Here is a 40,555-nt window from a genome sequence, read left to right as displayed (position 1 = left end):
TGGTCGCAGACTTCTTCTTGGCCGCAGACTTCTTCTTGGCCGCAGACTTCTTCTTGGCCGCTCGCGAACTTGCTACGCCTTCAACAATTTGCTCCCGCGTTTGCGAGGGCATCGGAGGCATGTTTTCAGGCAAGCTCATGTTGGCATGCAGCCTAGCTCGTTCGTCCACACTTTGGAAGTCCGCACGCCCGTTGGGCAGCAGGCGAACACGCGACAAGCTACGAACGTAGTCTCGCATGTGATCCATGACACGAATTTGTTTTTCTATCGAAAAATGGAACGCGCGCTCAAACTCTGCTCGCGTTCTCGGCGTTCGCATAGAGTTAAACATTCATCACCTAAAATAATTGGTTATTGTCAGAGTCAACCACTGCAGCGACCTCGCCGTTAACAAGAACGATCCACCCAAGTTTAAGGTCGTTGCGAGAATCGAGTACGGCACTTTTGATAGTCAAGCTGCACCCTTCGCCATCAGACTGGCCAAACTCTTGCACGTCAGAAGAGCGAGTCCCGACCCAGGCTCTGCGTTCGCAGTCGTCACTTGTCGCGGCGTACTTGTCCAAAAAGCTCTGTAGCGGGAACGCGGGCGTTAGCGATCCGAAAAAAACCATTTCTGGATTGACTCTTGCGCAGGTCTCATGATCATTTCCCGCCGAACAAGGCAGCTGGCGTGATGAAAACTCTGCTATAAGACTGGGGGCGAACAGGCGACGCTTCATGTCATTTTCCAGTAACGTCACTGCGACTACCTCAATGAGATTCATTGGCGACCGTTCTGAAATACGCCCGAATTCCAGATAATGCAGAAGTGCTTTGTTGTCATAAACCATTGCACCCGCAATGTCGCCGGAAATAATCGCCTGACGCATTTTCTTGAAGGAGTCTTCTCTGCCGCGACCGCGGTGCTTCGTTGGAAGACAAGGGTTCACAACCCTTAGGACATTTCTAACTTGTTCAGCTTCCTCATGTTTGACGTAGCCGCATAGAGCGTCGTTCAGAGCGTCTAGGACTCTTGATGTCCAACGATTGAACCCTCTCGATGGAGGCTCGTAGAAGGTGCGGCAAACCGCACTCTCGATATTAAAAACCTCATCAATCGAGAATGGGGCGCATCGGTCCGAGACCAATCGCGTGAATTCGTCAAGCAATGACTGTGACACTATGCCAAGCGAATCTAAACTCTTCCATCGTTCTTCGATGCAAGCTGCCCAGTATGGAGGCTCATCTGAAGTGGTGGATGCAAAAACAAAGTCATTCTGGCGGTAGATGCTGGACAGTTTGGAAAAAAGCTCGCTCGCTTGACCAGAACTCGTGCTGCTTGCTACTTGGCCAAGAATATGGCGCAGAAAGTTTGCGCGATAGAAATGCTTGGAAACTGAATCGAATTCGATATTCTGATTCTCAATCGCATGCCAGATGCTTTGCGGAGCTAGCTCCGATTCGAACTCCAGAACGCCGCAAGCGATGTCGGCGCCAAAGCCTGATTCAGTACCAAAGGCATTCTTCACCAAGAACGGCAGTGCGTCATCCCATGCCGTTGCAAGCCACAGCAACAGTTCACCAGCTTTCTCCCTTCGAATCCAGTTTGGGTGCATGGCTGCCCAAATGAGAAGGTCAAATAGGGCTTCGTTGTCATCGTCGCTTGTTTTTGACAGAAATTCGAATCGCTCGCTCAGTTCAGACACATCGCCAACCATTCGGCTGAGATGCTCCAGCACGGCTTCGGCATAGCCAGCGTGTTCGTCTTCGAAGAATCTCGACGAAGCTGAAATCAGATAGTCGGCAACAACCCAGGAAGAAGCGTTCTTTTCACCAAGGACTAGCGGCTTATATGAATCAATGAGTTCTTGTTCGGATACACATATCTCTTGAATAGCAGCGTGTGCCGCGGTCGTCGTGCTATCGGCTCGCTCCCAAATTGACCAGTCGGAATTCTGGATGTGAGCCAAGTGTTCACGAAAAAGAGTGCGCGCTACTTGACTATTTCCTAAGCTTCTCTCTTGTTCAGCAGCTTCAATTCGCTCTGCTGCATCATTGAATGCCTCTTGCTTCCCAAAGACACCTGGGAAAAAAAGTTCTCTATCAGGACTGCTTGAGCTTGCTTCATTGCTGGAGTTGCCACTCTGAACAATCGGTGGCCCCGTGTTTTGCGGCTCAAAAATTTCACTAAATGCGGCTTCAAAAAACTGGCGTTGCGAATCAACGACGTGCGTCAGAAACGATCTCTTGAATTCCCACTGGCAATCAACGGGCACTTCGTTATGAGCAATCAATTGAATTCGATCGCGGACGCCTTGCAACTGCTTTGACGAAAGCTCGCCGTCATTTACGATTGCTGCATATCGCTCTGCGAAAGAAGAGATATGTCGAGTGTCGCCAATCTGGAACACCTCCAACAGCGCCCATTGGAGCTGCCACGGGGCACGCTTAAATGCGACGATTCGCAGGAGGGCTTCCTGCTCGTCAATTGCGCCACCGGGATGCCGATTCCCCAAGTCGCCGGCAGTGTCGATCCTGCCGCCACGTATTTCATCAACCAGCGTTTGGGTGTCGCCACAGGATTGCATTTTGAAGTACTCAACTGCCTGTCGTAGACGACCCCGCTCAACAAGCAATCCAATGAGATTTGACTTCTCGTAGCGAATGAATCTCTGGAACGTCATTTCGCCGCATGCTCTCTCGAGGACGGCAGCGAACTTCGGGAAAAAATCAGCTGCATAGTCCGTCGAACGAATCGACTTCACGGCAGTGCTCAACAGCGCAAATTGGTCTTCTTTGTACCATGTGGGCCCCATCGAGAATCTGAGTACGTCCCTGCCGACATTTCGTGCTTCCTCATTGGCGCCAATCGCGACTAGAAGTCGGATAATGCTCAGCAACTCAGGCACGAGTTCGTGTCTGTTCTCGACGCCGCAAATGCAGTGCTCTCGGTACTTTGAAAGCAGCTCAAAGAGCTGGGAACGCTCTTCGGACTCTAACTCGTGCCGAGAAAACGAATCAATGATCTGATAAAGGCATGATCTGAATCCTTCCGAGTACACACCTAGCTGTCTCTCGCATCCCGCTATTAGCCACTGCAGAAACTCACTAGCACGATTTCTATGGCATTCGAAGACCAAATCAGCAGCTCGTCGTAGCAGCACCGGCAAAAAGCATTCAGGAATCGCGTACGCTCGTCTCCATCCAATTCTGGATGCAAGGGGATAGTCAAGTGCGTTGAGAAATTGCTTATTGAACATCTCCCACAAGTCGTCTAACGCGCCTGTATCGCCCGTTGAGAATGCTCGCCTCGATTTTCCGTCGACAGTTGCCAGCGCTGTTGCAACGTTTCGTAAGTGCTGCTCCCAGTCATCCTCAGCGACAACCACACCAACACTTGACTGAGCTTCCTCATCGGAATAGGCGTTTATCCGTCGCAACATATACTCACGATGGAAATCTCCAATATCAGCATCAACTCCGTTGGCGTCTCTGACTACAAACGAAGATGGGGCCACAACGTAGTTTTGCGAGAGTAGCCGAAGAATCGTGGTAGTGTTTGCGTTTACTTCGATCAATGCATCGATGACGAACTCTATATCGTGTCGATCCAATGATCCGTCGGAAGGGATGGTCGATTCAATATTTGCAAGCAAATCATCATAGTTGCGACTTGTTTTGGATATACCGTAGGCGTCGATATCCTGAACATGGGAGACGAGTTGATCCAGTCGCATGTCAAGCAATCGTGGAGATAGCGCCTCTGCCGATTCATTTCCAGTCGAAGAAAAGCTCAGAAGAACTGAATTAGATGTATAGACATCGCAAAAAGTCAAGAAGTACTCGTTTGGCACGCCCATCAACCTGCGCTCCGCGTAGTCCAACAAGGCCGGATCAGCATCACCTAGGCTTTCAGCAATCAACTCAAGATTCTTTCTTTGGATGAATGCAACGAACGGTAATTGGTTTCGTTCCGTTACTCTGAGCAACAAAACGCAAATTAAGTGCAGGCGGCTAAGCTCAATAAAGTCACCAATTTTGATGGTTCCAGAGCTGTAGTTTTCGATACACCGATCCGATGCGGCTTCAAGGACTTCGATTGCCTCATCTTCGTGCCCATTTCGCATCAGGCACCAGGCAATTTCGATCGCTTCATCGATACCAACGATGATTTGGTCGTATCGAAATATATGACTAAGCGCTTCGGCCGGGCGTCCAAGGGCAGCGAACGCTTTCGCAACAAGCGTCGCGGACTGCGCAAAAAGCGTGTCGTAGCGAAAAAGTACACGATGGCGAAGTAGAAGTATTCGAACCGAGCTCACGGCATCCCCGGTATCCAATGCGCACCCTAACGCAAGTTCTATATCTTCAATTAGTGTGTCTGGTGCGACGCTCAGCTCAGCACATGCATCTACCCAATCCTGAACACATGAGTTCACAGCGATCTTCCGATGGCTGGCATCTGATTGCGACAAATGAAACACAAGATTGGTTTTGCAGTAACGTTCGTCCTTGTTCTCGACGCAGAATTCCGCTAGTCGACGGCAGATTGACAGATTGACAGCGGAGGTTTTTGCAACAACGAATACCCGAAAAGAGTCGTGATAGATGGCCGTCAACTCGCGGTCAAGAAAGAGGTGTTGAACTTTTACTATCGTAGATGAAAACACGCCTTGTTCAGCCACGTTCAAGATCTGGTGCAACGTCTCCGGTGACACTCCCTCCCGCAGTCGCGAAATGATTCCAAGTAGGTTGGTGACGTGAGCGTCTTGCAGTAGACCTTGCCAAAGTTGTTCGTAGTACTGCTCGATCGGGCCATCCAGACTGGGAAAATCGGCCAACGGCTCTCCCGATTCGCTTTGATTCACGTAGCGAATTAAGTAATTCAGGTAGAGAGGATGCCCCGAAGATTTATGTGATATCGCATTGACTAGTGCGAGGTCGTTGCGTTTTTCTTCTATGAGTCTGTGATATGTAAACGCTCGTGTTGCATCGGTTTCCAAAGGCGGAAGCCTAATGCAGCGTTCATCATCGAGTCGGCCACCGAGACAATGAGATACAAGGGAATAGCTAGGCGCAGAAAACACGATCACGACGTTTTCCGGAAGGCGAGCGGGTAGTAAACCTACAAGGTCATTCAACCTCTGTTCCCCAAGCAGTAGTGCCTCGTTCAGTCCATCGATGAATAACACGCCGACTTTATGCTCGGCAGCGCAGAACTGAGAAAAGCTGTCCAGGTAATGGGAAGTCTTTTCAACCATCTGTTCAAACGGCATCTGCTCGCGCCTGCTCGGATGTCCGGTTACCGCAGTTGACAAACTTGATGCGAGCCAATCGAAGAGCGAAGATGCTCGAGAATTAGCGTTTGGATTGCTCTCAACTCCGTCGCGTATGCAATACGCTCCTGCATTCAAAATCCGTCGGTCATCGGGACTAAACATCTTGCAGAACGTCGTTTTACCGATGCCGTTTGGCCCTTCGAGAAACAGATATCTACCAACGTTCGTCAGAATGGCATTTTCGAAGGTCGATCTGAATTCCTCTCGCAAGGCATACTGGTCGTCTGTTTGTGTGGGTTGTCCATCAAAGCTGTTGATGCCGTTCTTCCTGAGAAAGCCCTCAAGGCTTCTGACGCTGATCGCGGCAAGGGCCATATCAAAGCGCAAGCGAAGCATCCCAACTACCTGAGCACCGGACAGCAATGGCCCACCGGACATTCCTGAGTAGTCGCTTAGCTGGCTCGAAGTTGCGACGGACAAATCAATGTCTACTCTAGCTGTCAGCGACGCCTGAACGGCTTCAATGATGCCAGTTGCACGGTGTCCATTGAGGGGCTTGCCTCTCGGAAACCCGAATGAAAGCCATTCGTTGCCTTCGCGTGCCCCATTTGTAAAAAGCGAGAGCGGCCTCCGCTCAACGGACTCGGCGAGCTCAAGAATACTGGCGTCAGATTCTTCCGAATGGTCTTTCAATTTTGCTTCAATCTGTATAGTTCCGCCTTCGAAATCGAGAAACTCCAAAGCAATCCGCGCACCATCTTCAATTGCGGCGAGGACGCAATGACGTGCTGTCAAAACTTTGTCTTCAGCTATTAGGAATCCCGTGCCTATATCGTCGCTGCAAATGACCTTGCATACTGCCGATCTTATTTCGACTTCAAACATTTGCTTGGATCCTTACCTTGACGTCTTTGTCAACGTGAACGGAGAAAGCTGCTCCCGATTTACTTCGGTATGCACGAAGTCTTGTTGATCCGTCAGTTTCATAGTTGAAGAATATCGAGCGTTCGAAGTCTGCCGGTCGATCTACGATCGCTTTCAATACTTCGAAAGCCGGATGATCGTGTTTCTGACCGTCAGTAGACACTAGAAATCGGGGCGAATCGATCAGATTCAATAGTTCAGGACTCGTATTGTGAAGACTTCCATGATGCGATAGCTTGATCACGTCGAACACTATCTGCGTATTAGAATTGCCGGAAGACTCCAGCGATGAAACCAATTCTTCGGCCCAAGCGTCACCGAGAAAAAGACACTTTGTACCCGCGTATTCAAGAATGAACGAGATCGAACTTCGATTCGTCACGGAAGAGTCGGGAGTATAGACATCTGCTAGGTCGCCATCTTGCGCACGCTTTCCAACGATCTCCTCTGATTGCAATTGCATTTTGTCAAACGAACACATGAACTCAAATGCATCCGCAAGCATCGCATTATCAGATATAGACCCAGAGTATCCGACTTTCCGTAGTGCTTTGATCCATACATCAAGCAATCCGTCCAGTCCTAACCTCGTTGGAGTCAATACGGTAAGCTGGCAATCCGTATTCAGTAGGTGAGCAAATGGCGCGACAATCGGGTTTGCGCCCCGTCCGTCATTCCAGGTATAGCCACCTTGCTCAATCAGATTTGACAAGCTGCTTCCCTGCATAGCGGAGATTTCCGAACGGTCGGCAGTCTGTGGCGTTCTGTAGCCGCTTTGCCGAATCGATTGGAGCAGTTCATTGTCGGCTTGAGGCATGCCATCCATTGCCTTTTCTTCTGCGAGACTGCGCAAGCTGTTATGCCACACCTGCCGCACTTCAATGACATTCGCGTTTGATGCACTTTCGTTTCGTCTGAGCAGCTCTATCAAACCACCGATGTGGTCGCTATCTATGTGAGTGCAAATCAGTAGATCTATGCTGTTACCCGCGTCGCTGATTGCTCGTAGGCGTTCAAACGCGCTGCCTGAAAACGTCTTGGCAAAACCCCCGTCGATCAGAACTCGAGCCTCAGACTCTCCCGCGCACTCAACCAGGAAGCAATCACCGTTGCCAGCCGAAAACATCGTGATTTCGATAACGCTCAACTGTTCGCCCCTCATGAGTCTGGTTTTCGGATTCCATCAGAGAGCTGATGGGATTTATAGAATCCAGAATTCTACATTGGTGGTCGTGCGGCGTGAGGTGGGGCTTCTTAAACGCGCTCCGGCGGCCGACGCCGGAGAGCCTTATTCGGAGTAACAAAAGGCAAGTTTTCTTCTAGTCAGATGTCAGCACCGCCAGGTCCTGAGTTGGAAGCGAGAGCTCACTCGTTTTCCCAATCTTCCAATTGCGCTTCGATTTGTTCGATGCTTGGGATTGAGGAACGGAATTGCTCGGGGAGGTTTTCGGTGATTTGGTATTCGCTGACGCCGATGGGTTTGGTCAGATCGCGGAGGGAGTATTCGACTTTGATGTCGCTTTTGGATTTACAGATGAGGATGCCAATTGAGGGGCCGTCGACTTCGGTACGGATTTGGCTGTCGACTGCCGAGACGTAGAAGTTCAACTTGCCGGCGTACTCGGGCTTGAATTTGTCGACTTTCAGTTCGACGACGACATAGCAGTGCAGCCGCAGGTGGTAAAACAGCAGGTCGATGCTGTATTCATCGCCATCGACATCGATCTTGAATTGACGCCCGACGAACGCGAAGCCGGCGCCGAGCTCAAGTAAGAACTTGGTCAGATGTTCGATCAGGCCGTCCTCCAGTTCGCGTTCGTTGTGCCGCTCGGTCAGGGTCAGGAAGTCGAAGTTGTATGGATCGCGGAGCAGTTGACGGGCGAGATCGCTTTCCGGCTCTGGCAGTGTGGCCTCGAAATTGTGGATCGCTTGGCCTTCTCGCAGGTGCAGGTCCGACTCGATCTGGTGTGTCAGAACGGCTCGGGACCAGTTGTTTTCGATTGTCTTCTGGACGTAGAAGTAGGCCTCCTCAGGTCCGTCCAGTTTTTGCATCAAGACGATGTTGTGGCCCCACGGAATTTGCGAAACAAGTTGTTTCGCAATTGTGAACATCTGCGAATCAGGCTGTTGCGCAACTTGGCTCGCCTGCGATTGACCGGGCAGCGTGAAAGACAAGGCTGGGTTCCAGAACATGAACCACTGACGAATCAACTCAAGATTCCGGCGAGAAAACCCTTTGATCTCTGGAAACTCCCGAAGCAAATCTTCGCTCATCGTCTTCAAGAAGGCATCACCCCATTTGGCTGTCTTTTGTTTCTCCAGGATTTGCTCACCCAGATACCAGTAAAGTTCCAGCAATCCCACATTGACGGCGACCGCGGCTTTGATCTGGGAGGCTTTGATCCGCTCTTTTACCGAAATGATCCACTGCCGGTACTCGTTGGATTTAGCCAGCTCACTCATCGATTCGTCTCCATCGAATTGCGGGAAGGACTATCTCGTCGTTGCATCGTCATCGCAATCGGACGGCGGACGGCAGATTGACGTCGACCGCGTCGATGGACTTGCTGGTGATTGTTGCCAAAGTTGCTCTGCATTGAAAACCGCTCCCTCCTCATCGGACCATTGAAACACCATCGGATTGTAATCGACGATCCTCCGATGACAGCGTGCGCGTCTTCAGGTTGAAAGTAAACCGACAATCGGCTTCGACCGTCATTTCGTCTCTGGAACTTGCCTGCCTCAGTTGCTGTGCAAACAAGTTGCGTTGAACATGGCTGTGGATAGAACTGTGTCAAACCGTTGCGTTTGCGAGTCAGTCGTGGAACGCTTGGTAGACGCCTAAGCCCTGCTTAGGGGACAAGCCTATCACAAAATTTCTTTATCCAGATTCTCTCTGCTGGATCAGTCACTAGGTAGCTCATGTTGATCGCCACCCAAAGCAAAAACATCGCGGCAACGCGGCAATACTTCGATCAAGTCCTCACCCAGGGCGACTACTACTTGGGTACCGAAGTGAACGGTCAATGGCATGGCAAAGGTGCTGATCGTTTGGGTTTAGAGGTTGGTAGCGATGTGACCAAAGAACAGTTTGCTGCGTTGCTTGCCGGCCAACATCCCTCCAGCGGAAAACAACTCACGCAGCGGCAAAGAAGAGACCGGCGCCCCGGTGTTGATTTTACCTTTTCAGTTCCGAAAAGCGTCTCGCTCGTCTGGGCGATCAATGACGATGAACGGATCATCGACGCTCTGCGGGAAACGGTCAGAGAAACCATGAGCAAAGATATTGAACCACTGATGCAGCGGCGGGTTCGACACGGCAAGCACCATCGCAGCGAACAGAAATCCACGACGGGTGAACTGGTTTACGCGGACTTTTTGCACAAGACATCTCGTCCCGTCGATGGCGTTGCAGATCCGCACTTGCATGTCCATGCGTTTGCCATCAATTGGACGTTCCAAGACGGAAGACACTACGCCGGCCAGTTTGAAGAGATCATCCGCCAGCGTCCAAGCCTGCAAGCAAAATTTGAATCAAGGTTGGCACGTCGGTTGAAAGATCAACTCAGCTTTGACGTCGCCCCGACTCGGTACTTTCAGTCGGGGCGTGTCAAAGCCGGGTGGGAACTGGTTGGCCTAGACCGTTCAACCATCGAGAAATTCAGTCGGCGGACTCAACAAGTTGAAGAGACGGCGCGAAAACGTGGCATTAAAGACGCCGGCAAGAAAGCCAGCCTGGGGAGAACGACTCGCGAAAAAAAAGACACGGGGACGACGATCGATGCACTTCGTACCGAATGGCGCTCGCGGCTAGACCAAAACGAACGAGCGCAATTTGATGCGATTCAGAAACGCACCAGCGAAGCGAAGGATTGGCAGGCACCGGACATCTCCGAATCGATTCAGTTTGCACTGGACCATCATCTCTATCGCAACTCGACGGTGGAGCGACATCAAGTCATCGCAACGGCCCTGGAACACGGCTTGACCTTCTGTCCCGAGCAAATGGAGATCGCTCTCGATCGGCACGACATCATCGAAAGGTTGATTGCCAAGCATGGTGCGACTCGACGGTTGATCACCACCAAAGAAGTCTTGTTCGCAGAGAAAAAAATGATTGATTTCGCACGCAACGGAAGAGGAACCCGACATGCAATTTCCAACACCGACCATTCATTCAAACGCGATTGGTTGAACGATCAACAAAAGGCAGCGGTGCAGCACGTCCTTCGCTCTCGTGATTCCGTACTAGCGATCACCGGTGGAGCCGGCACGGGGAAATCGTCGTTGATGCAGGAAGCTGCCGAAGGCGTGCGACACCACGGAAAAGAGGTCTTCACGTTCGCGCCCAGCACGGGAGCGAAACAGGTATTGGAAGAAAAGGGTTTCGCGAAAGCTCAGACGGTGGAGCATCTTATCCGCAACACGAAGCTGCACGACCAACTGCGAGAGCAAGTCATCTGGATCGACGAAGCCGGCTTGGTCGATGTGCGGGCCATGAACGAGATCTTTCGGATTGCCAATCAGCAGGGTGCGCGGGTTGTACTCTCTGGCGATACTCGACAGCATGCCTCGCCGCGAAGAGGTGAAGCAATGCGGCTACTGGAAGAAGAATCCGGGCTCAGCATCGCGCGAGTGGAAGCGGTCCAAAGACAAAAAGGGCGCTATCGAGAGGCGGTGGAAATGATCAGTCGGGGGCAGCAGATTGACGCTGAAACCGGCAAGTCGGGGTTGCTTGCTGGCTTTGATCGTTTTGAATCCATGGGCAAAATCCACGAGGTCGATCCCGACGAAAAGAGCAAGCAGATTGCGGGATCGTATCTGGACGCACTGGACAGCGGACGCACGGCACTGATCGTTTCGCCCACGCATGCCGAAGGCGACGAGGTCACTCAGGAAATTCGATCGTTGATGCGGCAGAAGGGAAGAGTTTCCCATGACGAGCGAAATGTGAATCGGCTACTGTCGATGAACTTGACCGAAGCCGAGAAGAGTGAAGTGACGACGTACCAGCAACAGACTGACGCGATCATTCAATTTCACCAGAACGTCAAAGGCGGCTTCAACAAAGGCGAACGCTATCGCGTCGCGGGGGCGGCCGGAAGTGAAGTCGAGATCGTTTCGTTGCAAGACGGGATGCACAAACGCTTGCCGCTTGCTGCAGCGGACCGATTTGAAGTCTATCGTGAGAATACGATCGGTCTGGCGGCGGGAGATCAAATACGGTTCTCGCTTGGCGGAACAGCAAAAAACGGGAAGACCAGAATCAGCAATGGTCGGCTTGATCAAGTGAAGGGATTTGACGCCAAGGGCAATTTGCTTTTGAAAAGCGGATACATCATCGACAAGGATTACGGGCACATCGACTTTGGCTATGTCGTTACGAGCCATGCCAGCCAAGGTAAAGATCGCGATCTCGTGATTGCTTCGATGGGATCGAACTCTCTGCCGGCGATCAATGCGAGAACGCTATACGTCACGGCGTCGCGTGGTCGCCAGGATGTCATGATTTTTGTCGACGACAAAACACGGGTTCGTCGTGCAATTGAGCGCGATGGTCAACAGTTGTCGGCGACCGAGCTATTGCGCAATCCACAACCAGACAACGACGCAAAGAAACCCGTGGTGTCTCATTCCCAGGAGCGGCGAAATCAATCGCGGCGTTTGACCGCGTATCAAAGAGTTAGAAGATGGTGGCATCGCCGAACGCGTCCCGTCTCAACTGCTGCGATCGGCAATCAAAGGATCGCTCGCAACTCATCCCGTCAAACCATTCAGAATAGGAGTGTCAATCATGGCAAACGCCGCCCGAGCCTTTGAGCAGCATCGCAGCCCTTCACCGCTTTCCCCTCGGTCGATTGGACCGGTGAAAGAAGACGACCCACCCTACTCTCGTGTCCAGGCCAACGAAATGCCGCCACCGATGTTTCAGCTGCGAATGTCCGATGGGCGTTGGATTGCCCTCGCATACCACGATATACGTCAAATTGATTGCCGTGATGCCGGCCATCTACAGATCAGTCTTTTGTCGGCCACTCAGGTCACCGTGACGATCGAGGGACGTAATCTGCGAGACCTGGCATCGCTATTCGCCTTGTCGGTCGTTCGCTGGGTACGTGAACGCGATCCGCGATCGCTGCCCCGGCCCGAGCAAGAAGCGGAGATCATTCGCATCTCGATTGAAACGAATGCCGCCGAGTAGCGGATTGTCTCAAAGTTGAGACTTTTTCGGCGGGGACCTCACGAGTGGCGGGCTCGCATCCTGTTAAATGCGAACCCGCCGAAGTTTAAGCTTCTTGATGAAGCGGTGTTTGCCGGCTATTCCTCAGCATCCGCTGTCGCATCCGAACTTTTCAGCTCGATGATCCGTTCGACGACTTTTGGCACGAGGTAGCTGAGCTTGAGATTGTCGATCTCGCTTAGCGATGTCGTGTCTTTCCAGTGCCCATCGGGGTTTTTGTAGCTGCGGACGTAGTTGACGGTGTATCGATTTGGCTTTCCGTCTTTGCCAGGATTGCTCCAGATCACACCCTTGAGTAGTCCGTAGCGGATGGTGTCGGCAGGTTGATTGTTGGTTTCTTGTGTCATGGTGTTTCCCTTTCTGTTTATTGTGGTGGACCATGGTCCGCGATCCAGCCGCGGTTCAGATGCCCTCCGCATGGGTTTGGTGCGGCACGCAGGCGCAGTCGAGTACACGGGCCCATTGCGGCGGGCATCTAAATCGTGGCAGCGTATCCTGGTAGTCAGCCACTACCGAACAGATGGATCACACGCTGATAAAAGAATCCCACCTCCGTCAAAACAATCCCAGCTGCAACAGATTGTGGTCTTGCTGCGATTTGGCAGGCTCGGACTTTGACGAATCGATTTCCGGCTGCCCCGTTTTCGATTTTGCAGCGTCTTCAAACGTCTGGCCAAGAATCCGATCCGCTGACTTTTGCGCCGCTCCGGCAGCATTGACGATCAACCGAGCGTCACCCTTTAGAACCGTGATCCAAGACTGCAGATAGGCTGCCGATTGCTCGATGGTCGGTGGACTGATACCGGCGGCGGCACACAGGAACGATGCGGAAAGCTCTGCGATCAACTCTTCTCGCGAATAGTCAGGACTTCCAAAGGGGGCCGGCTCCGTATCGATTCCTCTGTCCAAGCGGCTCGAATGGGCGGTGGAATGCGAGAGCTCGTGGAACAGTGTCCCGTAATAGGTCTCCCGGTCGTTGAAATCTTCGGGACGTGGCATGTGGACCGAATCGGTTCGAGGCCGATAGAACGCACGATGGCCGCCATCGTGATGAAGACTTGGTCCATCGGTGTATCGCGCAACAATCGCTTCGGCATGCCGCAGCGGTTCGAAGGCTTCGGTTTCTGCAGCATCTGACATGGTATCGGGTGATTCGATTCCATCGATTTGGCCAAGATTGAATACCGTGTAGTGCTTCAGGACGGGGACTTCGATTTCGTCACCGCTCGCACGATCAGTGGTCGCGTACAATTTCCAGAACGTGACTAAACTGCCACGTTCTCCCTTTCGGACTTGGCCGCCCAGTTCTTTCGTTTGTTTGAACGTGAGCCAGTAGCTAGATCCGAACCCGCTTTCGAAAGCTCGCACCCCCAGAAGCAGCACGTTGATTCCGCGGTAGTTCTTTCCACTCTGCAAATTTCTCGGAAAGCCGCTGCCGCCGACACCCTTGATTGGCTTCCTCCACGGTACGGTTCCCTGCTCGAGATAGCCGATGATCTTGTCGGTGACTTCTTGGTAGATGTCACGCTTGTTCTTTTGGTTTCGTTTTGCCATTGCGACCTACCTTTCAGTCGCGGCGGTCTTTTCCTGTGTCAGTGTCATTGGACTGCCCTTTCTTTAGTTTAAGTTTGACTGCGACGGTTAAATCACAGTTCGATTGGAAGCGTCAACGATGAACGTCGACGCTTCGGTGATGATTTGATTTAGTGTTCGCTTGGTAGATACAGCGTCCAGTGTTCGCCATCAAACGCCGCACAAATGTCAATCAAACTCATGGGAAAGTCCGTGTAAACAAGCGATTGCGAAATGAATGGCTGGTCTGGACTGTCAGCTCTTGCGACTAGCTTCGCGGTCCCGTTCGCGTTGACGGACAGGGTCCAAAAGTGCATGTAGCCAATGCGACCGTCCTCATTGACGGCTTTGACGAACGGTTCCGATCCGATCCAAGATGCGATGGCATCGATCAGCCAGTAGGCCTCGCCTCGCTCGGCAACATGCCTGACGCCGGGTGTGTAGATCACCGATCGATTGACTGAATGGCGATAGCGAACCAGATCGCCGGTGAATTGATTGAGTTGATCTTCGGTAAGTTTTTGCATGATCGTTTTCTCCTTCGTTTGATTGACCATGCGGCTGAAACCCCACCCGCTGGGCGGCGTTGATGCAAGGGTTTTCGCGAACAGCGACATGCCGAAGACAAGCGAAGCGATGTTATGCAGGCATGCCCTTGCAGCGTTCGCCGACAGGGTGGGAAGCTGCGTGGATCGACAATCAAAGATGTGGAGAAAAGAGCGATGGAAACGTGAGAATATTGACATCTGCACTGAAATCGGCAACGGTTGAAACATGGATCCAATCGATGCAATGAACCAGTTGTTAGATGCTGTGCACCAAGGTGATCGGGATACTGCGATCGAACATGCGGAGAGCTTGCGATCGTGGCTTCAGAAAGGTGGATTCACACCACGATTGCGTGTCAGCGTCGGCGATCAACGAGTTCACGTCCTCAGCGATCAGCTATCGCGGGCATTCTCCATTGCTGTCTGTGATGTTGCAGAAGCACTGGACGCTTCGATGGATCTTCCGAATCGGCAGCCATGAAATTGAGGAAAGAGCACCTTGGCATCGAAGACACTCAACGGCTTTACGATCGAATTCAATTGCCTCAAGAAAGTCTTTGCGAATGGGCGTGCCAGAGACAGCTCTTCTGACCACAACCAGAAGATGTCGATCATTCTGCGGGAAAATACGTACGCCAACTGATCGACCAGCAACAATCAGCCCTTCCCAGGACAAGTAAACTATTGGATTGGAATCGCCCACCCCGGAGCGATGGTTCTGGTAATCGGACTCGTTGCAAGTGATTGTTGTTCCATTTGGCAGCATCGTTTCAACGTGAAGCCGATCACACGATAGGTCGTATAGTCGTATCGACGATTGGGATTTCCAAGCCGTTAAAGCAGATTGGCCTGCGGTGCTGTTGGCCGTTGCGGGGATTGACTCAAAAGTTCGTCATTCCAATCGTTTCCGTCGCCACGCGGAAAGTGATCAACGATCTCCAATCGGCATTCTGACAAAAGATCTCGAATTCGAGACGCCATTTGACGTCCCGCGTCATCGTTGTCGAATGCCAGCAGAATTCGTTTGGCACCTTCCGGCATGTTGTTCACAGCAGATCGCAAACACTCTGCTTGATGCGAACTGAATTGCCCCGCCGTGCTGAAGAACCTGCGATTCTGTGTTCCTTCGATGGCCGCTAGGCTGTACAGATCGACGGCCGTTTCACAAAGCACCATTTCGACGTCGGTGTCTCTTGGACGCGAGCACGCCAGGCCCTTCATTCCGCCTGGTGAAAATCCGGTGAAAGTGGTTCCTGACTCGTTGCCGTTTTTTAGCTCAATTCCGCACAACCCGGATTGATTGAAGTGCGGAAACATCGCATTGCCGCGTTCACAGATTCGAATGCGATCCCGAAAAATGGGATCGTTCTGCACTTCGGCTGGAATTCCACGATGCTTCGTCAGGTAGGGATGGCCAGTCGATGGAATCGATTTTGCCTTCATCCAAGTAGCCAGTACGCGTGATGCATCGTGCTTAGAGGGCTGTAGCTCAAATGGGAATGCTGGCGAGGTCGTACGGGGCATTGAGTTCGAACCACTGTAGCCGCGGAGGGTGCGTCTGGCGGTTCCGAGGTTGCCGCCATCCAAAGCGATCACGAAGTCGATGATCGAACCTCCCTCGTCGGTTTTGTAGTTGTAATAAACGAAAGTGTTGGCGGTCGTTTTTGCAATTCCAATTTTGTCGCCGCTACTACGTCGCATCACGACACTGCTTCGGCTGCTCAGCCGGCGGTCGACCACAAAGCCGCGAGACTCGGCATAAAGCTGCAAGTCCAGTTTTTTGAAGCGTTGTAGTTCTTGCTGACGATCCATCTTGCTATCGTAGCGCGTTTTCGAGCTTTCGATCAAGTTTGCGTTCGACGTTATCCACTTCGGCATTCTGCCTCCTTTGTTCATGCGTTTTTCCGTTGCATCGTAATGTCGGTAAAACAGAAACACGACGAAACGTTTCGCCGTGTTTCCGTAGCTCGACCTACCACCAAGAGTCGTAAAACACCGTGTAGCCTTCCCCGATGTGATGACGTGCCTTCGCGATAAACGCCAGGTCGTCTTCTTTGTCGTGGTCTGTCGAGACGCCAAAGAACGGACCGGATGTTGACGGCAGATCTTCATTGCAAAGCTCTTTCTCCAACCGGTCTAGGTCGGACTCATCAAGTGCGACGGGGACGCAGTTGAACGGTTCCTGTCCGCCTTTGATGTAGTACAGCTGTTCCATCCAGCCGTGTAGATCAGGATGCTTTCGCCAGTAGAAGATTTGCGATGCCTCCGTGACTTTGAAATCGACTGGCCGATCGATTTTTTCCTTGGTTGCCATTGCGTACATATCGAGTCCCATGATGTGCTCCTTTCGTTGGTTGCGTTGAAGGACGCAAACCTAAGAGCAACGAGCGATGTCGCCGTCATGAACAACACGGCTCCGCGTTTCGCGGAGGTTGGTGCGGGCCGTTCATTGACGGGGGCGGCGAACGGTGCTGGATTGCGGACCTGATGCTTCAAAGCAAACCAATGAAGAGCCAGCCGACTCGCTTGAATCGGGGCAGCCGGAAAAAGTCGTATCTTCGTGATTGCGGATGAGTGTGACAGCGTAAGATCGTACTTACGATGAATCGTGTTGCTTCAGTATTCGGTAAACCGTGGGACGACTGACTCCGCACGCTCGGGCGATGGATGATTTTGATCGGCCAGCCTGATGAAGCGACACAATCTGTTCGCATTGTTCACTTGAGAGAAACAGCAAACGCCCGGGTTGAGATCCTCCCCATCTTGTGCCGCGGTTGCGAGCGATCTGCTGACCGGCTCGTACTCGGTCGCCACGAATCTCCGTTTCGTATTGTGCGACGCTGGCGAGAACGTTGGCCATCAAACGGCCGGTAGCTGTCTCCAGATCAAGACCGTCTTTGACGGAGACAAGTCCCACACCGAGTCGGGGGAGCTGGTCGAAGAGGGTGGTCAGTCCGCGTGCTGTCCGCCCAAGTCGGTCCAGACGCCACACCACAACTTTCGCGATTTTGCCAGCATGAAGATCGGACATCAGTCGATTCCAAGCGGGCCGATCCATCGTCCGTCCCGTGTATCGATCTTCGTACCAGACAACCGGAACCCCCTCGCCGAATGCGTCCAGCCAACGCTGCAGGTCTGGCTTTTGACTGGCGGTTGCTTGGCTGGCCGAACTCACGCGGCAATAAACGGCAATTTGTTTCGTCATTGTTGGAACATGCCAGCCGAGCTGAAGACTGTCAATCGTCAATGACAATCGAGACTTTACGTGAACACAGTTTTGATTCGGACCAGATCGCTGCCGGTTTCGCTCTATCGATTCTGGCAATATCGACCCTTTACACTTTTCCGAATGCCAGATTGTGTGGTCCGGGTCGTTGATGAGTCGTCCGACTGCGGTCAAACAGCGGCGCCGGTGTGTTTTTATGTGTTTGTAAAAGGCGTTAGGCCTGTGGAAAACCTCGTCAAACGTCTGAGATGGAACGACAAATCACCCCGTCCAGTGGGTAAAAGCACACTTCAGCGAGTGTGAAAGCACACAAATCGGAGTGGAAAAGCACGAATCCGACCGACGGTGGCTGATAACACGATTGGGGACAAATGCGAGTGTGATCACACGTAATTGTTGACGTTGTATTTCGGCTGTTGCATGATCGGTCTATGGATGGCCAGATTCAAACGAACCGACCAACGTTGCTACCTGATCGATACCCGGAAGGTGATCTGTTCATATGTGATGTGACAGATGCAATCCCCAAGGATGACCTTGGGACGATGGAACATCCATTGTTCTCTCTGGCCACGAAGGCAGACACGGGACAACGCCATTACGAGCACAACGGCATCACGCTGACCGTGACGCCGAGCAGCCTGGGTTTGGCAACCATTCACGACAAAGACATTCTGATCTATTGCATCAGTCAGCTCGTCGCGAAGCTCAACAACGGAAAACCGACCAGCCGAACCCTTCACCTGACAGCCCGCGATTTACTGGTCACGACTAATCGCCGGACAGACGGGCGAGGCTACGAGCAACTCGTTTCGGCCTTTGAGCGCCTGAGCGGGACTCGCATCAAAACGAATCTGAAAACCGCTGGAGAGGAGATCAGCGAAGGCTTTGGTTTGATTGACAGCTGGCGGATCGTCCGGCAAACCAAGTCCGGCCGAATGTCAGAACTACGAGTCAACCTCTCCGACTGGATTTTTAATGCTATCAATGCGCGAGAAGTTCTGACGATCAGCAGGGATTACTTCCGGCTCCGTAAGCCGCTCGAAAAACGGATGTACGAGTTGGCTCGGAAGCATTGCGGACGGCGGTCGGAATGGAAGATCTCGTTAAAGCTGTTGCAAAAAAAGACTGGCTCCAGCAGCACGCTGAAAGAATTTCGTCGGTTGACAAGGGCGATCGTCAAGGACGACATCGCGAATGATCACATGCCGGACTACAGCATTCGATTAGGACTCGATTCAAACGGAAGCAGCGACATGGTGACGTTTGTGAATCGTGGCACGGTGCCGGGATCGGGTGTAAATTCATTTGCATCGCTGATTCCACCGCTCGATCCAGACACCTATCACCGAGCACGATTGCAATGTCCGGGCTTTGATGTGTACACATTGGAACGACAGTGGCGTGAAGCGTTTGCTGCAGTTGGCGCGGGGCCTCCGCGTGATCCGGATGCCGCGTTTCTGGGGTTTTGTCGTCGTTTGACGAGCAATGCGAGAGCGTAATTGCTCGAAGTACAATGTGCTTTGTTCGTAGCACCATACCACGAACCCAAACAACGAAGAGGAGACAACATGCTAGCCAAAATATTTTGCACACAATCATTTGCAAATCCGCACATTCCGGTCGGATTCCCGTTCGACAAATGTCAGTATCCGTGGCTGGAAAAAATTGACCCTGACCGGCAGGACGAATGGTTTGTCCAAAATCTCGACAGAGATTTGATCTCCAATCCGTTGATAGATGGTAAGCACCAGTACAACATTGGCTGTCCGCTTTCAAAGGCACAGCGTGTGCTGGCGGATTGTGAGGAGCAAATCGATGATTATGGGGGATTGTCGGCACCGATGGAAATGTTCCTGATCCGATTTACAACGCGCCTTATCATCAATGAAACGTCGAACTACCATCGCGATGATGTTCGACATGAAGCGAGTCGAACATTGGACCAGCTCAACCAACTCGCAGGAATTGGCTCGTCCAAATCAAATCATCCGCATGATCGTCTGATACCCCCACAGCTTGATTAGGACCGACGACCTCGTCGTTTCTCATGATAGGCGATCTGCTCGACCATCAATTCAGAGCGTTTCATGTGTAATTTAACTTGCTTCTTGATTTTTTCAGCATCGTTTGGATAAGCCTCAATCGTCTCAATGATTGTCGACCATTCGCCCGGCATTTCATTTAGTTGTTCGATAAAATCGTAGCCATCTGGATTGCGATGATTCAGACGCTCTATCAGCAAGAAGTCCGCTATTTGCCTTGACCGTTTTAACATCAGTGCAAAAACGTCTCGCAAGTCATGATTCTCGTGGCACCAGCAAAGATGAACCTGAGTTTCCTTGTCGACGAAGTGACTCTCTCTTCCCCGCACCAACTCTGCAGAACATAATTCGTACGCTTGCCTCATGCTTGTGACGATGGCTTTTTGATCGTATTCGTCCCGTGCAACAAACTGATCGACCAGCCAACACTCAAACTTTGTTCGCACCCTAATCAGCTCCAAAAGTTTCTTCGGAGTCGGACGCCCTGGCTCAAGGGTGCCATCGAACCGCCGATACAGATGCCCCCGTCTAGTCAGGTGCTCAAAAAGCTCTTCCCATTGATGCACGCTAAGAGCAAAGCCCCGCATCTCAGGGATGGCCCCCAACATCAACGCCTCACCAAGGTCTTGCCCCTTGGACCAGCTGATTTTTCCATCGTGCAGTAATTCAGCAAATGTCGTCAATGCACTTTGAACAGGTGATCCTCCTTTCAACACCGGTATCGCATGTTTCCAAAGACATTTGGGTTCGCGATCGAGAAACTTCCCTAGTTGCCGGTACGTGTCATAGCCGTGGCTGTCGCTGTTGTAAAGCAAGCGTTTCACGCTCGCCACACTGAGCCCTGATCCCTCCGCGATGGTGCTGATTGTCAGGTGCGTCCGCAACTCCTTTTCTTTGTGAACGATTGCTTGCTCAATCGCGCTGTGATCGGGACGTTTTTTCCCAGAACTCCGTGTCATTTATCGTCCTGCTAGGTGTTGATCGATGACCATCTGAAATTGGCTCAAATCCGGACAGCAAAGTTTCTCGTAACTGATTGAACTGAGCCTCGAAATTTCTGCGTGATCCGCAGAATCAGTTCAGAACGTCACAGTTTGAAAAGGGGGAAACAATGCATCGACACGAGTCGCACAGGGGCTCCTCGAACGGCTCTACCAAGATGACCAAACGCTTGCAGCATGACAAGCGGTTCGAGAGTTTTACAGAACCGATTTTTCGAATGGGCCTGCACGATGCGAGAAAACTGACACGTTGGGCTCGAGATTACTTCGAGGAAGATCACGGGCTACCCAATAGCAGCGTGTTCGGAACGCTTGATCTCACATCGCGAGGCCGCAGGGAATTGAAGCAGCTGGCCAAAGCTCTTTACTTCGGGCGTCCAAAGGTTGCCGAGCAGCATCAAGCTGCGTTGGACCTACGTGATGCTTTCAGGAAATCGCTATCGGTCATTGCAACATCCTGGGATGAGCAGGCTGAGGCGATCAATTCTTTAACAGGGCAAAAGTCCGTCTGGCGATTTCGCGCAGAGAAGTCGTTCGCACCAGCTATCGCATTAATCATTCTGAGCATCTTGTCATTGGTTGCTGGACTGAATGTGGTCGTAGATGCCGAGCTTACCTCTGCATCGGCCGTAGTGGTTGAAGGTCCCTTTTTTGAAACGCCCTCCGAATCAGGTTTAGGCGTCCCAACCGAACCTGCGCAGGAGCTTGTTTTCGCGGTTGCTGTGGCACCCGTGTTCGGACTGCTTTGTATGGTCGAGTTCATCTCGTTCTTTTGGAAACGCGGTCGAAGATCGATCTTCTATGTCGCCCTTGGGGCGATTGGCATACCCGTGTTGCTTGCCGTCACGCTGTCATTTGCATACGTCATGTCTGGGGCTGCTGACGCCAGCCGGGAAGCTCCTAGTGCTTTCGATGTCATGGAATATCCTTGGTGGTACTCCGCTATCTCGATGACCGGCCTGGCTGCTGTTACCGCTGCAATACTCGAGGGTATCAAATTTTTTGTGTTGATGCTCTTTGAACGTGCCGCAAGTGAACGGCCCGTCAATCAGGCGGCTGTGGCTGCATTTAACCATGTCGATGAATGCGTGCTCGCGACGACGCCGTCGCTGGCAGTGCTTCGAGCCTGCATCAAACGACACAAGGCGCATCGTCGCGTGTTTCGCGACATCATTTTCGCGGCTGCAAAACGGCAACGCAGCGACAAAAAACGCCGTCAGCTGCAGCGGCGTCTAAACGATCTTTCGTGATTCGATTCCCTCAAGAGGTATTTGGTGATGTTCAAATCCAAACAATTGCTGTCGGTGCTGATTTGGGTAGCGGTTTCATGGCTGCCAGGTTGTGGCAGCAACGAAGAACCAGATGATTCAGTTCAGGCTGCCACGGTGCCGCTTGTCCAAGGCCAACCGTATGAATACTGGATGTTTGTTGGCGCGGCTGACGCTGAAGTCTTTCGACAGCTTGGTGCAAAAGTCAAAGAACTGGCTCTGGTCGGCTTGGCAGGCGAGAGTGTGATCACAATCTTTGATTGTTCGAAGCAGCGGATCGTTGGCACCGCAACGGTTCCGTATGGTCCGGCAAAAGTTCGCAAGCGGAACCCGGTGTTTGGAGCGAGCTATCTGGCAATCAAAAAGTTTTTTGCTCAGGATCCGGCCGACCGATCCTCCGTCTCGCTGCGGATTACGGAAATCCCAATGTGCATCGAAAAGAATCGACGCACCGAGCTTCCGTTAAGAATTGTCTTGGTCGGCGACGCTGTCTATCGGAATCCGGACAATCCGACGTTCGACATGGTCGAAGATCGATATCCCGACGTTGGATTGATCGGTCATCCACAGAGCCCTTGGAAAACCAAGCCGTTCTCAACGGACACGGAGTTGGCTTTGATTCCTGTTCGAGAAGACTGGGGATCGAATCCAACGCATCAAGTCCGCGTTCAAGAGTTCTACCAAAGCTGGTTTCGTGAGCTGAACGGTCAATTAGCACGCTTGACGACCGACGTGAATCTCGCTTGCTCATTCAAAGAACCGTTTTTACCGGATCCGAAGCGAACGGAATCGCCGCTGCCAGTGATGCGAGAAGCGACGACGCCAGTCATCATCGCCATCCCGACGAAGCGGCCTGAGCCAAAGAAAGTCGACGTGATACCTGCCGTGGCCAGCTTTCAGCGAAAGGGATCGATGGCGTATCAGTTTGAAATGGCTGGCGCGTCAATTGAACAGTTGAAGGATCTTTCCGTCACGATCGTGCTGGTTGTTGATGGTAGCGGTTCACAGGCGTCAAATCTGGCGAGCATCGGCAACGTTTTCAATCGTATCGTTTCCGAAGTGCCGGGACTTGTGCAGTCGTTGCGATTGGGTGTCCGGGTACGACGAACAGCCCCCGATGTCGCACTTGAAATGACGGATGTGCTTCCATCATCGCCAGCGGGTGATGTCGCAAATCAAAGCGTCCGATCGTTCTTTCGCGACGTGACTGCGGACGGTGGAGACGAACCCTTTGTTTCCATGCTTCGCGATGGAATCAAAACGTTCCAGCGCACGTCACGGGCTGACCGAGAGCTGCTGATCTTTATGACAGATGTGGTTACAGCAGACGATTCACTGACAGTCGAGGTCGCCAAATCGGAGATCGATCAATGGTTGGCCGAGCGATCATCACGACGGTTTTTGGCAGTCCATACCGGCGCGGAAGGTGAGCATCGCAAGGCCCTTCGTGAACTGACGCGGCCCTTCCGCGCGAAGTTGGTCGATGGCACATCAAAAGTGCTTGATCAGTTCATTGAACTTTGCCGGATCGGTTTACCCGGTGCGCCAACGGTCGCAGCGAGTCCATCGATAGAGCACCGTCAAGTGGCGACGGAACAATCAACGCAGATGCCGCTTAGTCCATAAGTCTGTCGCCAAGCGAACAAATCTGCTGGGACAGCCGGAAGCTGTTCCAGCAAGCAGGATGCCACCATTGCTCACGGAAGGTTCAGAGGAATTGCACATCGATAGCACAACGGTTCGAGGATTGAATGATGAACAGCCCACTCCATCCATTGATGCATGGACTGATGTCAGATGACACCAGCAATCAGTTCTTCCATTGGTTGACCAACGCCAACGAGCAGGAAATTCTCGCGGAAGTAGAAACTGTGACAAATGTTAATTTGGCGATCATCGAACAGCTATCGATTTCGATTGCCGACCACATTCGCATGGGTAAGACGCAGCAGTGCTTGCGCACCGGTGGGTTCCTCTTCATTTTTGATGCAGCAACCCCGGAGCTGAAGAAGAAAGAGAAGATCGCGACAATGGAACAGGAAATCAACATGTCGCGTTCCCAGCAGTACAAGTACGTCGACGCTTTCAAGCGTTTTCGAAAGCCACTGCTTTTGAATCAACGATTGTGTCGACAGTTCGTCCCCGTTGGCTTGATGTTGCTGAGCACGCCCAACGCTCCGCACGAGGCGGGGCAGATCGCGATCGAACGAGCTGAAAAAGGACAGATTATCGACAAGCGAGCGGCAATGGAGATTCTGTCCCATTTTGCGCCGGCTAAATCGAAGCCCGCCAGAAAGACGAAAGCTTTGGCTATCTCAGATACCACTGGCCAGACCTTGGTGGACGAACCATTCAACACCAAGTCATTCGAAGCCAATGCGCACACACTAAATGTCATCCAGGCCAGACGCGACGAAGTGGACGCCAAAAGTACTGCAAAGCGACCACCGTCGGGCAAAGTGGTCTACGAAGACAACATCGCCGAGCTTTGCATGGTCATCAAGGGTGAAGACCGTAGCAACGGCCCCGAAGTCGTCATCCATATTCTTGAACAAGCCCTGCAGCACTGGAGAAGCAAGCACGGCGTTGCTGCGATCATTGCCCAAACCCTGTAACTCTTACCGCAAAGGTCGTTTAATGTTTGATCGAAGCAAAGTCAGCCGAGACCTGGATACGTTTGAGGACGTTAGTGCCTCACGAAATGGAGCGGCTACGTATCGCACCAAAAGTACCAGAGTGCGCCGCCGTCACTCATTTGGTGAGGCCGTTCGATTCTGGATCCTGATGCTGTTGATCGCTCCGATTTTGTTTACCGTGGTTTTTGCGGTAGCAGCGCAAGGCATTCGGGAACTTGTCCCCGTCATGCGAACCAGATTGTCTCGGCTCCCATTCCCTGGATTTGAGCTGCTGGAGTCCTATCAGGGCTACTCCGATTTGGATCTTAGCCATCTCGCCAGTGTACTTTTGTTTATCGCCGTGACTCTCATTTGGATTCGGGTGATCTCGGAATCGAAGGGGTTGGGCACGGTGATGCAGCAACGCAAGAGCAACCCGATTGTCTTTTACCTGTTCGCAGCCATCGCCGTGATCATCTTGTCCGCTGACGCGTTTGTTTTTTATTGCGGCCTTGCCGCCAGGAACAACGGTTGGACCGAAACATCGGGCTACGTGCCGATCGCCTGTACTGCACTCTACGCAGCGGGAGTTGCCGCCTTCGGGGCGCTCCACCAGTCGTACCACGAATCGTGAACTCCCTTAATGAGGTTTGTTGATCATGAAAAACGCTATCCATCTTTTACCGGTCCCAGCATTGATTGGACTGCTGCTCTGCTTTTCCGGTTGCCTGAAAAAGAGCGAGACTCCGCTCCGGCCCGTCTTTGAAACACAATCTCTGGATTCCTGTTTAGCAATTGGGATCGATCTGAGTGGCAGTTTTGCCGACGACCTGACCAAGCGGGCGTATCCCTTGATCCTGGGAATGATGGCAGACTTCACCGACCAAAGTTTCGGTGGGGACTGCAAAATCGTATTGTCGCAAATGAGTGGCAACGACGATGTGTTGCTGTTCGAAGGGACGCCCGAGGAATTGCGACATCGTTTCCGTTCGCCGGAGGAGATGTCGGGTTTTTTGAAAGCCCACTCCAAACCGGATCGCTCCCCGGTTTACGTCGCCACTCGAACGACGATTGACTACATCAACGCAATGCCTGATGTCGCGGCCGACACCAAAGTCGTCACCGTGTTGTTGAGTGACATGCGAGACAGCGAGTCAAACCTTCCGACGAAGTCCAAGGAGGGGTATCGGATGATCGACTCACTGACCCACTATCGAGAACGCGGCGGAAACTTGGCGTTGTACTTTGTCGCCAATGATGAAGTGTCTCGCTGGAAGACCATTCTGGAGCGTTCCGGATTTGAGCCCGGTCAGTTTGTGATTAACAACGCGTTGGTGACGAGCCCGGAGCTACCGCGATTCTAGTTCGGCTTGGTCCATCTGTTTCTCATTCCGGAATCCCCTGCCAGTTGCAAATCGACTACCAATCATCCCATCCACGCCGTCCACGTTGGCTTTTCAAGTCCCTCTCACTCCGCAGAACCCAAGATGCAACGATACATTGATCCTGGCCTGCCGCCATGGCCGCCGTTGTACTTTGACGAAGAAAATCGCTGCGCAAGGGTTTCGGTGCGAATCGCCGACTGGCGTTCATTCGATCGGGGGATTCTTGCCACGAAAGTCTGCGTGATTCCAGCCGCAATCTATGCCATGTTTCGGATATGGATGGCGATCCCCGACGACCAAGAGCCACTGGTTCGATTCGTGATGTGGCTGGCCGGAGTCGGAATCGTTGTTCCCCTGTTGGTCTCAAGCGCGGAGATGTTTCTACCAAGAAGCTTCGCTTCGACCTTGTTCGCGCACAACCTGAAATTTATCGCCACGGCCGACGCGGTTGGATTTCGATCGTGGTTCTATGATCGCGGATTGAGAGTCGGCAGGGGCGAGGGTCGAGACGCCGTCTTGTTGCGAACCATGTTGGGTGAGGATCGCGATGCGGAGGCGAGGTTGGAACAGCTGTCTGATGCACCGCCAAATCCGGCGCAGCGGCGGTACCCCAAGTCCCATTTGAAGCACGCCAAGGTGATCGACTTGGTGATCGAAAGCGGAATATCGCAGCAAAGGGTTTCGGACCCCAGCAGTGCCACGGGGTTCCGATCGATCGCCATTGCGGGCGCAGATTCGAAGCAAGGCGAGATGCTGACCATGGTTTTCAACACCGCGATCCGTTTGACCACGGAAACATCGAGCAACAGGAGCGGCCTTGGGCCATCGGAAGGAATGGACCTGGACCTTAGCCATTGAACGGAGCGATCCATGCTATTAACCATCAAAGAAGTGAGTGAGCGTCTCAAGATCAGCAAGAGCAAGGTTTATGCGATGGCGGCAAAAGGTGATCTGCCTTCGATCTTGATTGGAACGTGCCGCCGAGTTCTGGAATCCGATTTGGAACAGTTCTTGGAAGAACGTCGCCATGATGCGGTCAAGCTGCCATCGAGTAACAGCAAGCACTTTTAGTCGTCAAATTCCCCTCCGCTAGCCCTTGGAGAACCGATGTCCGTCAAACATCGCCTCAAGTCAATCCGCCTGCGATACGGTTTCAACTCAATCGCCCGGAAGCCCCGGTTCAAGTTGAAAGCTGCTTTTCTAAAGTCACACCGGTTACCGAAAGCGAAAGAACACTTTCAATCGGGCAGTCGAGATCGGTTGAAGCCAACGTTGTCCAAGCCGAGCTTGACGCTGACACCGCACGGAGCCAGAAGCGTTCGCGGCGCAAAGCGTCGAAGTGTCGCAATGAAAGGCGTCGACGTCACCAAGTTGCCCAACGTCCGGCCCTATCGAAAGCGACCGGTGAAAGAGCAGTTCCGACGACAGGCCGCGAAACGCAGCCAATCGCAGAATGGCCGTGGGCGATAAAGCTTGCGCGACACGAACATTCTTTGTTACCATGGTGATGCAATGACTTGGACAAACGAACAAATTGATGTGTGGATGAAACCATCCAAGCGGACGTTGATGGATGCCAATGGCGATGCACTCGTTTTGGAACAGACAGCATTGTTTTGGGAGCAGTTCGACGAATTAGTCGACGCCGGTCATTTCACCGTGGCGCAATTGATTGGTTTCGGGAACGACACGATGGAAGAGTTCACGCTTCCTTTCAACCTAGCCATCCAGGACGCAGTGGGGCATCTGTACGCAGACCGTTTCGCTTAAATCGGCTGCCCGCAACAGGCCAATGATAGAAGCGCAACCAGGGTGCTAACGATTGGCGAACAGTTGAAAGCTCCCTCACCAAGAACGATCGCGGACCATCCTTCTGCACCGTGGAAGGCCGATCATCCTGTTTTAGTTGCACGGTTTTGGATGGGGTGACAGCCGGGACGTTGGAGGCGATAATCGGTCCGATAAAAGACGGGTCGGGGCAATTTCAAACGAGCTGGTTTGCCCAAGATGTGCTTCCGTGATGCTCGACCTTTGGAACAAGACGTTTCATGACTGCCAACTTTTCTCAGACCGCGGCGTACATCTGGTCACTTGCGGATCTGCTTCGCGGCGATTTCAAGCAATCGCAGTACGGGCGCGTGATCTTGCCGTTCACGATTCTGCGGCGGTTGGAATGTGTGCTCGAAGCGACCAAGCCTAAGGTGCTGGCTCAGGCCGAAAAACTCAGTTCCATGCCGGCACTTGAAGTCGAAGCCCGTGAGAAGTTTCTGATCAAAGCCGCCAAGCAATCGTTCTACAACACATCGGCGATGGACCTGTCTAAGATGGGCAGTGCCGATATCAAGTCAAACTTGCTCTCCTATGTGGACAGTTTCTCCCGCGACGCCCGCGAAATCTTCGAGCACTTCAAGTTCGCCGAATTTATCGCTCAGCTCCAAGACGCCAACCTGCTCTACAAAGTCGTCCAGAAAGTTGCGCTGACCGACCTCAGCCCCGACGCGATCAGCAACCACGACATGGGGCTCGTTTTCGAGGAACTCATTCGCCGGTTTGCGGAATCCAGCAACGAAACCGCGGGGGAACACTTCACGCCGCGAGACATCGTGCGGCTGACCACTTCGCTGGTCTTCATGGAAGACGACGACGCGCTGACCGAACCGGGCATCATCCGCACCATTTACGATCCCACGGCGGGGACCGGCGGATTTCTTTCCAGTGGGATGGAATATGTCCATGAGTTGAACCCCGACGCCGTCATGCGAGCCTTTGGCCAGGAGCTGAACCCCGAGAGTTATGCGATCTGCAAAGGCGACATGCTGATCAAGGGCCAGGACGTCAGCCGCATCAAACTGGGCAACACGCTCGGCGACGACCAATTGGTCGCCGACCGATTCGACTACATGCTCTCCAATCCGCCGTTTGGCGTCGATTGGAAGAAAGTGGAAGGCACCATTAAAGACGAGCAAAAACTGAAAGGCTTTGACGGACGCTTTGGACCGGGACTGCCGCGAGTCAGCGACGGATCGCTGCTGTTCCTGATGCACCTGATCAGCAAGATGCGCGACTACGATCCCAACGACCCCAATAAGAACGGCGGACGCATCGGCATCATTCTGAACGGATCGCCGCTGTTCACGGGCGGCGCGGGCAGCGGTGAGAGCGAAATCCGGCGATACATCTTGGAAAGCGATCTGTTGGAAGCCATCGTCGCCTTGCCGACCGACATGTTCTACAACACCGGTATCGCGACCTACGTCTGGATCCTGTCCAACAAAAAAGAGAAGAAGCGACGCGGCAAGGTCCAACTGATCAACGGCGTGCATCTGTATCAAAAGATGCGGAAGAGTCTGGGCAGCAAGCGGCAAGAGATTGGCGAAGACGACGTTCGGCTGGTCACGCGAACCTTCGGCAACTTTGCAGCCGTCGAAAGTTACCGCCTGGACAAAGACGACAATGACAACCCGACGCGTAAGCGAGGGACCACCAGCAATAAGAAAGCCGCCAAGAAAACGTTCGGCAGCAAGATCTTTGAAAGTCACGAATTCGGCTACCGACGCATCACCATCGAGCGCCCACTGCGTCTTTCAGTCCAGTTCACCGACGAGCGAATTGAAACGCTCCGCTTTGCATCCGGCAAGCTCAACGCGGCAATGCAGACTATTTGGGAACGAATCCTCAACCAGTCGCCTGGCGATGGCCCGCGGTTCTACGACAATCTCGCGGAACCGAACGCTAGCGCGTTGCGGCTGATGGAAACCGAGATCCGAGCCCTGGTCAAATCCGACTTTGCCGACCTCAAAGAAAAGCAAATCAAAGACCTGCTCGATGCAAAATCATGGACGGCCCAAAAAGAACTGCTCGACAAAGCTATCAGGTTGCAAACGACGATCGGCACAGCCCAGCACGATGACTTCATCGAGTTTGAGGACAAGCTGAAGCAAGCGATCAAGGACGCCGACGTCGAGTTAGATGCGAAGCAGAAAAAGCAAATCATCGCCGCCGTCAGTTGGACCAACCCCGACGCCGAGCCAGTCATCAAGAAGGTTATTAGCCGTTTGGGCGTTAGCCCCGGTTCCAAGAGCAAAGGTAAGCCAGTCGAAGCCAACCCAACCTATGGAACGTTTGAGTACCGAGACCAGATCGTCCAGTTCCAGCCCGACAGCGACTTGCGAGACAACGAAGACGTGCCGTTGACCGCCGACACTGCTCGTGGCGCGAAAGTCGATGCGGTGAACGAAGCCTACTTCAACAAAGAAGTCGCCCCGCACGTCCCCGACGCCTGGATCGACAAAGGGAAAACAGACGACAAGGATGGCGGGGTCGGCATCGTCGGCTACGAGATCCCGTTCAACCGACATTTCTACGAGTACGAACCCCCGAGGCCGCTGAAGGAGATCGACGCCGAGTTGGATGAACTGAGCGGCGAGATCATGCAGATGCTGCAGGAGGCTCACTCTTGAGATTGCGGCGATACGAAAACTACCAACAAGCCGACGACGATTGGTTGGGCGAACTTCCAGATCATTGGAATGTACGCCGAACGAAGACAATGTTCACGCTGCAAAAGAGTAAAGTCGGAAGAGCCTCAGCCGACTACTCGTTGCTTTCATTGACGCTTGGTGGCGTTATCGTTCGAGACATGGATGAAGGCGGCAAACTGCCAGCCGAGTTCGACAACTATCAGATTGTTCAACCGGGCGACTTGGTTTTCTGCCTGTTCGACATTGATGAAACTCCGCGAACAATCGGCATCGCCTACGATCACGGAATGATTACCGGCGCATACAGCGTCTACCGAGCATTGCCGTCGTGCGTGCCTGAATACGCTTCTTACTATTTCCTGCACTTGGACTCGTTCAAGGGGCTCCGTCCGTTCTACACCGGACTCCGCAAAGTCGTTCGGGCCGACACCTTCTCAAAGGTGACGATGCCCGCTCCGCCTCTGGAAGAACAAAAGCAGATCGCGGCGTTCCTGGACTACGAGACGGCGAAGATTGATGCGTTGATTGAGAAGCAGCAGCAGCTCATCGCCTTGCTCGGGGAGAAACGTCAGGCCGTCATCAGTCATGCGGTCACCAAAGGCTTGAACCCCGACGCCCCCCTGCGAGATTCCGGCGTCGAGTGGGTCGGAGACATCCCTGAACATTGGCGGACACCGCCCGTTTACGCTCGCTACGACGCAGTTCTCGGAAAGATGTACGACGAGAACAAGCTCACTGGATTGCACCCAACCGTCTATCTTCGCAACGCAGATGTGAATTGGGATTCGATCAATGTCGAGTCTCTTCCGACCATGGACATCACGCCCCACGAGTTTGAGCGCTTCAGCGTCAAGAAAGGCGACCTTTTGATCTGCGAAGGTGGTGCAGGAATTGGACAAACTGCTATTTGGCAAGATGAGCTTGAACGGTGTGGCTTTCAAAAAGCGCTGCACCGACTAAGACCACTTGATCCAGATGTTGAGAACCCAAGATTCTTCTACTACTGCATGCGATTCGTCATTGAAACTGACTGGGTACTCGCGGGCGGGACGGCAACAATCCCACATCTCACTGGCGAACAACTTCGGAAGTATCGCTTCCCATGTCCGCCGAAATACGAGCAGGATGAGATAGTCTCGCATCTTGATACGATCTCAGAGAAGTTCGACAGGATTGAGTCACATGCTTCCGAGGCAGTCGAACTTCTCCAAGAACGCCGCACCGCACTCATCTCCGCCGCCGTCACCGGCAAGATCGACGTTCGTGGCTGGAAGCGTCCTTCCTCCGATGCCCGACTCGAAACCGAAATGGAGGTCGCATGAATGCAGCCTATATCATCTCGGATGAGTGGTGTCGAAAGATACCGCTGTTGCATCAGATCCTGGCCGGAACACGCTCGCACAAGGACTTTCCTGATCCAACACGTGTAACGGATTTGCACGACGCTTGTGCTGTGTGGGAAACCCTGCATTACCTCTTGAAATCTCTGCTTGGCTGGCAAGATCCCGCTCAGGGATTGGCGTGGTGGTACCAGAATGGCCAACGAAATGCCGACTCAGCATTACTCCAACTGGTCAGTCAAGTGTGGGGATGGGACCACGCCATCGACTTTTATGCCGCATGGGCCTGGAGCAGCAGCGATCCGACAACGGGTGAAGAGTCTTTTCGTTATTTTCCGGATGACGCATGGTGGACTGAATTCCGCCGCCGATCGGAACCTGCCTGGAAAGACCCGTATCACGGCGGATCCAACCCGCTGCACCTCGGGCACAGTCACGTCGATCCGTTTGGCGGCATCGAGGGCAAACTGGAACTGACGAAGACTTGGGAACTTTTTCACGACGAGAAAACGCGACGAGCCGTCCTGATCGTGGATCACATCGGCGTGTGGCGAGACGCGCTCAATCGGGCCGATGGTCGGCTGCCGAGCCTCGGAAATCGCTCGTGGTATGTGCAAATCTTCGACCGGCAATTTGGTGGGTTGGGTACCTTTCGCAAGAGCCGCGTAACGGGGCGTTGGTTTCAAGGAAAGCACAGCATCCACATGGCCGGCAATAGTCCCAACAACGCAACCGAAATGGAGGTTGCATGAACGATGACTCTCACTACAGCCGAGGGGAATGTCTTTTATTTCATCGCAACACCGCTGAACAGAACGCGATCTCCGTAAGCCATTGTTCTGAAACGACTTGCTTATTTCATTGCAATCCGCACCTACCGTTTCCCTGTCTATTCTGCTAATTGAAAATGAAGGCTGACTCCAAGAAAACCGTTTTTCAGCGGGGTATCATCGAACAGATCATTGCTGGCGGTTGGAAGCGAACCTGTGCCCGAACGGAAGGTGGCTGCTAAGCATGGCGACTGAGTTTGTGATCTACACCGATGAGTCCGTGAAAGACGGTGCGTACTTCTCCAACTTCTACGGAGGTGTGCTGGTTAGGTCGCGAGATCTGTTGCGTGTGACCGCTCAGCTTTCAGACTGCAAAGCCGAACTGAATCTTCATGGCGAGTTGAAGTGGACGAAAGTAACCGAAAACTATCTCGGCAAGTACAAGACGGTGATGGACGCTTTCTTTGACCTGATTGCGGCAGACTTGGCGAAAGTGCGAATCATGTTCACCAATAACACCTATGTTCCGCAGGGCCTGACATCGGAGCAGCGGCAATCAGAATATCACCGACTGTACTACCAGTTCATCAAGCACGGATTTGGACTCGCTTTTTCAAATGAGGAGCACGATGGACCAAAACGCGTTCGATTGAACATGGATCAAATGCCCACCAGTCGTGAAGAAACGGCCAAGTTTAAATCTTTCATTGAGGCCCTGTCACGCAACCCTGAGATGCGTCGCGCGAATGTCGATTTTGACCGGCAGCAGATCGCAGAGGTTGATTCAAAGAACCATGACTTGCTGCAATGCCTCGATGTTGTCCTGGGCGCGATGACCTTCCGGCTGAACAACCTGCACCTCGTGAAACCCGAAGGGCAATACAGGCGTGGTAAACGCACCGTCGCAAAGGAGAAGCTTTTCAAGCATATTTCTGCGAGGGTGCGTGTGATTTATCCGCACTTCAACATCGGTGAATCAACCGGAACCCAGGGTGATCTAGCGAATCGCTGGCGGCACCCTTACCGCCACTGGAAGTTGGTGCCGCGAAACCACGATCGCGATATGACCCGCACCAAACCATGAACTCCGTCAGGACACAAAAAAACCCCGTGCTCACTATGTCTTGCGACGTGCCCCAAGTGGAACTTGGGCCTTCGAGAGCGACAGGGTCTACCTTGAATGATCGGTTAGAAAGCCCCATAAGTCAAGTGATAGCTGAATCCTGGCTTCAGAGAAAAAGTCCGAACAATCGACTCAAGCTCGATTCACAAGTGAAATCAACATGAACGCTGACTCCAAAGAAGCCGCCTTTCAACAGGACATCATCGACCAAATGGTTGCGGGCGGTTGGAAGCTCGGTGATCCAGCCAAGTACGATCGGAAACTGGCTCTCTACACCGATGACTGCTTGGAATACGTCAAAACAACTCAGCCCAAGGCCTGGGAGAAGTACGAAAAGCTCTATCCGACCAACCCCGAGCAAGCGTTTATCGACAAGCTCGCTTCGCAACTTGCCAAAGCCGATCCGCAGGCGAGCGACAAGTCACTTCGCACGTTCGGGACGCTGGGCGTGCTCCGACACGAACTGCGTGACAAGTCGGCGTCGTTCAAAATGTGCCAGTTCAAACCCGAGCACGGTTTGAACCCCGATACGCTCGCCATGTACGAAGGCAACATCCTGCGAGTCGTCCCCGAACTGGTTTACAGCCCCTACGCCACGGCAGCGGAACTGGCGGAAACCGGCAAGCAGGCCAAGAAGTGGCGGATCGATTTGGTGCTGTTCGTCAACGGCATCCCCGTAGTGACAATGGAACTGAAAAGCGAGTTTAAACAGGCAGTCGAGAATGCGATTCGCCAGTACCAGAAAACGCGGCTGCCCAAAGACCCCGAAACGAACAAACCGGAACCGCTGCTGACTTTCAAACGCGGCGCTTTAGTTCACTTTGCCGTCAGCCAGTATCAGGCCGCCATGGCAACACGACTGGCAGGAGCCGAGACAAAGTTTCTGCCTTTCAACCGGGGCACGAAAGACGGCGGTGCGGGCAATGACACACCCGAAGACGTTCACCAGTACGCCACCGACTATTTGTGGAACGAGGTTCTGGCTCCCGCCAATTTGCTGCAGATCATCGGTCGCTTTATCCACTTGGAAATCCAAACCGAAGAGAATTGGGACGGACGAAAGAAGAGAAAGGAGGCGTTGATCTTTCCCCGCTATCACCAGTGGGACCTGGTTCGCAAACTCGTCGGCGCCAGCCGCGCCGAAGGACCCGGTCACAAGTACCTGGCTCAGCACAGCGCCGGCAGCGGCAAGTCCAACAGTATCGCCTGGACGGCTCACCAGCTTTCATCACTGTACAACGACGCAGGCGACAAAGTTTTTCACAGCGTGATTGTCGTTACCGACCGCACCGTGCTGGACGATCAACTTCAAGACACGATTTATCAGTTCGAGCATGCCGACGGAGTCGTTGGGCGGATTAACCGAGACGAGGGCCAGGGATCGAAGTCCGAAAAGCTTGCAGCGGCCCTGGAGAGCAGCCAACCCATCGTGATCGTGACAATCCAGACCTTTCCCCACGTGCTGAAAGCCATCGAGAACAGTGTCAGTCTGAAAGAACGTTGCTACGCCATCATCGCCGACGAAGCTCATAGCTCCCAGTCAGGACGTACGGCAGGGCAGTTGAAGGAAGTGCTAACGAAAGAGGAGCAAGACGAGGATGAGCCGGCCACCGCCGAGGACGCTTTGGCAGCCAGTGTCGACGCTCGCAAGGGGGCACCCAACCTCAGTTACTACGCTTTCACCGCGACGCCAAAAAGCAAGACGCTGGAATTGTTCGGTCGACGGCCTGATCCCGCTCTGCCAGTTTCGAAACAGAACAAACCCAAGGCGTTTCACGTCTACAGCATGCGGCAGGCGATCGAGGAAGGCTACATCCTGGATGTGTTGAAAAATTACACCAGTTACAAGGTCGCCTACAACTTGGCGCAAAAGGTCGCCAAGCCAGATTGCGAAGTCGACGCGAAGAAAGCCAAGGTTCGAATCGGCCAATGGGTTCGCTTGCACGACTACAACATCGCGCAAAAGGTCAAGGCGATCGTCGAGCACTACCGGCAAACCGTGATGGGCTTGCTGAACGGTCACGCCAAGGCGATGGTGGTCACCGGTTCTCGCAAAGAAGCGGTGCGATACAAGCTGGAATTCGACAAGTACATCAAAAAGAAACAGTACAGTCAGCTAGCGGCGATGGTAGCGTTTTCTGGCGAAGTGGAATTCAAGCCGGGCGATCCAAACGCGGAAGGTTTGCTGGGTGAAAAATTCACCGAAAGCGGTATGAACCCAGGTCTGAAAGGCCGGGACATGCGAAAAGCTTTCGACACCGGCGAGTATCACGTGATGATCGTGGCCAAGAAATTCCAAACCGGTTTCGATCAACCGAAGCTGTGCGCCATGTACGTGGACAAGAAACTCGGTGGGTTGGAGTGTGTGCAAACGCTGTCGCGACTCAATCGTGTTTTCCCCGGTAAGGAAGAAACCTATGTCCTGGACTTCTTCAACGACCCAGACGATATCCTGGAGGCGTTTCAAGAGTACTACGAGACTGCGAAGCTGTTGGACGTCTCGGACCCGAATCTGATCTGGGAACTATTCGACAAGCTGCGAGGATCGGGGATTTTCCTGTGGTCGGAAGTGACTCAGTTCAGCGAAGTTTACTTCGTCAAGAGCAAGAGCAACGCCGCCATCAGCAACGTTTGCCGGCCAGCCGTCGACCGATGGCAGAATCGATACAAGGCCGCACGGACGGAATACGACAAGCACAAGAAGCTATTTGATCACGCTAAGAAACTGGGCGATCCGACCTTCATCGCGAATGCCGAAGGCGACATGAAGGAAGCGAAGAAGGAGCTGGACGCATTGGGCATTTTCAAAGCGGACCTGGTATCCTTCTGCCGCTACTACGAGTTCATGTCCCAAATCGTCGACTACGACAGCACGGACCTGGAGAAACTCAGCCTGTTCGCCCGTCACTTGGCACCGTTGTTGCGAGAAGAGGCTCCCCAAGATGATTCGATCGATTTGACGTCGGTTGGCCTCAGTCACTACCGGCTCTCAAAGATCAAGCAGCAGGATCTAATTCTGGTCAAAGAGGGTGCCGCCGGATTAACGGTGGGATCCGAACTCGGCTCCGGCAAAGCAAAGTCAAAGAAAGAAGAATGGCTGTCGCAGATCATCGCCCGTTTAAATGAGTTGTTCATCACGGACGGGCTCACCGATCAAGACTTGATCAACTACGCCTACACGATCCGTGACAAAGTCCGTGAAAATCAGGTCGTCATGAATCAAATCGAAAACAATTCCCCCGAGCAAGCCATGTTGGGCGACTTTGCGGGCGCGCTTGACGACGCGGTGATGAGCAGCAGCGAGGTCCATCAGAATCAGATGACCCAGTATCTCAACAGCCCCGAACTGCAAGCCAAATTTCAAAAAGTCATTTTTGACATGCTCCTCGCAAAGGGAGCGTAGTAGACATCATGAGCAGCATTTCCTATTCCACTGCCCTGTCCGTCGTTTGGGCGAATTCGCTTCTATAGATTTGCACGGTTCACACCAATCTGTTGCCGGCCTTCAGAGATATCAATCAGCAACGAATTGTCGCCCGGTGGTCGCTGTCACTTGCACCCACTCCCCATCGATGAAACTTGGAGCAAGCCATCAACGTCTCGACGCGTCGGAGAAAAAGACCGACGTCAGCTCGCCAAATGCCCGGAGTCGATGCAACCTCAGCGTCCGATCATCCGGTAGACTTAGAAGCTAAACCTGAGTGAAAACTGCCAGATCTAATGCCGACGAAGGCCAATAGTCACCACCATAGATCACATCCGATGTCTTTGCGAACTGGCAGAAACGTGGACTAGCAACTGTAGGTGTGTCACAATGCAAGAAAGCAAATCGGTCGAGCCACCACCAATTCCCAAGGACATATCAACGAAACGACCCTACGCGGGATACACAACGCTACATCTTGCGTTTGCCATCATCCTTACTGCAGCCTTGACTTTCCTGACAAGCCAATTCGCATTTCGGTGGTATGCGGATTACATCAAGCAAATCGTAGTGTATGCGCTTGGCACCACCGCTGCATTTCTCGTGGCTGCATTGCTGGTTGTTCTCGTTTGGCGGCATTTAATGCGTAATGCCAGCTTGCGTGAAGACCACACGCTCTCGGATGTGTTTGGAACTCTTTCGCGTATTTCAAATAGATGGCTCACCGAGAGCGAGTCGAACGACGTTGATACCCTCGCAAAACAACTGATTGCTTGGTTCGCCTGGTTCAGAACCACCAAGACAATTTTCGTTACAGCTACCGGCATGCTGCTCGCGCTCGCCGGATTCTTCGGTTCCTCGCTTATCGTTCGCCAAAACGAACTGATTGAAGACCAATCTAAGTTGCTCAAAACACAGAACATACTCGCCAGAACGCAAATCGAATTGGCCGAATCGGGTCGCCGTGCTGCACTGATTTTCGACCTTTCCGGCATTATGGGGCAATACCTGATCGAACGCCCGCCTGTCATTTGGCCCGCAAACCGCGACCCGACAAGCTTGGAAACGTACAAACCTGGGCTCCCAGACGCAGCTAAATCACGAGTAGTCGCTCTAAGTCGAGCCCTGGTTCCGTATACGGTTGTTGAAGATGATGGTTCGACACTTCCTGAGCCGAAGAGCCCGGGGCGTGGGCAGCTGCTCGCAAATTTGATCGATTCGGGTTGCGACTACAGGCCTCTGCTTTCGCAATGTGATTTCAGCAACTCATACCTTCGCGATGCCCAGCTCAATCAATCCAAGTTCTTTCAAGTCCACTTCGAGGGCTCTGACTTTCGCAACGCCAATCTCCGCTTTAGTTTTTGGCGCGACTGCTTCTTACCCGAAGCAAGCGCATTCGCTGGTGCCGACTTCGAAGGAATCAGCTTCCAGCGAGTCTTCGTCAATAGTGCATCATGGTTGCAAGACCTACAATCAGTTAAGCCTCCTGTACGCAACCTCAATATCGACGAGTTTACTATTGGAAAGTATCGGCTCATTGACGGTTGGCAATCTACCTTTAAGTTTATATCGAAGCCGGTCGATGTCGACCAATTTGGGAAAGAAGTACAAGACGATTCAACAGCGAACACAATTCAGTGCTACATCGAACGACTGACTGACATTCAGGTACAATACGACGAGCTTGGAGCCGCCGGTCTGTACGCAGTCCACAATGTCGCCCTTCAACCCACTCTAGTTCCAGTTCCCGCCAACATGCCTGAAGCTCCACCAATGGCGGAGCCAGTGGCTCCACCATCCGACCAGGAAACGGATGCACCACGTTTCTAGATCCTGAGGAAACGTGCCCTGGTCGCTCAGGCCCCAGTTCATGTATCAGTTAATTCTTTCCACAAACACTCGGTCGGAGATGGTAAGGAGCAATAAAACGGCGGACGGACATGTTCGCACCACTCAGTCAATGGTCGGCGAAACTGAGGAGCCGTGCGGTCCGGCCACCAAGTTGATTCTTCGGAGCGCACAGTGGGCAAGACCGCACGCAATTCATCGAAAGGTAAAGTTGCTGAAGTTGGACAAACCGACCGCCGCTGCACGTGTGGCTGACTGCATTCGGTGCCCCGCACCGACGCAGGAACTTTAGTGTCAGTGCTTGAGCAACCGAGGAATCCCTATCGCGGTCACTCGGCAAAGTCCGGCTCTTTGCTCGCAGCACGGAGTTTTGTTGTTTAGGCTGTTAGCCCGCTGCATTGCGTGCCTGCTGTCGCAAGAAGTCGACGTTTTGGGCGAGGTGGGCGTAGTTGTTGATCATTCGGGTGTCTTTGTGGCCCATCAGGTGTGACAGTGAGACGGTGTCGACGCTGCGGATCAGGGCGTTGGTGGCGTAGCTGTGGCGGGCGCCGTAGGCGATGACTCGGAAGCCCACCTTTTTCGTGATCCTGGTCAGCCGGCATTTGATGGAATCCTTAGTCCAGGGGTTTTGATCTGAGTTCAGAAACAATGGTCCGGTGGGGCGCTCGGAAAGCAGTGGTTTGATGATCGCTTGCGCCTGTGGTGTCATGAAGATGACTCGAGAATCGGTTTCGCCTTTCGATTCGTCCGGTGGGAAAATCACAAGATCATCATGGATGTGGCGGGCTTCCATCGTTCGAGCTTCTTTGGGCCGGCAGCCGGTCGCCCAGATGAAATCGAGAAAGGGAATCAACGGGCCGATGGCGTGCGACTTGATTTGCTTCCACTGCTCGGGTGTGTAGACGATCTCGCGACGCTTGGCTTTCGGTTTTTTAATTCGTGGGATCGGGCTGGACGAGAGGTAGCCTTGATCGATCGACCAGTTGAGCATTCGCTGAACGATCGTGATGGCGTCATTGCGGCTGGTGGAGCTCCAGCTGTCTTTGTTGGTCCAGGTCGTCAGGTGATGTGGCTTGAGAGCACTCGGCTTCATCGTTTTTCCGACCGCCTGAATGAAGCTTTTCAGGTAGTGCTTGTGCTTGTCGTAGGTGACTTTCTTGCGGTTGTCCTGGACCCAGTCGAGGTAGCTTTGGGTGAGCTCGTAGAGGGTGCACAGCTCGGCTCGCACGGACTGCTGATCAAGCATCAAGGCATGGTACTTCTCGAACGCCTGCTGCTTGTTCGGGCCGAGCGTGACGCGTTGTCCGTTGATCGTGCAGACCCATCGTTTCTGGGCTTTGCGATAGTACGGCTTGGGCTCACGTGGCATCGTTTCTCTCCTGAAAAGGGTACGGAAAAGGGTACACCTGAGAGAAAAGCTTGCAAGAAATGCCTAAAAGACAAGTGGGCGATACTGGATTCGAACCAGTGACCTCTGCCGTGTGAA

Annotated in this window: 31 protein-coding genes; 19 read left to right on the top strand and 12 right to left on the bottom strand. The window is 52.9% G+C overall.

Annotated elements, in window-relative coordinates; all coding sequences use genetic code 11:
- From NHH03_RS14150 to NHH03_RS14135, 4 genes are all read right to left on the bottom strand, one after another.
- Positions 1-247 (bottom strand): hypothetical protein (locus tag NHH03_RS14150; protein ID WP_253157152.1); only part of this gene is annotated, 247 nt, incomplete at its 3' end.
- Positions 248-338: 91 nt separating this feature from the next.
- Positions 339-6,143, bottom strand: coding sequence for an AVAST type 1 anti-phage system protease Avs1b (gene avs1b, locus NHH03_RS14145; protein ID WP_253157150.1), 5,805 nt, complete (start codon positions 6,141-6,143; stop codon positions 339-341).
- Positions 6,136-7,329, bottom strand: coding sequence for an AVAST type 1 anti-phage system MBL fold metallo-hydrolase Avs1a (gene avs1a, locus NHH03_RS14140; protein WP_253157148.1), 1,194 nt, complete (start codon positions 7,327-7,329; stop codon positions 6,136-6,138). The genes avs1b and avs1a overlap by 8 nt, the downstream gene beginning before the upstream one ends.
- A gap of 218 nt (positions 7,330-7,547) precedes the next feature.
- Complete coding sequence (locus NHH03_RS14135; RefSeq protein WP_253157147.1) at positions 7,548-8,645, bottom strand: PDDEXK nuclease domain-containing protein; 1,098 nt, start codon at positions 8,643-8,645, stop codon at positions 7,548-7,550.
- A 459-nt stretch (positions 8,646-9,104) separates the two neighbouring features.
- On the opposite strand from NHH03_RS14135, the gene mobF reads away from it, so the two are divergent.
- Together mobF and NHH03_RS14125 are read left to right on the top strand one after the other, a co-directional pair.
- On the top strand, positions 9,105-12,002 hold the full coding sequence (gene mobF, locus NHH03_RS14130) for a MobF family relaxase (protein ID WP_253157146.1): 2,898 nt from the start codon (positions 9,105-9,107) through the stop codon (positions 12,000-12,002).
- A complete protein-coding gene (locus NHH03_RS14125) occupies positions 11,977-12,384 on the top strand; it encodes a hypothetical protein (protein WP_253157145.1) in 408 nt (135 codons plus the stop codon). Before mobF ends, NHH03_RS14125 begins: the two co-directional genes overlap by 26 nt.
- A gap of 116 nt (positions 12,385-12,500) precedes the next feature.
- On the opposite strand, the gene NHH03_RS14120 is transcribed toward NHH03_RS14125, so the two are convergent.
- The 3 genes from NHH03_RS14120 to NHH03_RS14110 form a co-directional block, all read right to left on the bottom strand.
- Positions 12,501-12,770, bottom strand: coding sequence for a hypothetical protein (locus tag NHH03_RS14120; RefSeq protein WP_253157144.1), 270 nt, complete (start codon positions 12,768-12,770; stop codon positions 12,501-12,503).
- A gap of 208 nt (positions 12,771-12,978) precedes the next feature.
- Positions 12,979-13,977, bottom strand: coding sequence for an ArdC family protein (locus NHH03_RS14115; protein WP_253157143.1), 999 nt, complete (start codon positions 13,975-13,977; stop codon positions 12,979-12,981).
- A gap of 149 nt (positions 13,978-14,126) precedes the next feature.
- Complete coding sequence (locus tag NHH03_RS14110; protein WP_253157142.1) at positions 14,127-14,522, bottom strand: DUF6876 family protein; 396 nt, start codon at positions 14,520-14,522, stop codon at positions 14,127-14,129.
- 265 nt (positions 14,523-14,787) lie between these two features.
- Between NHH03_RS14110 and NHH03_RS14105 the strand changes: the two genes are divergently transcribed.
- Positions 14,788-15,024: a hypothetical protein gene (locus NHH03_RS14105; RefSeq protein WP_253157141.1), complete on the top strand. Its 237-nt coding sequence runs from the start codon at positions 14,788-14,790 to the stop codon at positions 15,022-15,024.
- 353 nt (positions 15,025-15,377) lie between these two features.
- Here NHH03_RS14105 and NHH03_RS14100 read toward each other — a convergent pair whose 3' ends face one another.
- The 3 genes from NHH03_RS14100 to NHH03_RS14090 all read right to left on the bottom strand — a co-directional run bounded on the left by NHH03_RS14100 (position 15,378) and on the right by NHH03_RS14090 (position 17,748).
- A complete protein-coding gene (locus tag NHH03_RS14100; RefSeq protein WP_253157140.1) occupies positions 15,378-16,355 on the bottom strand; it encodes a DUF3991 and TOPRIM domain-containing protein in 978 nt (325 codons plus the stop codon).
- 160 nt (positions 16,356-16,515) lie between these two features.
- Entirely contained in the window at positions 16,516-16,878 is a 363-nt protein-coding gene (locus NHH03_RS14095) for a phosphoglycerate kinase (protein WP_253157138.1), read from the bottom strand.
- A 261-nt stretch (positions 16,879-17,139) separates the two neighbouring features.
- Positions 17,140-17,748: a recombinase family protein gene (locus tag NHH03_RS14090; RefSeq protein WP_253157136.1), complete on the bottom strand. Its 609-nt coding sequence runs from the start codon at positions 17,746-17,748 to the stop codon at positions 17,140-17,142.
- A 485-nt stretch (positions 17,749-18,233) separates the two neighbouring features.
- On the opposite strand from NHH03_RS14090, the gene NHH03_RS14085 reads away from it, so the two are divergent.
- Together NHH03_RS14085 and NHH03_RS14080 are read left to right on the top strand one after the other, a co-directional pair.
- Complete coding sequence (locus tag NHH03_RS14085; protein ID WP_315861454.1) at positions 18,234-19,271, top strand: replication initiator protein A; 1,038 nt, start codon at positions 18,234-18,236, stop codon at positions 19,269-19,271.
- A 69-nt stretch (positions 19,272-19,340) separates the two neighbouring features.
- Positions 19,341-19,796 (top strand): hypothetical protein, encoded by a 456-nt coding sequence (locus NHH03_RS14080; protein WP_253157132.1) that lies wholly within the window; start codon positions 19,341-19,343, stop codon positions 19,794-19,796.
- On the opposite strand, the gene NHH03_RS14075 is transcribed toward NHH03_RS14080, so the two are convergent.
- Positions 19,793-20,773: a hypothetical protein gene (locus NHH03_RS14075; protein WP_253157130.1), complete on the bottom strand. Its 981-nt coding sequence runs from the start codon at positions 20,771-20,773 to the stop codon at positions 19,793-19,795. The two genes, NHH03_RS14080 and NHH03_RS14075, sit on opposite strands and share 4 nt — an antisense overlap.
- 200 nt (positions 20,774-20,973) lie before the next feature.
- Here NHH03_RS14075 and NHH03_RS14070 point away from each other — a divergent pair, with 200 nt between their 5' ends.
- The 14 genes from NHH03_RS14070 to NHH03_RS14005 all read left to right on the top strand — a co-directional run bounded on the left by NHH03_RS14070 (position 20,974) and on the right by NHH03_RS14005 (position 39,051).
- Positions 20,974-22,065, top strand: coding sequence for a hypothetical protein (locus tag NHH03_RS14070; protein ID WP_253157128.1), 1,092 nt, complete (start codon positions 20,974-20,976; stop codon positions 22,063-22,065).
- A gap of 27 nt (positions 22,066-22,092) precedes the next feature.
- Positions 22,093-23,709, top strand: coding sequence for a hypothetical protein (locus tag NHH03_RS14065; RefSeq protein ID WP_253157126.1), 1,617 nt, complete (start codon positions 22,093-22,095; stop codon positions 23,707-23,709).
- Between the two features lie 125 nt (positions 23,710-23,834).
- Positions 23,835-24,698 (top strand): hypothetical protein, encoded by an 864-nt coding sequence (locus NHH03_RS14060; protein WP_253157124.1) that lies wholly within the window; start codon positions 23,835-23,837, stop codon positions 24,696-24,698.
- Positions 24,699-24,867: 169 nt separating this feature from the next.
- Positions 24,868-25,332, top strand: coding sequence for a hypothetical protein (locus tag NHH03_RS14055; protein ID WP_253157122.1), 465 nt, complete (start codon positions 24,868-24,870; stop codon positions 25,330-25,332).
- Positions 25,333-25,357: 25 nt separating this feature from the next.
- On the top strand, positions 25,358-26,062 hold the full coding sequence (locus NHH03_RS14050) for a hypothetical protein (RefSeq protein ID WP_253157120.1): 705 nt from the start codon (positions 25,358-25,360) through the stop codon (positions 26,060-26,062).
- Positions 26,063-26,185: 123 nt separating this feature from the next.
- Entirely contained in the window at positions 26,186-26,941 is a 756-nt protein-coding gene (locus tag NHH03_RS14045; protein WP_253157118.1) for a hypothetical protein, read from the top strand.
- 12 nt (positions 26,942-26,953) lie between these two features.
- Complete coding sequence (locus tag NHH03_RS14040; RefSeq protein WP_253157116.1) at positions 26,954-27,154, top strand: helix-turn-helix domain-containing protein; 201 nt, start codon at positions 26,954-26,956, stop codon at positions 27,152-27,154.
- A gap of 474 nt (positions 27,155-27,628) precedes the next feature.
- The gene (locus tag NHH03_RS14035; protein ID WP_253157114.1) at positions 27,629-27,853 is read left to right on the top strand and encodes a hypothetical protein; all 225 of its coding nucleotides are present in this window, start codon (positions 27,629-27,631) and stop codon (positions 27,851-27,853) included.
- A 278-nt stretch (positions 27,854-28,131) separates the two neighbouring features.
- Positions 28,132-30,543 carry a type I restriction-modification system subunit M gene (locus tag NHH03_RS14030; RefSeq protein WP_253157112.1) on the top strand — a complete coding sequence of 804 codons (2,412 nt, stop codon included), beginning with the start codon at positions 28,132-28,134 and terminating at the stop codon, positions 30,541-30,543.
- 89 nt (positions 30,544-30,632) lie between these two features.
- Positions 30,633-31,886, top strand: a complete 1,254-nt coding sequence (locus NHH03_RS14025; RefSeq protein ID WP_253157111.1) for a restriction endonuclease subunit S — start codon at positions 30,633-30,635, stop codon at positions 31,884-31,886.
- On the top strand, positions 31,883-32,656 hold the full coding sequence (locus NHH03_RS14020; protein WP_253157109.1) for a hypothetical protein: 774 nt from the start codon (positions 31,883-31,885) through the stop codon (positions 32,654-32,656). The genes NHH03_RS14025 and NHH03_RS14020 overlap by 4 nt, the downstream gene beginning before the upstream one ends.
- A 262-nt stretch (positions 32,657-32,918) precedes the next feature.
- Positions 32,919-33,758: a DUF3800 domain-containing protein gene (locus NHH03_RS14015; protein ID WP_253157108.1), complete on the top strand. Its 840-nt coding sequence runs from the start codon at positions 32,919-32,921 to the stop codon at positions 33,756-33,758.
- 199 nt (positions 33,759-33,957) lie between these two features.
- Entirely contained in the window at positions 33,958-37,200 is a 3,243-nt protein-coding gene (locus tag NHH03_RS14010; RefSeq protein WP_253157107.1) for a type I restriction endonuclease subunit R, read from the top strand.
- Positions 37,201-37,611: 411 nt separating this feature from the next.
- The gene (locus tag NHH03_RS14005) at positions 37,612-39,051 is read left to right on the top strand and encodes a pentapeptide repeat-containing protein (RefSeq protein ID WP_253157106.1); all 1,440 of its coding nucleotides are present in this window, start codon (positions 37,612-37,614) and stop codon (positions 39,049-39,051) included.
- Between the two features lie 403 nt (positions 39,052-39,454).
- Here the strand turns inward: NHH03_RS14005 and NHH03_RS14000 are convergent, their stop codons facing one another.
- Positions 39,455-40,438: a tyrosine-type recombinase/integrase gene (locus tag NHH03_RS14000; protein ID WP_253157105.1), complete on the bottom strand. Its 984-nt coding sequence runs from the start codon at positions 40,436-40,438 to the stop codon at positions 39,455-39,457.
- Positions 40,439-40,555 lie beyond the last annotated feature (117 nt).

It is taken from the genome of Stieleria tagensis (assembly GCF_024129865.1).
In the GTDB taxonomy this organism is placed as follows: Bacteria; Planctomycetota; Planctomycetia; order Pirellulales; family Pirellulaceae; genus Stieleria; species Stieleria tagensis.
Note: the sequence above shows the minus strand (reverse complement) of the source record. Positions and strands in the feature narration are given on the sequence as shown.

Coding starts and splice junctions, on each gene's coding strand:
- avs1b (WP_253157150.1), bottom strand. CDS start 6,143: ATGTTTGAAGTCGAAATAAGATCGGCAGTATGCAAGGTCATTTGCAGC.
- NHH03_RS14135 (WP_253157147.1), bottom strand. CDS start 8,645: ATGAGTGAGCTGGCTAAATCCAACGAGTACCGGCAGTGGATCATTTCG.
- mobF (WP_253157146.1), top strand. CDS start 9,105: ATGTTGATCGCCACCCAAAGCAAAAACATCGCGGCAACGCGGCAATAC.
- NHH03_RS14125 (WP_253157145.1), top strand. CDS start 11,977: ATGGCAAACGCCGCCCGAGCCTTTGAGCAGCATCGCAGCCCTTCACCG.
- NHH03_RS14120 (WP_253157144.1), bottom strand. CDS start 12,770: ATGACACAAGAAACCAACAATCAACCTGCCGACACCATCCGCTACGGA.
- NHH03_RS14115 (WP_253157143.1), bottom strand. CDS start 13,977: ATGGCAAAACGAAACCAAAAGAACAAGCGTGACATCTACCAAGAAGTC.
- NHH03_RS14110 (WP_253157142.1), bottom strand. CDS start 14,522: ATGCAAAAACTTACCGAAGATCAACTCAATCAATTCACCGGCGATCTG.
- NHH03_RS14105 (WP_253157141.1), top strand. CDS start 14,788: ATGAACCAGTTGTTAGATGCTGTGCACCAAGGTGATCGGGATACTGCG.
- NHH03_RS14100 (WP_253157140.1), bottom strand. CDS start 16,355: ATGGATCGTCAGCAAGAACTACAACGCTTCAAAAAACTGGACTTGCAG.
- NHH03_RS14095 (WP_253157138.1), bottom strand. CDS start 16,878: ATGGGACTCGATATGTACGCAATGGCAACCAAGGAAAAAATCGATCGG.
- NHH03_RS14090 (WP_253157136.1), bottom strand. CDS start 17,748: ATGACGAAACAAATTGCCGTTTATTGCCGCGTGAGTTCGGCCAGCCAA.
- NHH03_RS14080 (WP_253157132.1), top strand. CDS start 19,341: ATGCTAGCCAAAATATTTTGCACACAATCATTTGCAAATCCGCACATT.
- NHH03_RS14075 (WP_253157130.1), bottom strand. CDS start 20,773: ATGACACGGAGTTCTGGGAAAAAACGTCCCGATCACAGCGCGATTGAG.
- NHH03_RS14070 (WP_253157128.1), top strand. CDS start 20,974: ATGACCAAACGCTTGCAGCATGACAAGCGGTTCGAGAGTTTTACAGAA.
- NHH03_RS14065 (WP_253157126.1), top strand. CDS start 22,093: ATGTTCAAATCCAAACAATTGCTGTCGGTGCTGATTTGGGTAGCGGTT.
- NHH03_RS14060 (WP_253157124.1), top strand. CDS start 23,835: ATGATGAACAGCCCACTCCATCCATTGATGCATGGACTGATGTCAGAT.
- NHH03_RS14055 (WP_253157122.1), top strand. CDS start 24,868: ATGCTGTTGATCGCTCCGATTTTGTTTACCGTGGTTTTTGCGGTAGCA.
- NHH03_RS14050 (WP_253157120.1), top strand. CDS start 25,358: ATGAAAAACGCTATCCATCTTTTACCGGTCCCAGCATTGATTGGACTG.
- NHH03_RS14045 (WP_253157118.1), top strand. CDS start 26,186: ATGCAACGATACATTGATCCTGGCCTGCCGCCATGGCCGCCGTTGTAC.
- NHH03_RS14040 (WP_253157116.1), top strand. CDS start 26,954: ATGCTATTAACCATCAAAGAAGTGAGTGAGCGTCTCAAGATCAGCAAG.
- NHH03_RS14035 (WP_253157114.1), top strand. CDS start 27,629: ATGAAACCATCCAAGCGGACGTTGATGGATGCCAATGGCGATGCACTC.
- NHH03_RS14030 (WP_253157112.1), top strand. CDS start 28,132: ATGACTGCCAACTTTTCTCAGACCGCGGCGTACATCTGGTCACTTGCG.
- NHH03_RS14025 (WP_253157111.1), top strand. CDS start 30,633: ATGTTCACGCTGCAAAAGAGTAAAGTCGGAAGAGCCTCAGCCGACTAC.
- NHH03_RS14020 (WP_253157109.1), top strand. CDS start 31,883: ATGAATGCAGCCTATATCATCTCGGATGAGTGGTGTCGAAAGATACCG.
- NHH03_RS14015 (WP_253157108.1), top strand. CDS start 32,919: ATGGCGACTGAGTTTGTGATCTACACCGATGAGTCCGTGAAAGACGGT.
- NHH03_RS14010 (WP_253157107.1), top strand. CDS start 33,958: ATGAACGCTGACTCCAAAGAAGCCGCCTTTCAACAGGACATCATCGAC.
- NHH03_RS14005 (WP_253157106.1), top strand. CDS start 37,612: ATGCAAGAAAGCAAATCGGTCGAGCCACCACCAATTCCCAAGGACATA.
- NHH03_RS14000 (WP_253157105.1), bottom strand. CDS start 40,438: ATGCCACGTGAGCCCAAGCCGTACTATCGCAAAGCCCAGAAACGATGG.